This window comes from Providencia sp. PROV073 (genome assembly GCF_033688125.1).
GTDB classification, from domain to species: Bacteria; Pseudomonadota; Gammaproteobacteria; order Enterobacterales; family Enterobacteriaceae; genus Providencia; species Providencia hangzhouensis.
Map to the genome: position 1 here is coordinate 2,422,201 of NZ_CP096353.1, position 57,671 is coordinate 2,479,871.

49 protein-coding genes (2 of these 49 only partly in view) are annotated in these 57,671 nt (G+C 37.7%); 14 read left to right on the forward strand and 35 right to left on the reverse strand.

The window, feature by feature from the left end; all coding sequences use genetic code 11:
* The 6 genes from ahpF to M1F17_RS10990 all read right to left on the reverse strand — a co-directional run.
* On the reverse strand, positions 1–990 hold the 5' portion of the coding sequence (gene ahpF / locus M1F17_RS10965) for an alkyl hydroperoxide reductase subunit F (protein ID WP_036957764.1). 585 nt of this gene lie to the left of the window's left edge; 990 of the gene's 1,575 nt are visible here — the first part of the coding sequence; the start codon lies at positions 988–990; its stop codon lies off the left edge, out of view.
* Between the two features lie 117 nt (positions 991–1,107).
* Positions 1,108–1,671: an alkyl hydroperoxide reductase subunit C gene (gene ahpC, locus M1F17_RS10970; protein WP_004254784.1), complete on the reverse strand. Its 564-nt coding sequence runs from the start codon at positions 1,669–1,671 to the stop codon at positions 1,108–1,110.
* Between the two features lie 189 nt (positions 1,672–1,860).
* Positions 1,861–2,985: an ABC transporter permease gene (locus M1F17_RS10975; RefSeq protein WP_164456325.1), complete on the reverse strand. Its 1,125-nt coding sequence runs from the start codon at positions 2,983–2,985 to the stop codon at positions 1,861–1,863.
* A gap of 5 nt (positions 2,986–2,990) precedes the next feature.
* Complete coding sequence (rbbA, locus tag M1F17_RS10980) at positions 2,991–5,747, reverse strand: ribosome-associated ATPase/putative transporter RbbA (protein WP_144139979.1); 2,757 nt, start codon at positions 5,745–5,747, stop codon at positions 2,991–2,993.
* On the reverse strand, positions 5,744–6,814 hold the full coding sequence (locus tag M1F17_RS10985) for an HlyD family secretion protein (protein ID WP_094960609.1): 1,071 nt from the start codon (positions 6,812–6,814) through the stop codon (positions 5,744–5,746). The genes rbbA and M1F17_RS10985 overlap by 4 nt, the downstream gene beginning before the upstream one ends.
* Positions 6,815–7,184: 370 nt before the next feature.
* Positions 7,185–7,661, reverse strand: a complete 477-nt coding sequence (locus tag M1F17_RS10990; RefSeq protein WP_144141834.1) for a GNAT family N-acetyltransferase — start codon at positions 7,659–7,661, stop codon at positions 7,185–7,187.
* A gap of 413 nt (positions 7,662–8,074) precedes the next feature.
* Here M1F17_RS10990 and M1F17_RS10995 point away from each other — a divergent pair, with 413 nt between their 5' ends.
* Positions 8,075–9,820: an ABC-F family ATP-binding cassette domain-containing protein gene (locus M1F17_RS10995; RefSeq protein ID WP_318836979.1), complete on the forward strand. Its 1,746-nt coding sequence runs from the start codon at positions 8,075–8,077 to the stop codon at positions 9,818–9,820.
* A gap of 224 nt (positions 9,821–10,044) precedes the next feature.
* On the opposite strand, the gene M1F17_RS11000 is transcribed toward M1F17_RS10995, so the two are convergent.
* The 5 genes from M1F17_RS11000 to M1F17_RS11020 form a co-directional block, all read right to left on the reverse strand.
* Complete coding sequence (locus M1F17_RS11000; RefSeq protein ID WP_096863708.1) at positions 10,045–10,248, reverse strand: DEAD/DEAH box helicase; 204 nt, start codon at positions 10,246–10,248, stop codon at positions 10,045–10,047.
* The gene (locus M1F17_RS11005; RefSeq protein ID WP_004254808.1) at positions 10,241–10,792 is read right to left on the reverse strand and encodes a PadR family transcriptional regulator; all 552 of its coding nucleotides are present in this window, start codon (positions 10,790–10,792) and stop codon (positions 10,241–10,243) included. Before M1F17_RS11005 ends, M1F17_RS11000 begins: the two co-directional genes overlap by 8 nt.
* A gap of 279 nt (positions 10,793–11,071) precedes the next feature.
* Positions 11,072–12,280 (reverse strand): tyrosine transporter TyrP, encoded by a 1,209-nt coding sequence (tyrP, locus tag M1F17_RS11010; RefSeq protein WP_004254811.1) that lies wholly within the window; start codon positions 12,278–12,280, stop codon positions 11,072–11,074.
* Between the two features lie 20 nt (positions 12,281–12,300).
* Positions 12,301–14,241, reverse strand: coding sequence for a pyridoxal phosphate-dependent decarboxylase family protein (locus tag M1F17_RS11015; protein ID WP_210852546.1), 1,941 nt, complete (start codon positions 14,239–14,241; stop codon positions 12,301–12,303).
* Between the two features lie 404 nt (positions 14,242–14,645).
* On the reverse strand, positions 14,646–15,656 hold the full coding sequence (locus M1F17_RS11020) for an NAD(P)H-quinone oxidoreductase (RefSeq protein WP_094960611.1): 1,011 nt from the start codon (positions 15,654–15,656) through the stop codon (positions 14,646–14,648).
* Between the two features lie 364 nt (positions 15,657–16,020).
* Here M1F17_RS11020 and M1F17_RS11025 point away from each other — a divergent pair, with 364 nt between their 5' ends.
* Both M1F17_RS11025 and uspE read left to right on the forward strand, forming a co-directional pair.
* The gene (locus M1F17_RS11025) at positions 16,021–16,776 is read left to right on the forward strand and encodes an FNR family transcription factor (RefSeq protein WP_004254821.1); all 756 of its coding nucleotides are present in this window, start codon (positions 16,021–16,023) and stop codon (positions 16,774–16,776) included.
* Positions 16,777–16,901: 125 nt separating this feature from the next.
* Positions 16,902–17,849: a universal stress protein UspE gene (gene uspE / locus M1F17_RS11030; RefSeq protein ID WP_036957775.1), complete on the forward strand. Its 948-nt coding sequence runs from the start codon at positions 16,902–16,904 to the stop codon at positions 17,847–17,849.
* A gap of 70 nt (positions 17,850–17,919) precedes the next feature.
* Here uspE and M1F17_RS11035 read toward each other — a convergent pair whose 3' ends face one another.
* Complete coding sequence (locus M1F17_RS11035; RefSeq protein WP_004254827.1) at positions 17,920–18,543, reverse strand: TetR/AcrR family transcriptional regulator; 624 nt, start codon at positions 18,541–18,543, stop codon at positions 17,920–17,922.
* A gap of 169 nt (positions 18,544–18,712) precedes the next feature.
* Between M1F17_RS11035 and M1F17_RS11040 the strand changes: the two genes are divergently transcribed.
* A complete protein-coding gene (locus M1F17_RS11040) occupies positions 18,713–19,909 on the forward strand; it encodes an MFS transporter (protein WP_318836980.1) in 1,197 nt (398 codons plus the stop codon).
* 131 nt (positions 19,910–20,040) lie between these two features.
* On the opposite strand, the gene pntB is transcribed toward M1F17_RS11040, so the two are convergent.
* On the reverse strand, positions 20,041–21,429 hold the full coding sequence (gene pntB, locus M1F17_RS11045) for a Re/Si-specific NAD(P)(+) transhydrogenase subunit beta (protein ID WP_094960629.1): 1,389 nt from the start codon (positions 21,427–21,429) through the stop codon (positions 20,041–20,043).
* A gap of 13 nt (positions 21,430–21,442) precedes the next feature.
* Positions 21,443–22,972, reverse strand: a complete 1,530-nt coding sequence (gene pntA / locus M1F17_RS11050; protein ID WP_004254837.1) for a Re/Si-specific NAD(P)(+) transhydrogenase subunit alpha — start codon at positions 22,970–22,972, stop codon at positions 21,443–21,445.
* Positions 22,973–23,357: 385 nt separating this feature from the next.
* Between pntA and ydgH the strand changes: the two genes are divergently transcribed.
* Positions 23,358–24,308 carry a DUF1471 family protein YdgH gene (ydgH, locus tag M1F17_RS11055; RefSeq protein ID WP_004254841.1) on the forward strand — a complete coding sequence of 317 codons (951 nt, stop codon included), beginning with the start codon at positions 23,358–23,360 and terminating at the stop codon, positions 24,306–24,308.
* 352 nt (positions 24,309–24,660) lie between these two features.
* Entirely contained in the window at positions 24,661–26,001 is a 1,341-nt protein-coding gene (locus M1F17_RS11060) for a basic amino acid/polyamine antiporter (RefSeq protein WP_004254844.1), read from the forward strand.
* A 297-nt stretch (positions 26,002–26,298) separates the two neighbouring features.
* On the opposite strand, the gene hrpA is transcribed toward M1F17_RS11060, so the two are convergent.
* A complete protein-coding gene (gene hrpA, locus M1F17_RS11065; protein ID WP_318836981.1) occupies positions 26,299–30,198 on the reverse strand; it encodes an ATP-dependent RNA helicase HrpA in 3,900 nt (1,299 codons plus the stop codon).
* 215 nt (positions 30,199–30,413) lie between these two features.
* Here hrpA and M1F17_RS11070 point away from each other — a divergent pair, with 215 nt between their 5' ends.
* A complete protein-coding gene (locus M1F17_RS11070) occupies positions 30,414–31,013 on the forward strand; it encodes an FMN-dependent NADH-azoreductase (protein WP_004254853.1) in 600 nt (199 codons plus the stop codon).
* 79 nt (positions 31,014–31,092) lie between these two features.
* Here M1F17_RS11070 and M1F17_RS11075 read toward each other — a convergent pair whose 3' ends face one another.
* From M1F17_RS11075 to M1F17_RS11085, 3 genes are read right to left on the reverse strand one after another with little or no spacing between them, the layout of a single operon-like run.
* Entirely contained in the window at positions 31,093–31,422 is a 330-nt protein-coding gene (locus tag M1F17_RS11075) for a YdbL family protein (protein WP_094963073.1), read from the reverse strand.
* Positions 31,419–31,631, reverse strand: coding sequence for a YnbE family lipoprotein (locus M1F17_RS11080; protein WP_050763751.1), 213 nt, complete (start codon positions 31,629–31,631; stop codon positions 31,419–31,421). Before M1F17_RS11080 ends, M1F17_RS11075 begins: the two co-directional genes overlap by 4 nt.
* An 11-nt stretch (positions 31,632–31,642) precedes the next feature.
* Complete coding sequence (locus tag M1F17_RS11085; RefSeq protein WP_226617039.1) at positions 31,643–34,240, reverse strand: YdbH family protein; 2,598 nt, start codon at positions 34,238–34,240, stop codon at positions 31,643–31,645.
* 234 nt (positions 34,241–34,474) lie between these two features.
* Here M1F17_RS11085 and M1F17_RS11090 point away from each other — a divergent pair, with 234 nt between their 5' ends.
* Both M1F17_RS11090 and M1F17_RS11095 read left to right on the forward strand, forming a co-directional pair.
* Positions 34,475–35,473, forward strand: coding sequence for a 2-hydroxyacid dehydrogenase (locus M1F17_RS11090; RefSeq protein WP_094963091.1), 999 nt, complete (start codon positions 34,475–34,477; stop codon positions 35,471–35,473).
* A gap of 14 nt (positions 35,474–35,487) precedes the next feature.
* The gene (locus M1F17_RS11095; RefSeq protein ID WP_094963074.1) at positions 35,488–35,925 is read left to right on the forward strand and encodes an META domain-containing protein; all 438 of its coding nucleotides are present in this window, start codon (positions 35,488–35,490) and stop codon (positions 35,923–35,925) included.
* A gap of 77 nt (positions 35,926–36,002) precedes the next feature.
* On the opposite strand, the gene grxB is transcribed toward M1F17_RS11095, so the two are convergent.
* Positions 36,003–36,641: a glutaredoxin 2 gene (gene grxB, locus M1F17_RS11100; RefSeq protein WP_094963075.1), complete on the reverse strand. Its 639-nt coding sequence runs from the start codon at positions 36,639–36,641 to the stop codon at positions 36,003–36,005.
* Between the two features lie 690 nt (positions 36,642–37,331).
* On the opposite strand from grxB, the gene M1F17_RS11105 reads away from it, so the two are divergent.
* Positions 37,332–37,643 (forward strand): helix-turn-helix domain-containing protein, encoded by a 312-nt coding sequence (locus tag M1F17_RS11105; RefSeq protein WP_004254881.1) that lies wholly within the window; start codon positions 37,332–37,334, stop codon positions 37,641–37,643.
* Positions 37,644–37,834: 191 nt separating this feature from the next.
* Here M1F17_RS11105 and M1F17_RS11110 read toward each other — a convergent pair whose 3' ends face one another.
* The 4 genes from M1F17_RS11110 to M1F17_RS11125 all read right to left on the reverse strand — a co-directional run bounded on the left by M1F17_RS11110 (position 37,835) and on the right by M1F17_RS11125 (position 42,755).
* A complete protein-coding gene (locus tag M1F17_RS11110; protein ID WP_094963076.1) occupies positions 37,835–38,830 on the reverse strand; it encodes a fimbrial protein in 996 nt (331 codons plus the stop codon).
* Positions 38,821–41,304, reverse strand: a complete 2,484-nt coding sequence (locus M1F17_RS11115) for a fimbria/pilus outer membrane usher protein (RefSeq protein WP_318836982.1) — start codon at positions 41,302–41,304, stop codon at positions 38,821–38,823. The genes M1F17_RS11110 and M1F17_RS11115 overlap by 10 nt, the downstream gene beginning before the upstream one ends.
* 9 nt (positions 41,305–41,313) lie before the next feature.
* Positions 41,314–42,015: a molecular chaperone gene (locus M1F17_RS11120; RefSeq protein WP_004254911.1), complete on the reverse strand. Its 702-nt coding sequence runs from the start codon at positions 42,013–42,015 to the stop codon at positions 41,314–41,316.
* Positions 42,016–42,134: 119 nt separating this feature from the next.
* On the reverse strand, positions 42,135–42,755 hold the full coding sequence (locus M1F17_RS11125; RefSeq protein ID WP_181489662.1) for a fimbrial protein: 621 nt from the start codon (positions 42,753–42,755) through the stop codon (positions 42,135–42,137).
* 797 nt (positions 42,756–43,552) lie between these two features.
* On the opposite strand from M1F17_RS11125, the gene M1F17_RS11130 reads away from it, so the two are divergent.
* Positions 43,553–43,690 (forward strand): hypothetical protein, encoded by a 138-nt coding sequence (locus M1F17_RS11130; RefSeq protein WP_153673455.1) that lies wholly within the window; start codon positions 43,553–43,555, stop codon positions 43,688–43,690.
* Positions 43,691–44,347: 657 nt separating this feature from the next.
* Here M1F17_RS11130 and M1F17_RS11135 read toward each other — a convergent pair.
* The 7 genes from M1F17_RS11135 to M1F17_RS11165 all read right to left on the reverse strand — a co-directional run bounded on the left by M1F17_RS11135 (position 44,348) and on the right by M1F17_RS11165 (position 48,119).
* The gene (locus tag M1F17_RS11135) at positions 44,348–44,581 is read right to left on the reverse strand and encodes a DUF333 domain-containing protein (RefSeq protein ID WP_094963079.1); all 234 of its coding nucleotides are present in this window, start codon (positions 44,579–44,581) and stop codon (positions 44,348–44,350) included.
* 307 nt (positions 44,582–44,888) lie between these two features.
* A complete protein-coding gene (locus tag M1F17_RS11140; RefSeq protein ID WP_094963080.1) occupies positions 44,889–45,098 on the reverse strand; it encodes a hypothetical protein in 210 nt (69 codons plus the stop codon).
* A gap of 324 nt (positions 45,099–45,422) precedes the next feature.
* Entirely contained in the window at positions 45,423–45,545 is a 123-nt protein-coding gene (locus M1F17_RS11145; RefSeq protein WP_256372542.1) for a hypothetical protein, read from the reverse strand.
* A gap of 30 nt (positions 45,546–45,575) precedes the next feature.
* On the reverse strand, positions 45,576–46,016 hold the full coding sequence (locus M1F17_RS11150) for a YcgN family cysteine cluster protein (protein ID WP_096863699.1): 441 nt from the start codon (positions 46,014–46,016) through the stop codon (positions 45,576–45,578).
* 20 nt (positions 46,017–46,036) lie between these two features.
* Entirely contained in the window at positions 46,037–46,693 is a 657-nt protein-coding gene (locus M1F17_RS11155) for a fumarylacetoacetate hydrolase family protein (protein ID WP_094963081.1), read from the reverse strand.
* Positions 46,694–46,712: 19 nt separating this feature from the next.
* On the reverse strand, positions 46,713–47,801 hold the full coding sequence (locus M1F17_RS11160; RefSeq protein ID WP_094963082.1) for a lytic transglycosylase domain-containing protein: 1,089 nt from the start codon (positions 47,799–47,801) through the stop codon (positions 46,713–46,715).
* A gap of 69 nt (positions 47,802–47,870) precedes the next feature.
* Positions 47,871–48,119 (reverse strand): YcgL domain-containing protein, encoded by a 249-nt coding sequence (locus tag M1F17_RS11165; protein WP_318836983.1) that lies wholly within the window; start codon positions 48,117–48,119, stop codon positions 47,871–47,873.
* A 129-nt stretch (positions 48,120–48,248) separates the two neighbouring features.
* Here M1F17_RS11165 and minC point away from each other — a divergent pair, with 129 nt between their 5' ends.
* The 3 genes from minC to minE are packed head-to-tail and all read left to right on the forward strand — an operon-like array spanning position 48,249 to position 50,074.
* On the forward strand, positions 48,249–48,950 hold the full coding sequence (gene minC / locus M1F17_RS11170) for a septum site-determining protein MinC (protein WP_094963083.1): 702 nt from the start codon (positions 48,249–48,251) through the stop codon (positions 48,948–48,950).
* A gap of 23 nt (positions 48,951–48,973) precedes the next feature.
* The gene (minD, locus tag M1F17_RS11175; protein WP_004254944.1) at positions 48,974–49,789 is read left to right on the forward strand and encodes a septum site-determining protein MinD; all 816 of its coding nucleotides are present in this window, start codon (positions 48,974–48,976) and stop codon (positions 49,787–49,789) included.
* 3 nt (positions 49,790–49,792) lie between these two features.
* Positions 49,793–50,074: a cell division topological specificity factor MinE gene (gene minE, locus M1F17_RS11180; RefSeq protein WP_004254951.1), complete on the forward strand. Its 282-nt coding sequence runs from the start codon at positions 49,793–49,795 to the stop codon at positions 50,072–50,074.
* Between the two features lie 125 nt (positions 50,075–50,199).
* Here the strand turns inward: minE and M1F17_RS11185 are convergent, their stop codons facing one another.
* From M1F17_RS11185 to rnd, 5 genes are all read right to left on the reverse strand, one after another.
* A complete protein-coding gene (locus tag M1F17_RS11185; protein ID WP_136134785.1) occupies positions 50,200–50,973 on the reverse strand; it encodes a TonB family protein in 774 nt (257 codons plus the stop codon).
* A 65-nt stretch (positions 50,974–51,038) separates the two neighbouring features.
* On the reverse strand, positions 51,039–54,050 hold the full coding sequence (locus M1F17_RS11190) for a TonB-dependent receptor domain-containing protein (RefSeq protein WP_172767230.1): 3,012 nt from the start codon (positions 54,048–54,050) through the stop codon (positions 51,039–51,041).
* Positions 54,051–54,068: 18 nt separating this feature from the next.
* The gene (locus tag M1F17_RS11195; protein WP_318836984.1) at positions 54,069–55,481 is read right to left on the reverse strand and encodes a surface lipoprotein assembly modifier; all 1,413 of its coding nucleotides are present in this window, start codon (positions 55,479–55,481) and stop codon (positions 54,069–54,071) included.
* Between the two features lie 87 nt (positions 55,482–55,568).
* Positions 55,569–56,312, reverse strand: coding sequence for a Slam-dependent surface lipoprotein (locus M1F17_RS11200; RefSeq protein WP_094963087.1), 744 nt, complete (start codon positions 56,310–56,312; stop codon positions 55,569–55,571).
* 442 nt (positions 56,313–56,754) lie between these two features.
* Positions 56,755–57,671, reverse strand: partial view of a ribonuclease D gene (gene rnd, locus M1F17_RS11205; protein ID WP_318836985.1) — the 3' portion only. Its footprint extends 205 nt past the window's final position; 917 of the gene's 1,122 nt are visible here — the last part of the coding sequence; the start codon falls outside the window, past its right edge — the gene reads right to left on this strand; it ends in the stop codon at positions 56,755–56,757.

The following is a 57,671-nucleotide window of genomic DNA, read 5'->3' on the forward strand; positions in this document are numbered from 1 at the left end:
ACCCATATTTCTCCAGCGAGCACCTGTTGAAATAATAATACTGCGTGATTTTAAGATCCCACCCGATGCAGTTTCGATTTGGTGTAATCCACCTTCTTCTGCCGCAGGGATCAGTTTTGCAACTGATTGGCCATCAATGACATCAACATCATAGCTGTCCACGTGGTTCTTCAATGCACCTGCAAAAATAGCGCCTTCCGTTTTGATAACTGAAATATAGTTTTCAATATCAACCGTATCCATAACTTGGCCACCAAAACGCTCGCCAATTACGCCAGTACGGATCCCTTTACGTGCGGTATAGATTGCCGCTGAAGCCCCTGCTGGGCCACTACCAATAACAAGGACTTCAAAAGGCTCACGCTCTGTGAGTGATTTCGCTGCACGCGCATCTGCGTTGGTATCAACTTTGCTAACAATTTCACTTAACGTCATACGCCCTTGGCCAAACTCTTTTCCATTCAGGAAAACCGCAGGAACGCCCATCACATTACGTTCATCAATCTCATTTTGGAAAAGTGCACCATCAATAGCCGTATGGCTAATATTTGGATTTAAAACTGCCATTAAGTTCAACGCCTGAACAACATCTGGGCAGTTATGGCAAGATAAAGAATAATAAGTCTCAAAGTGGAATTCGCCTTCAAGGCCTTTAACCTGCTCTAATAACTCTTGCGCTTCTTTAGATGGATGACCACCGATTTGCAATAATGCCAGCACAAGAGAGGTAAATTCATGTCCCAAAGGTGAGCCTGCAAAACGCAAACCACTATCTGTACCTGGGTTAGTAATTAAAAAAGACGGTGTTCTTAGTGCGCTATTGCGCTCTTCACGTACAGTGACTTTATCTGACAGAGATGCAATTTGTTCTAACAGCTGCTTGATTTCATTTGATTTTTGGCTGTCATCTATATTAGCAACTAATTCAACGGGTTTAGTTAAACGTTCTAAGTAGGCTTTCAACTGTGCCTGTAAATTATTGTCGAGCATGTAATCCCCTTTAATTTTTATCATAAAATCGGGTACATATACCCGTCATGATCCAAGTTGCAGGCCTAAACACCTGCAACCTGAATTATTCAGTGTTAATCAATTGGGTTAGATTAATTAGATTTTGCCGACTAAGTCCAAAGATGGAGACAGTGTTGCATCACCTTCTTTCCATTTAGCTGGGCAAACTTCACCTGGGTGGCTTGCAACATATTGTGCTGCTTTAACTTTACGTAACAGGTCAGCTGCATCACGACCGATACCTTCAGCAGTAATTTCGATTGCCTGAATGATACCTTGTGGGTCAACAACGAAAGTGCCGCGGTCTGCTAAGCCTTCGTTTTCACGCATATTTTCAAAGTTACGTGTTAATGCGCCAGTTGGGTCACCGATCATGGCATATTTGATTTTACCGATAGTTTCTGAACTTGCATGCCATGCTTTATGGGTAAAATGTGTGTCAGTAGAAACAGAGAAAATTTCAACACCTAATTTTTGGAATTCTTCATAATGGTCAGCAATATCACCCAGTTCAGTTGGGCAAACAAAGGTAAAGTCAGCTGGATAGAAGAAGAAAACGCTCCATTTACCTGCAACATCTTTTTCAGAAACTTCGATGAACTGGCCATCTTTAAATGCTTGGTTAGTAAATGGTTTGATTTGAGTATTAATTAATGACATATGATGTTCTCCTGTTTGGTTGCCTATTAAGTTACTGTTTTACAGCAGCTTAATCCAATCATTACCCACTATCGATTTGATAGGCGCAACCTAATCATGTGCCAATAATTAATAGGTGAAGCATTAGAACGCTTACTGAAAAATTCAGCAAGCGTTTTATGCATTAATGGATGTTTTATGTACAGTAGGTTATGCCATGGTGGCAATCGTTTTGCGAAAACGAATGAGTGCGAGAGAAAAGAATACAGCACCAATAACAACAAGAACCGCAAATTGAGGCCAAACAATTTGGAAGCCAGCTCCGCGATATAAAATCGCTTGAGCAAGGCTAACAAAGTGTGTTGTCGGCATGGTTAACATAATGTCTTGAACAAGCTGAGGCATACTTTCTCGCGCTGTCATTCCGCCAGAAAGCATATTTAATGGCAATAACACTAAGATCATCAACAAACCAAACTGAGGCATGGAGCGTGCAATCGTCCCCATAAAAATACCAATCGACGTTGTCGCAAATAAACTCAAGGCCACCCCACACATAAACAATAAGATAGAGCCTTCGATTGGTACTTGTAGCAATGTTTTTACAACCAAAATTAAGGAAACACCAGATGCAATCAATACCACCAGCCCCATTGACCATATTTTCGACATCATAATTTCAAATGGCGTTAGTGGCATGACCATCAAATGTTCGACGGTGCCGTGTTCCCGTTCGCGGATTAGTGCAGCGCCCGTTAAAACAATCGATAACATCGTAATATTATTAATGATTGCCATAACAGAACCAAACCATGACTGTGTCAAGTTAGGGTTAAAGCGCATCCTCACTTCCAAATCAACAGGTAAACTTGCATTACTACGGTATTTTGCTAAAAATTCATTCACTTCCCCTAAGGTAATATTTTGAATATAACTATTTCCTAAGAAGGCTTGGCTCATCCTTGTTGCATCAATATTTACCTGAATTTCAGGATGCCGTCCTGCAAGCACATCACGTTGAAAATTAGGCGGAATATCTAGCGCAAAAGTATATGAACCACGATTTAACAAACCATCAATTTGATCTGGCGTGATATCCGCGGGTGGTAAGAAATAAGGCGCATAAAAGCTATTGATTATCCGATTTGATAACTGTGACTTATCTTGGTCAGCAATCGCAATGGGCGCATTATGTAAAGAGCCAGGAGTTACCGTTGCGGACGAATAGATCGATACCGTAAAAGCAAAGACAATCAACGCTAGCATTGCTTTATCGCGGCCTAAACTGCGTAACTCTTTGACTCCTAGGTTAAAAATATTCTGAATTTTACGTATCATCGCTATGCCTCCTGCTTTTTCAGGAATAAAACACTGAGCCCAATAACCAATGGAACAGTGATCAGTAATGGGATAAACGATGACTGTAAATCGAATAAATTTAGTCCCTTAGAGAAGGTTCCTCGCGTGATAGTTAAAAAGTGTGATGTTGGATAAACCATCCCAACCCAGCGGCCAATACCTTCCAATGATGAAACTGGGTCAATCATTCCTGAAAATTGTGTTGCTGGTATCAGAGTGATGATAGAAGTACCAAAAATTGCTGCAATTTGGCTTTTCATAAAGCATGAAATCAATAACCCCATTCCTGTTGCAATACTGATATACAAAAATGCGGCCAAGGTTAACGTCAGAAAACTACCTTTAAATTCAACACCAAATATATAGACGGACAGTATGCAAAGTAATACAAAGTTAAACATGCCTAATAAAATATAAGGGAGCTGCTTTCCAAGTAAAAACTCTAATTTGGTGATCGGGGTGACATAAAGATTGATAATCGAACCAAGTTCTTTTTCCCGAACAACACTCAATGCGCTAAGCATTGCGGGGATCATCATTAATAATAATGGAATAACTGCGGGAACAATCGCCGGTAAGCTACGAACATCTGGGTTATAACGATATCGGGTTTCAATGTCGATAGCTGGCATACCAGCAACGCCAACGGGTTGGCGAGCAGCCATCGTACTTAGCCATGCTAAGTGCATCGCTTGCACATAGCCACGCACAGTTTCAGCGCGGTTTGGCATCGCACCATCAATCCACACGCCAATTTTAACGTTATTGCCGCGTGCAACGTCCCTTGCGAAGTTAGGCGGAATTTCAATCGCAACGGTAATCTTACCGCTACGCATACCAGCCTCTAAATCATCATAATCCTTGATTGGTGGTTGTTCGATAAAGTAACGTGAACCTGCTAAGTTCAGCGTATATCCTTGACTTAACCCCGTTTGGTCGCGATCTAGTACGGAAAAACGTAAATTTTCGACATCCATACTAATACCGTAACCCATAATAAACATAAGAATTACAGTCCCTAATAACGCGAGTGTTGAACGCACTGGGTCACGACGTAATTCCATCCCTTCTCGAATGGAATAACTGAATAACCGGCGTAAACTAAAACGTTTTTTTAACGCTTCGGTCGCTTGTTCTTTCAGTTCAGGGTCAACATGGAACTCAGGGGCAGTTTCTTGCCCTTGTCCTGCATCCCCCACAGCATCTTGTAAATAGGCAATAAAGGTTTCTTCAAGCGTGCCAAGGCCTCTTTTTTTGGTCAGGTTAGCAGGGGTATCACAATCTAAGACTTTACCTGCATGCATGAGTGAAATACGGTCACAGCGCTCTGCTTCATTCATAAAGTGCGTAGAAATAAAAATTGTGACACCGTCACGTCTTGATAGATCGACCATCAAATTCCAGAACATATCTCTGGCAACGGGGTCTACTCCCGAAGTTGGCTCATCGAGGATTAACATTTCAGGTTCATGAATAACTGCGACAGCTAAAGATAACCGTTGCCGGATCCCCAAAGGTAAATCGTCAGGCATTACGTCTCGCACATCATCAAGTTCAAAACGCTGGCACATTTCGTCCACTCGCTGGGGAATTTTGTCCTCAGCTATATGAAAAAGCTTGGCGTGAAGTACGAGATTTTGCTCAACACTCAATTCACTATATAGTGAAAATGCTTGCGACATGTAGCCGACACGCTTGCGTGTTTCGATATCTTTCGGATCTATTTCTTGACCAAATAGCCATGCTTGCCCTTCACTGGCTTGTAATAAACCCGTCAACATTTTCATAGTGGTTGATTTACCACAGCCATTAGACCCTAAGAAACCAAAAATCTCCCCTTTTGGGATCTTAAAATTCACATGGTCAACAGCGACGAAGTTACCAAAACGCATAGTTAGGTCTTGGGCTTCAATAGCAATAATATTGTCTTCTGTGGTATCACGTGGAGGGATCACGACTTTTTTGTGGCCACTGCGTTTTTCTTCAGGTAGTAATTCAATAAACGCAGCTTCAAGATCATCACATTGAGTTTGGGCTTTTAATTCAGATGCATGACCTGTAGCGAGCACCTTGCCATCATCCATTGCCACTAACCAATCAAAGCGTTCGGCCTCTTCCATATAAGCCGTTGCGACCAAAACGCTCATATTGGTTTGTCGCAAACGAATGCGGTCAATTAAATCCCAAAATTGCGCACGAGATAACGGGTCAACCCCTGTAGTAGGTTCATCCAAAATTAATAAATCGGGATCATGAATTAGCGCACAGCATAACCCAAGCTTTTGTTTCATCCCTCCTGATAACTTGCCTGCTGGACGGTCTTTAAATGGCGCAAGCCCTGTACTTTCAAGCAAATCCTGAATCCGATATTCACGCTCAGCTTTTGATTGGCCAAATAAGCGGCCAAAAAAGTCGACGTTTTCATAAACAGATAACGTATGGTAGAGGTTCTTCCCTAAACCTTGCGGCATGTAGGCGATGCGAGGGCAAACAGCTCTACGATGCTCAATATCACTCATATCACCATCAAGTACCGTTATTTGGCCTTGTTGAATCACTCTTGCCCCTGCAATCAGGGAGATCAGGCTTGATTTTCCTACACCATCAGGGCCAATCAACCCAACCATTTTTCTTGCTGGGATGGAAAGTACAATGTCATCCAACGCACAATTGTCACCATAATGTTGGCTGACATGTTGTATATCGATAATCACATCACCCATCAGTTTATTGGTCATTGTGGTAATCTCACCTCTAATTCAGCAGGCCAAGATTCATTAGGGTCTAAACGTACATAAGCTTTTCCGGGCAGCCCTGTTTTCACATATTCTAGATGTTGCTCTAATAATTCAGGCGAAATTCGTGCACGCACTCTGAACATTAATTTTAGGCGTTCATTTTGTGTTTCTACGGTTTTCGGTGTGAATTGAGCAACACTCGCCACGAAAGTGGTTTTGGCTGGGATCACGATATTTGGTGCAGCGTCAAGTATGATGTGAACATCACTGCCTAAGGCAACTTTTCCTGCATCTTCAGTCGGTAAGAAAAATGTCATATACACATCACTTAAATCGACCATGTTCAAGACTCGCCCGCCAGCGCCAAGTACCTCTCCAGGCTCAGCGACACGATATTGAATACGCCCGTTTCTTGGCGCTTTTAGAATACTGTCATCTAAGTCCGCAATAATACGGCGTTCCGTTGCTGTCGCTGCATCAACACGGTTTTTCGCTTGGACTATACCAGCGCTTGCAGAATCAATGGCTGATGTCGCGGCGGCAACTTGAGCTTTTGATGCTTCCAGTGCTGCACGAGAGCCTTGCATCTGTGCTGTATCATCATCGACTTGTTGCTGAGATACGGCGTTGGTTCTCACCAAAGCTCTAGAACGATTTAACCGTTTTTGCGCTGCGTCTAACTCCGCTTCACGTTGACGAACAACAGCTTGGGCTGCAACTTTTTCGCTTTTACGTTGCGCTAAAGCAGACTCGGCAGTGGTCACTGCACTGATGGCTTGGCGTAATTGTGCCTGTACTTCATGGAGTTGCTCTTGGAGTGCTCGCGTATCCATACGAGCAAGTTCTTGCCCTTCTTTAACAAAATCCCCTTCTTTTACATTAATCGTTTCAATACGTCCTGCTGTCTTAGTGGCAATATCAATTTCTGTTGCTTCTATACGGCCGTTACTTTGAGAGAATCCAGCGGGTAGACCACCTGAATTAACATTCCAGTAATAGAAACCACCCGCAACAATAATTAATATTAAAATGATGTAAAAAGATACTTTTTGTTTATTTATTTTCATACCATCCCTTTCCATTAAATGAGAAAACAAGGAACAACAATTATTTTGATTATTAACCTGGTGATTATTAATAAAATGACATAACTGTCTCTATACGAAATAAATACCCTTAAAACTAAAAATATTATTTTTATTTAAAACTTGGCCAAGTAAGTGTTAGCACTACCATTAAATTGGCTATCTATTTAATTTAATGGCATTTTATCAACATTTGGTTTAAGTTTAGTTGCCTTATGTCACAAAAAAACAGAATAAACTCACAAAAATCAGGATAAGGCATTAATTGTACATATTTAATTCAAAATAAAAAAATAAAGCCAGTAACTTAATTTACTGGCTTTATTCAACGATGTTTGAATATGAATAAATATTAGCTTGCGAATGCAGCAATCACGTTTTCATCCATTCGGTAACGAACCCATTCATCTTGCGGTTCTGCGCCAATACTTTTATAAAAATCAATTGCTGGCTGGTTCCAATCTAAAACACTCCATTCCAGCCGTTGGCACTTTCGTTCTACGGCTAACACTGCAATATGCTTGAGTAACTTCTTTCCTGCACCCGCGCCACGAAAATCTGGGGAGACATACAAATCTTCTAAATAAATACCATTATTCCCTAACCATGTTGAATAACTCGTAAAAAATACGGCATACCCTGCTGGCTGGCCATCCACATAACAGATTAAGGCTTCTGTGCTTGAATTCGCTCCAAATAAGGAATTTTCAATATCAGCTACCGTGGCTTTAACTTCGTGACGTGCTTTTTCATAATCTGCCAATTCAATGATCATATCTAATATCAAAGCAGCGTCATCACATGTTGCGGGTTTTATTTCTACGTTCATTTGGGGCTCTCTTGTTTTTTGAATCATGATTTTAAACGCTACATAGCAAGAACCCAATTCACAGCAATATTATTCATTTCTTCGCGCATGATATAAGTAACATTTATACCTGTATATGCTTTTTCCTATAATAATCAGAGAGCGCATTTTCGGACCTTGTTGGTTAAATAACATATTAGCTATAATTCTCTCATCGATTAACTAAATGAATATTAAGGAGGCTAATTTATGTTGTTGTGTGATCTTATTGAATATTCACACTTCTTTGGTAATCGCCAGAGCTCAGGCTTTCACAGTTTTATACTGCGATAACCCTGCCTGAGCGAAGCCACTAAAGAAAATCTTCCCTCAGCTTACTGGGTTGTCGTTACGACTATACCCTGGCGTTTTTTCGCCTAAAATTTGAGTAAGCTATGAGCACTTTATTAACTGTAAAATCATTAAATTACGATACTTCAACCTCTACCTTATTAAGCGATATTTCTTTTACCATCCAACAAGGTGACCGCATTGGTTTAATTGGCCATAACGGGAGTGGAAAAAGTACATTATTGAAGCTAATAACCCAACAACTGTTTCCTAATAGTGGCAGTATTACCTATGCAAATCATTGTGTTACTGCTTATATTGAACAACATTTACCCGATGAAATCGCTTGTTTGACTCTGATTGATGCGCTTGTTCAAAAACTCCCTGAACAAGATAAAGTCACTGAGCGCTGGCGGGCTGAAGTTTTATTATCAGAATTAGGTTTTACACCTGAACAATGGGAACAAAAAGCGAATGCCATCAGTGGAGGACAACATACACGTTTGCTGCTGGGGCGTGCTTTAATTGAACAACCCGATTTACTGTTACTCGATGAACCTAGTAATCATTTAGATTTGCCCACACTGATTTGGTTAGGTAATTTCTTACAGTCATGGAAAGGGAGTTTTGTGCTAGTTTCCCATGACCAATCGTTATTAGATAAAGTCAGTAACTGTACTTGGATTTTACGAGATAAATCATTACATTTTTATCGGTTACCTTGCAGTGCAGCACGGCAAGCATTAAGTGAAAAAGACATCACTGATGCACGTCGTAATCAAGCCGAGCAAAAAGAAATTGACCGTATTGCATCAAGTGCCAAGCGCTTAGCGATTTGGGGGCATGTGTATGACAATGAAGCCTTATCACGCAAAGCTAAACAGATGGAAAAACATATTGACCGTCTTAAAGATGCCCAAACTGAGCTAACTGAAGGCTATCAATGGAAGCTTGCTTTAAATGGCAAAGCTATTCCTGCAGATAGAGTTTTAGAGTTGGAAAACACCGTTGTTTCAACACCGAATGGAAATCAGTTATTTAAAACGGCATTTCATCAAGTGAAAAGTGGTGATCGTATCGCTATCATGGGAGCCAATGGCTGTGGTAAATCAACACTATTACGTCTACTTTGGCAACATTATCAACAAGATTTACGCTATAGCTCACAATTGAAGTTTCATCCAGCAATTCGTGCTGGTTATTATGACCAACAATTAGAGCAGTTAAATGATAATGATAGCCTATTAGATGCACTACGTCATTTTTCACCTTTAACCGATGAACAACGAAAAATGGCATTGATTGGAGCGGGTTTTGCCTATAATCGTCACCAACAGAAAGTGGCAACACTGAGCGGTGGTGAACGCGCTAGATTATTGTTTATTGGTTTAAGTTTAGCTCAGTATGAGTTGATTTTGTTAGACGAACCTACCAATCACCTTGATCTAGAAGGTAAGGAAGCGCTTTGTGAGCAAATTAGCTTATTTTCTGGGGTATTATTGGTTGTAAGCCATGATAAATGGCTCATTGAAAATAGCTGCCAACGCTTCTGGTTTATCGATGATAATCGGCTAGAGGAATACCTTAATGCTGATGATATTTATCATAAAATCGAGCAGCAATCCCAGCAAGTGTTAACGTCTACGCTTGGGGAAAATGCCCCTTCTAAATCAACGATTGAAATTCTCAGTAAGGAAGCTACTCATGAAGATGAGTTGTTAGAAACATTGCTGATATTGGAGCAAAAGCTACTTGCGGATCAAAAACGCAAATTAAACCACCAAAAACCGCAATTACAGCAGCAGTGGATCAACGAAATAGCCGAAATACACGCTAAATTGGGCTTGTAACCGATACCCCTGGTTACGTTAAGTGATCAGGGGATTTTTTATGAAGTTATATATTGATATAGGATCATAGCTAAAGTTTACAAAATAATTATATGCACCCTAAAATTTACCTTATTGATGGAATAATAGAAGACTGAGTCGCGTTATTCATCAATAAGAAAATAAATAAGGTTTATTCTTTATGTCTTTTAAGTGAATAAAGATTTTGTAAACTATCTAATTGGTTATTTTATTTTTTGTTTCTTTGCTCGCTTAAAATATGAAGTTGGCACATTAGGGCATACAACCTCTTTAAATTTAACGTCTTTATTCGCCTTCACAGACGGTTCATTTTCAGATGAAACCGGGGCGTTGCTCTGTGGTATTTTGCTTGTCTCTTTCATATATAAACGCTCTTTTGCTTGTATAATATCATTCGTTTTAGCCATTTGATTTTCCCTCTGCCACTAACACTGCATTGACTTGCTCAATACGTTCCACTGCTCGGTTAATGATCTCAACGACTCTTGTTGTCTCTTCTTTCGTCAACTGTTGTATCACGATTTGGTGTCTCAACAATGACTTAAATTTATCTACAGCGCATTCAATTTCATTAGCGAATTGATTACCTGCTTTTAATTCCTGAGCATATTTTAATTTTAGTTGAACTTCTGCCAATATTTCAGCTTTGAGTAATAAAAAACAGCGACCTTCTGGCGTTATGACATAACACTTACGCCCTTTTCCATTATCTTTACCCGCCGAAATAAACCCTAACTCCTCTAATAACGTCAGAGTTGGATATATCACACCTGGGCTTGGGCAATAAAAACCTGCCGTTTCTTCTGCAATTTTTTTTATTAGCTCATAACCGTAATTAATTCCCCCTGTCAGTAAATGTAGGATATAAATCCTTAACTGTTTAGGGTTAAACATACGACTGACACTTTTACCGTTGCACAAACACGGCTCGAGTTGTTGTTCATTTGCCATTAAAATTCTCAGTGGTTATTTATATAAAAACCGATATATCTAATATGATAGTTACTTTTACAGAAAATGCCAGCTTTAGATATATCTATTTTTATGCATAACGTGCTAATGATAATCATTCTTATATGGATTATACCGACTAAATGTCGACACAACAGTAAAAAATGTGCGGTAAATTGTCTAACTGAGTAAAGTTGGCAATAGATATGAAATTAACCTATTTTTGAAGTGATAAAGCCAGCCGTCGGTATGTTGGCTGGCTATAGAAGCGAAGTACAATTACCCAATATTAGGTAATATGTTGAAAACAATCCCTAGCTGAACACCAATGACTATAATTCCACAAATAAATACTAATGAAAGACCTAATCCACCGCCTAACACTTGATATTTCCGTTGGTTTAATGTTCTTGATTTAAATGCCATAGCACTAGGTAATAATAAAGCCAGTATTGAAAGTGCGATTGCGGCATACCCTAACGCCATCACAAACCCTTTAGGATAAAATAAAGCAAAAACTAGTGGTGGTCCAAAGGTGAGCAAACCTGTTTGTAGACGCCCTGACGCATTATCTTGACGTTTAAATAAATCCGCTAGAAAGTCAAATAACCCCAAAGCAACACCAAGGAAAGATGTCGCAAGCGCCAAACTCATAAACATTTGTGCAATTAACTCTGTTTTTCCTGATTGAGCCACATCTTTAATTGCATCTAATAATCCATTAAGCCCTGCGTTTTCCGCCAAAATACCAACAAATGTGGTTGTACCAATACTCCCTAATGTTGCGATTTGCCATAAAATATAAGCAATCAACGGGATAGCACTTCCGATAATAAAAATAACCCGCAATTTTTTGACATCTCCCCCCATGTATTTAACGATACTTGGGACGCTACCATGAAAACCAAAGGAGGTAAAAAACACCGGTATAGCAGATAAAATAAGTACTTTTTCAGTTGGGGCAGCTAATAAATTTTGTTGCTCAACATGCGGCATCATTAATGCCAATATAATGACTAAGAAAACAATTTTTGCAGCAAATAAAATACGGTTGATAAAATCTACGGATGAAGTCCCGAAACATACAACTCCCCCACCAATGACGGTAAATACAACAATTCCCATCCAATCTGCCATTTCAATAGCAAAACTACTTTTCAAATTTGATGTAATGATTTCCCCTGCTCCACTGACATAAGCTGCTGTCAATGCATACATCAGGAACATCATACTAAAACCCGTAATAAATTTGCCACTAGAGCCTAAGTACCGTTGTGCAACACTACCGATCCCAGTTTCGTGAGATTCATGTTGATAAACTTCAACCAAAAGTAACGCCGTGTAGCACATCAATGCCCACAACACTAATAACATAGCGAGGCTCACTAAGAAACCATTACCCGCGGCAGCGATAGGCATGGCTAACATACCTGCGCCAATCGTAGTACCTGCAACAATAAATACACTACCAAGTGTGCGATTTTTCATATTGAGATCCTAACAATCAATTAAATATTAATTTTATAATTAGAGTGATTTAACTTATTTTCTTCATTAATGAGTTGTTGTAATTTGTCTTCAAAAATATTTTTTAACTCTGCCCAATAGGTTTCAAAATGTGCCCTATCACGCAGGCAATGTGTCATGACTGCCGCCCGTAGCACATAAATCGACCGTACTTTATGCCATTCACTATCAGAGAATTGTGCATCTCGACATAGATTCAATGGGTTATCGCCATATTCTTCATAAGTTAGCGAGGTTGATGAGGTGAGAAAATCATTAGAATAACTCCGGCCTGCCGCATAAGAGCATAATTCATATAACCGTTTATTTAATTGATTTTGTTTCTCTAAAGAGGTGTTGCCAATTTCACGAAACATAAAGTTAATCATGTGAAAATCGGGCGTTGGCATCGCTATAATTGAAAATTGACGTTCCTCAATAATAAAAGACTCACATTGATTAATTTTATCAATCATCCAATTGGCAGTGATGACCCCAGCCGCAATCACTTTTCCATACCCTAAAACATTTAACGGAACTAAGCGATGTGCAGCCCATACCGCTGCTGCGGTTGCGCCCGCTTTTGACCCTTCCATAATAGATGAGCCCAATAATACATTTTGTGTTTTTTCTGTTTTACGCTGCTTTTCTTGAACCTCTTCAAATACATAAGCGGCATGGTAAGAAACTAAATCCACAATCCGCTTATCTTTCATACAAATTGCACCTGCCGCATAAGGAATAAACCCCACCTTATGAGGGTCAACGGTAATCGAGTCCGCTTGGCTTAATGCTTTAAAGCTTTCATAAACATCACGTTTTGGCCACAACATATTTTCAGGAAAAATCCCTTCACTATGATAGCGTTGGAGTAAATTCTCATACTCCATAAATTGGTTTTCTTCATCGCGAAACATCGCACAAGCGTATCCCGCGTAAGCAGCATCGATATGCACATAAAAAGAAACCCCAAAACGTTGCTCGCATTCACGTCGTAGCTCAATAACTTCTCTGACATTGTCTATTGCGCCAGTTTCTGTGGTACCAACAACGGCAACTACCGCTAAAATTGGCTCCCCTTGCTCAATTAATGTAAATACCGTTTCACGCATTTTACGTACATCTGTTCGATAACTTGCATCAACGGGTAATTGCACAATATTCTGTTGGCCTAAACCAAGAATATCCATCGCTTTCATCCATGAATAGTGTTTAGACTGCGGTACCAATAACTTACCGAGTTTTCCTTGTTCTATTCCAACACCACGGCAGGTTAAATCACGAATTTCCTCAAAAATTTGTTGTTTCTTTAACTCGTCAATTAAATCTAGAACCGCGGAAACTGAGAGATTGAGTAACTCTTTTTCAGTTTTATCCTTTAGCAAGTATTGGGATTTTGGATGCTGCATAATCGCTAACGGCAACGTTTTAATATTTCTAGCTACCCATAAACCTTCGTAGTTAGCAACCGTTCCACCAGATGTAATATGTCCCCAAGCATGTTGTACGTCATAACCAAACATGGCACATAAATCTAACCCGGCTTCTATTTCTAAAACTGTTGTCGTTGGTGAAGATTCTTGTGCACAATTATTGGGGTTGTACATCATCGCCATGACATAAGCCAAATTAGAAATCATCAGTGTATCTGCATTCATATGCCCCATATAACGGGGGGAGAACCATGGAACCGATGTTGTTTTTAATTTTGAAGAGAGTTGATTAAGAATGCCTTCAGTACGATAAAGCGTATCTCGGTACTCGGGAGCATAACGGTCAACAGTAGAGATAAGATCAGGATCTTCAGGATGATAGCTGGAACGCCAATGCATATGTTCACTAACTGAATACTCCATCATTTCTTTGAAAAAGACAGCATTTTCAGATTTAGGACCTAAAAATAATGCATCTACATTTATTTTTGAATTTTTAAAATTATTTATCATTACTACACCTTCAAACTACAATTAACGGGTGCTAATTGCACTTAAGTTACTTAACTTAATATCATTGGAAAGTGCATAACGGGCTGTGTTTATATAAAAGATATCAATATATTAATGATATACATTTAAAAATATCATTTAAGCATTAATTATTGATAAACAAACCGTTAATGGCCAACTTATTTATAGATATAATCTATTTCTATTAAATTATTAATAAACTAATGGGAATTTCATTCTGATTTGTGGACAAGCACAAAAAAACAAAATTTATTCAACTGTAAAGAGATTTTTACGCTGAAAAAGCTTGAATATGTAAAAAATTTGTTATAGATGGTGCGATTTTCACTGCTCTTAAAGAACTAAAGTAAAATAGTGAAAACCGCAGAAAGTAAATCCAATTAACTGTTTAGCAAAACAATTTTCCCAACAAGATCACCTGATTCCATATATTCATGGGCACTCCGCACCTGAGACAAGTGATATGTTTTGTTAATAATAGGTTTTATTTCACCATTTTGTAACAATCCCCAGACTTGCTTCTTTAGTTCTTGGGCAATCACTGCTTTTTCCTCAATAGTTCGAGAACGCATTGTTGATCCCGTATGAGTTAATCTTTTTACCATTAAAGGCATCATATTTAACTCTTTAGGGTTACCTTTCATCATACCAATTTGAATTATTCGTCCAAATTTAGCAGCAACTTGATAATTTTTCGCAACATAATCACCACCGATAATATCTACGACCATATCAACACCTCGAGAAGAGGTATAATTGAGTGTTGCTTCAACAAAATCATCGTTTCTGTAGTTAATAACACAATTTGCGCCTAACGATTTTGCAACTTGAACTTTGTCTTCTGAACCAACAGTAGTAATCACTGTTGCACCAAAGGCTTTTGCTAACATAATCGCCACGCTACCAATTCCCGATGTTCCACCGTGAATAAGTACCGTTTCGTCTTTTTTAAGTTTGCCTATTTGAAAAACATTTGCCCAAACAGTGAAAAAGTTTTCAGGTATCGCTGCACCCTCGATAAAAGATAAATTCCCTAACGGTAAGGCTATGTTTTTATGCACTAAACAATATTCTGCATAACCTCCCCCGGCAACCAGTCCACAAACTTTGTCTCCGAGCTGCCATTCCTCTACATCATCCGCCTTGGCAACTATAGTTCCTGCAATTTCAAGCCCCATAATCGGAGAAGCATCTGCCGGTGGAGGATAAGACCCCTTACGCTGAAAAATATCAGGGCGATTAACCCCCGCAGCTTCCACCTTAACGAGCAAATACCCTGCAGAAATTCTAGGTAACGGTATATCAATTAATCGCAGCTTTTCTGGTCCACCAGGTTCTATAATGTCTACAACTGTCATCGAGGTGGGTAAAGACTGTTGGATAAGTGCCATTATATTCTCCTTTTTGAGGTTAATTTGAAAAATTGATATTCCTAAATTTATTTTTGTGTTAAATTAATGCTAATTAGTTTAATATTTCGTGCTTAATTACGACAGTTTAGAGTAGTAACTACTATGATGATGTAAGTCATCTTTTTATCGTTTAGAGGCTAAAATTTAATCTATATCAAATTATATACTTAGTAATCTTCTTTAATTTAGCATGAATATCTAAATTCACTAATTTCTCACATGCCTTCTGATTGGCTTTTTTGTTTATTAAGTCGATTCTGTCATACATTACTACTTACTAGTTGCATTATCTTATGTTAAAATTGACTCATATCAATAATTTTAACTTGATTGAGCCTTAAATATGATCCCAGAAAAAAGAGTTGTTCGTCGCATCCAGTCTGGTGGTTGTGCTATTCATTGTCAGGATTGCAGTATTAGCCAACTTTGCATTCCTTTTACGCTGAATGAACATGAACTGGATCAACTTGATAATATCATCGAACGCAAAAAACCAATTCAAAAAGGCCAAGCTTTATTTAAAGCAGGCGATGAATTGCGTTCATTATATGCCATCCGCTCAGGTACAATAAAAAGCTATACAATAACCGAAGAAGGCGATGAGCAAATTACTGGTTTTCACTTAGCAGGAGACCTTGTTGGCTTTGATGCTATCATTCATACACAGCACCCAAGTTTTGCACAAGCACTTGAAACCTCAATGGTTTGTGAAATACCTTTTGAAACCTTAGACGACTTATCAGGCAAAATGCCTAATTTACGTCAGCAAATTATGCGTTTAATGAGCGGTGAAATTAAAGGTGATCAAGAAATGATCCTTTTATTATCTAAGAAAAATGCGGAAGAGCGTTTAGCTGCATTTATTCTTAACCTCTCTCACCGCTTTGCGGAACGTGGTTTTTCACCAAGAGAATTTAGATTAACCATGACTCGTGGAGATATCGGTAATTATCTTGGCTTAACAGTTGAAACCATTAGTCGCCTTTTAGGACGTTTCCAAAAAAGTGGCATGCTAAGTGTTAAAGGTAAGTACATCACTATCGAGGATATGGCTAAACTGACTGATATCGCTGGTAAAGTTTCAGCAATTACATGCTAATATCCCTAAACGGATCACGTTATCAGTGATCCGTTTTCATTTTTTTCTCCAGATTTCTTGCCTATTTAATCTCAATATCATAGTTTATCTATATGGAAATATCCGTGTATCGAGAGGATTTCAATATGGCAAACTATAAAAACCTGCTAGTTGCAATTGACCCAAATCAGGATGATCAACCTGCATTAAGACGTGCTGTCTACATCGTGCAGCGTAATGGTGGACGGATAAAAGCGTTTTTGCCTATCTACGACCTTTCCTATGACATGACAACCTTACTTTCTCCTGAAGAACGTAATGCCATGCGCAAAGGTGTAATAAGCCAAAAAGCAGCGTGGATCAAACAACAAGCTCATTTCTATCTTGAAGCGGGCATTGATATTGAAATTAAAGTTATTTGGCATAACAAACCATATGAGGCCATTATTCAGGAAGTAATAAATGGTGAACATGACCTGTTACTGAAAATGGCGCATCAAACCGATAATTTTGAGTCGATTATTTTTACCCCACTAGACTGGCATTTACTCCGAAAATGCCCTGCTCCCGTTTGGATGGTAAAAGACAAAGTATGGCCTGATCACGGTTCAGTGGTTGTCGCCGTTAACTTATCAAATGAGGAATCTTATCACGATGACCTCAATATCAAATTGGTCGAAAAAACAAAAGATTTAGCAACTCGCATTATTAAAGAACAGGAAATCCATTTAGTGAGTGCATATCCTGTTGCTCCTATGAATATTGCCATAGAGTTACCTGATTTCGACCCGAGCCTATATAACAACGCACTACGCGGCCAACATTTAATTGCTATGAAAGAGTTGCGGCAAAAATTTGGGATTGATGAAAAATATACCCATGTCCGTGAAGGATTACCTGAAAAAATTATTCCAGATATGTGTGAAGAATTGCACGCTGGGGTTGTGGTTCTGGGTATTTTGGGCCGTACAGGCATTTCAGCGGCTTTTTTGGGGAATACCGCGGAGCATGTCATCGATAAGCTAAAATGTGATTTATTAGCGATTAAACCTGACGGTTTTGTTTGTCCTATCAACCCTGCTGATGATGATTAGCTAATCATCTAAAACTTATTAAGCCCCAATAATATTTATGTTATTGGGGCTTAATTTAATCATGGCTAAGTTATTGCTGAACTGAACTTTGACTAAGTATCGGCCAAGCTTGCATAGCATTAAAAATGACTTGATTAAGTCTTTCAAGATCAATTCCATCACAAGCTTGTATGGTAAAACCATCAATTACCGTTATATAAAAATCAACGATAGCTTCAATCGGCGCATCTGGAGCAACATCACCATCATCAATGCCTTTACGCATACGTGCCAGTAGAATTTCCTGATAACTTTTCCGTTTTTCTTGGACGTTTAATTGCACATCTTCGATTTGCTTTGACCCATTCATTGTCGCTGTAATCAGCATACAACCTGCAGGCTTGTTTGGCTGAATTAGCCTTTTAGCGCTTTCATACATCAGCAATTCAATTGCAATTTTCGCTGTTTTGGCTTGCTTTACAATAGACAAAATAGGACAAGCTTCATTCATCAAATAATAATCAATACATTGATTAAACAACGATGCTTTATCACCAAAAGCACAGTAAAGGCTAGGCGCTGTGATACCTAGCTCTTGAGTTAAATCGCTAATTGAGGTTGCAACATAGCCATTTCGCCAAAACAATAGCATGGCTTTAGCTAGTGCATCTTGTTGGTCAAAGCCTTTAGGCCGCCCGCGTTTTATTTGATTCATATTCTCACTTTACTCGCAGTCAATTCACTATACCACAACTATTTTATAGTGATCATTATAAAAATAATTGACAACGTCTAAATTCACATAAACAATAGCGCCATGATTTTATAGCGGTCACTATAAAATCATTCTTTTTTGTAAACTACTTAACTTTCATGGAAAGCGCATGACAACAACTCATATTTCTTCGCATAATGGTAACTGGCTTTCACTATTATCTGCAACTTTTGCTTGCTTCATTATTGTTACTGGTGAGTTTTTAGCCATTAGCGTGCTAAATAACATCGCTTATGATTTTCAAATATCAACAGGTACCGCAGGGCTTACAGTCACTGTCACATCTATCGCAGGTATGGCATCCTCCCTATTTGTCCCCATTTATGCAAAAAATATCGATAGACGCCAAGTTTTACTTTTCTTAGTTGCTCTCATGATATTAGCTAATGCAATTACGGCTTTCGCGTCTAATTTTAGTTTAGTTTTATTAGGTAGATTCGCATTAGGAATTGCACTAGGGGGTTTTTGGGGAGTTGCAGCAGGCTTAGTGATACGTCTAGCACCTAAAAATATGTCAATTACCACATCCGTAACAATATTCTTTTCGGCCGTCACATTAGTCACCGTGCTCGGAGTACCTCTAGGCGCTTGGTTATCTGATAATTATGGTTGGAGAATGCCTTATATTGCGCTGGTTATTGCAGGTGCTGTCGCGTTTTTAATGCAGTATTTCTCTTTACCATCATTAAAACCTTCTTCGTCTATGCAATGGAAGGAATTGTTATTGATGCCTTCGCACCCTATTGCGCGTAAAGGGTTAATTATATTCACACTGATTTTTTTAGCACATTTCTCTGCGTATAATTATTTTACGGTGTTCTTTAAACAAACCGCAGGTTTTATCGAAGGACAAATTTCAGCATTATTGCTCTTTTTTGGGGTGGCCAGCGTAGTTGGCAATATACTGGCGGGTTATGTCGGAAAATATAATGTTCGTTATAATTTCACGATTAGTGCACTTTTATTAGCCTTAGCTTTTCTCGCATTATCTGTTTTAGATTTTAATTGGGCGACCAGTATCATATTTGTTTTTTCATGGGGGATCGCTGCGGGTATGGTTCCTGCAACAATCAATATGTGGATGCACGTTCATGTTCCGGAATTAACTGAGAAAGGTTCCGCCCTTATTACCTTTATGTTTTTAATTCTAATTACTATTGGCAGTCTAGTAGGAGGATACGTCATGGACCATTTCAATGGCGGAGTTCTCATGATGAGCATGCTGACTATATCTACACTAGCATTTTTATTAGTGTTTACCTTTGCTCGAGGGCTAACCAATTGCGCTCGATTTTGCCTCAAATGATGCGTTTATAAGGCTGCATCACATAAACTGATTTAACTCTCAAATATCAAGAAGGGGTGACTGGAATTAACCAATCACCCCTTCTTATTTACTTTACTAATTATTTTGAAATGAATTAGTAACTCATTAAATTACAATGCACGTAAGATTGCATCAACGCTATCTTTCGCATCACCAAACAACATCTGTGTATTTTCTTTGAAGAATAATGGGTTTTGTACCCCAGCATAGCCTGTATTCATTGAACGTTTAAATACAATGACATTGCTTGCTTTCCAAACTTCAAGAACTGGCATACCTGCAATTGGGCTGTTTGGATCTTCTTGAGCCGCTGGGTTAACCGTATCGTTAGCACCAATAACAAGAACGGTATCGGTATCAGAGAAATCATCATTAATTTCATCCATTTCCAATACGATATCATAAGGTACTTTAGCTTCGGCTAATAATACGTTCATATGGCCAGGTAAACGCCCAGCTACAGGGTGAATACCAAAACGCACATTAATACCACGTTCGCGTAATTTAGTGGTGATATCCGCAACAGGATATTGTGCTTGTGCTACCGCCATACCATACCCCGGAGTGATAATTACTGATGTTGAGTTTTTCAACATTTCAGCGACTTCCTCTGCGGTGCTTTCGCGATACTCACCCATTTCTTCTTCTGTGCCTGTTGAAGAGCCATCTGTACCGAAGCCTCCTGCAATAACACTGATAAATGAACGGTTCATCGCCTTACACATAATATAGGACAGAATCGCACCTGAAGAACCGACCAATGCCCCTGTGACAATCAGCAAGTCATTGCTTAACATGAAACCTGCCGCTGCAGCAGCCCAACCTGAATACGAATTCAGCATTGAAACCACTACTGGCATGTCCGCGCCACCAATTGAAGCGACTAAATGCCAGCCAAAAGCCAAAGCTATCGCGGTCATAATTAGCATCAAGAAGACTTGCAAGCCGACACTTTCTGTTTTAACAAAAATCACTAACAGAATAAATGAAACCACTAACGCCGCCAAATTCAGTTTATGGCGATTAGGTAACATCATCGGTTTTGATGACATTTTCCCTGATAATTTACCATAAGCGACTACTGAACCAGTGAAGGTAACTGCACCAATGAAGATCCCTAAGAAAACTTCAGTTAAGTGAATGTTTTCCATCACAACATCAGCATGCCCTTCACTGGCGATAAAGCTGTTAAAACCAACCAGCACTGCAGCTAAACCGACGAAACTATGTAAAATAGCCACCAGCTCAGGCATTTCTGTCATTTCAACTTTTTTCGCTAAGCGAATACCAATGACAGCACCAATGACCATCGCAACGATCATCCAGCCCACATTAGCACTGTGAGGACCTAAAATAGTGGCTATCAAGGCGATAGCCATCCCGATAATGCCATAAGTATTCCCACGTTGGGAACTTTCATGACGGGATAGCCCCGCAAGGCTGAAAATAAATAGGATAGCAGCAACTATGTAAGCTGCTGTCACAATTCCACTCGACAACATAAGTTACCCCTTACCCTTTACGAAACATTTTTAACATGCGTTGAGTTACAGTGAACCCACCGAAAATATTGATACTCGCGATCAATATGGCGATAAAGGATAAGAAGCTTACCCAGCCACCGCTGCCAATCTGGAGCAAGGCGCCCACGACGATGATCCCTGAAATAGCGTTAGTGACTGACATTAACGGTGTATGCAATGCATGAGTCACATTCCACACCACGTAATAACCAACCACACAAGCTAAAGCAAATACAGTAAAGTGCGATAAAAACTCTTTTGGTGCTGAATTAGCAAACCAACCAAACAAGATGATAGCTAATGCCATCAAGCCATATTTTACCGTCGGTGACATCTTTTTCTCAGGCGCTTTAACTTTTTCCACCGCTTGCGGTTTCGCCTGCGGCTGAGCAGATACCTGAATTGGGGGCGCTGGCCAAGTGATTTCACCTTGTTTAATCACAGTGACCCCACGAATTACCAGATCTTCAAAATCAATGTCTATTTCACCATTTTTCTCTTTGCACAATAACTTCATCAAGTTAACGAGGTTTGTTCCATATAACTGCGATGATTGTGTTGGTAAACGGCTTGGTAAGTCGGTATAACCAATGATTTTTACGCCATTGTCAGTCACAACCAGCTTGTCAGCTTGGGTTAACTCACAGTTCCCCCCAGTTTGCGCCGCTAAGTCTACAATCACACTCCCCGGCTTCATTGATTCAACCATTTCCTTGGTAATCAATTTAGGTGCAGGCTTACCTGGAATCAGTGCCGTAGTTACAATGATATCGACTTCTTTCGCTTGTGCAGCGAACAGTTCCATCTCAGCTTTAATAAATGCTTCTGACATTACTTTGGCGTAGCCATCGCCACTACCGGCCTCTTCTTTGAAATCTAATTCAAGGAATTCAGCCCCCATACTCTGAACTTGCTCTTTCACCTCAGGACGAGTGTCAAAGGCACGCACAATGGCACCTAAACTACCAGCAGCGCCAATCGCAGCAAGGCCTGCAACCCCAGCCCCGATGATCATGACTTTCGCTGGAGGAACTTTACCTGCGGCCGTAATTTGCCCCGTAAAGAAACGGCCAAATTCGTGAGCAGCTTCAACAATTGCACGGTAGCCGGCAATATTCGCCATTGAGCTAAGCGCATCAAGTGATTGAGCACGTGAAATGCGTGGTACCGCATCCATCGCCATCACGTTAATTTTCCTAGCTTTTAAAGCTTCCATTAGCTCAGCATTCTGTGCTGGCCAAATGAAACTCACCAGAGTCGCTCCTTCTTTTAATAGAGGAATTTCATCATCCAGTGGCGCGTTGACTTTAAAAACGATATCCGCAGCAAATGCAGTATCACGATCAACGATTTCCGCCCCCGCTTGTTCGTATGCTACATCGTCAAAACTGGCTAAATGACCCGCATTTTGTTCTACACAGACAGAAAAACCTAACTTAAGAAGTTGAGTTACTGTAGATGGTGTAGCTGCAACACGCGCTTCATTGGCAAGTCGTTCTCTTGGTATACCAATACGCATAATGTTCCCTTTTTAATGCCTAACGTAATGTTGTTAATAGAGTGTTTGCTAAAATAATGACTGTCATCACAGAGAAAAGTCTTATTTTGTGCCTAAACAGATTTTTAATGTTCTAATAACCTACTGAAAATAAGCTTCTTGATCCATAATTGATCACGATTCTTAGACAGTAAATGGAATTCGCAGTGAAAATCTTAGTTTTAGGTCAATAAAATACTGGATACTTTAAAAAATCTGGTAAATTTAACTAGTCAATAATTATTTATTTCTCATAAAAATAAAATCATGAGACAACAGGTTCCGTTACGTGTAATAATCACGTACATGTGATACAACTAAGATTCAGCATGTTTATAATAAATTGCGCAAGGCGGAAGGATTTTGTATGAAGCTGAAAACTACGGTCATCGCAGCCGCGGTGTTATCATTAACTAGTATAACTGCTACTCAGGCGGCTGTTGAATTGACGCCAAAACAGGCTACTGAATTAAAACCTTATGAGCGTATAACAGTCACCGGGCGCTTTAATGCTATTTATGAAGCATCCGATGCAGTCTCCCGTAGGGCTGATAAAATGGGGGCATATGCCTTTTACATTCAAAGCCTTGATGATGTAGGTGATAGCGGCAACATGCGTGTTGTTGCTGATGTCTACGCAAAAGATGCACCACAAGTTGATACACCAAAACGTCGTGTATTCGGTGGTGTTGAGGAAATGTCAAAAACTGACGCAACAGAATATGAGCCTTTTGATACTGTTACTGTAAGCGGTTTTTACCCTTCTCAACCAGACCTATATGAGGCTATCGCCAAAAAAGCACTTGAGAAAAATGCTGCCTCGTTCTATGTGGTTCGTAATATCGCAATGAATGATGGTGGAAATACATTAGCAACTGCTTATATCTATAAGAAAGATGCACCGAAACGACAAGTTCTTAATGAAGACGCAGTGGTTCCTGCCGATTCTGACGCTGGTCGTGCTCTGTTAGCAGAGGGCGGTGAAGCGGCTAAAAAAGTTCGCATTCCTGGTGTTGCATCTTCTGAAGAACCAACAACCGCAGTCGGACGCTTCTTTGAAACCTCTAGCAGTCAACCGGGTCGTACTAGTGTGACTCTGCCAAGTGGTTATGTTATCGAAGAGGTCAACAAAACAGCAGCTGCACAAATGGTCCCATTTGACTCTATTACATTCTCTGGATATTACACCAATACGCCTGAAGTACGTTACCAAATAGCAAAACGTGCGGAAGCGAAAGGGGCTAAATATTTTCATATTACAAGAGAATGGCAATCTAATGGTGGCAGTGTCACTATCAGTGCTGACTTGTTTAAATAGTCCTAATTTATGTGATGTTAAAACCAGCCTACTCGGCTGGTTTTTTTGTTTTTAGACTCTCACTTTAGGTTATATCTCGTCCTTTACTCTATTCATCCTCACTCTTTTGAAAAAGTGCATAAAACATCTTAAAAAATGCATACATTACCATTGCATATCTGTCATTTCGTTCGTAGAATCCACACTCTGAAAACACGCAGTCATTCTATCTGCTTTTTTAATGGCTACTAGTTAAACTCATTATTGTAATGGCACTTTAACGTCATTTTAACTTTTGATTTCTGAACGTTCAGGATTTACTTTGAAAAATACTTTGAGTCTTACCGCACTAACTGCGCTAGTTCTTAGCTCAATGGTTGGCGCCGGTGTTTTTAGTCTCCCTCAAAATATGGCTGAAGTGGCTAGCCCTCTCGCATTAATAATCGGTTGGTCAATTACTGGTGTGGGCATCCTTTTTTTAGCATTTGCCTTATTGTTGCTTTCTCGCATACGACCTGACCTTGACGGTGGGATATTTACTTACGCCAAAGTCGGCTTCGGGGAATTAATTGGTTTTTGCTCGGCGTGGGGTTATTGGCTATGTGCGGTAGTTGCGAATGTGTCTTATCTTGTTATCGTATTCGCAGCAATCAGTTTTTTTACTGATACTCCTGACAACATTATTTTTGGTGATGGGAATACATGGCAAGCCCTAGTCGGAGAATCAATACTCCTCTGGTTTGTTCACTATTTAGTTCTTCGTGGAGTACAAACAGCCGCTGGGATTAATAAACTTGCTACAATGGCAAAACTGGTTCCTCTTGGCTTATTTATTGTATTGGCTTTTTTTGCGTTTAAACTTGATATTTTCAATGCAGATTTCAGTGGTATCGAATTTGGCGTTCCTGTTTGGGAGCAAGTCAAAGATACCATGCTGATTACACTATGGGTATTTATTGGTATCGAAGGTGCCGTTGTCGTCTCTGCACGAGCGAAAAACCGCCGCGATGTTGGCTTAGCAACAATTTTCGCTGTAAGTTCTGCTTTAATTATCTATATTCTAGTGACCTTACTTTCTTTAGGTATTATGCCTAGAGCTGAACTTGCAGAAATAAAAAATCCATCCATGGCCCCACTCATGATAAGTTTAATTGGTTCGAGTGGTGATATTATTATTGCAGCGGGCCTAATTATTTCTGTTTGTGGAGCTTACCTAAGTTGGACTATTATGGCCGCTGAAGTACCTTATATTGCAGCCCAATACCAATCATTTCCTAAAATATTCAATAAATTAAATAAGAATGATGCTCCATCATCTTCTTTATGGCTCACTAATGGTGCAGTACAGCTATCTTTGGTTCTTATTTGGCTTAGTGGGAGTAATTACAATACATTGCTTACCATTGCCTCTGAAATGATTTTAGTCCCCTATTTCCTTGTCGGTGCATTTTTAGTAAAAGTAGCTTTTGAACGTCATAATAAGGCATTACTTGCCGTTGGAGCTATTGCCAGTCTTTATGGTCTATGGTTGCTTTATGCATCAGGGTTAATCAATTTACTATTATCCGTCGTTTTATATGCCCCTGGTATTTTGGTATTTTTCTATGCTCGCCAGCAGCAAACCAACCAAATGCCATTAAAAGCGATTGAAAAAATCATGGCATATGCCATTGCTATCGGCGCTATCCCAGCGCTCTATTATTTGGTTGCCTAGTTTTAGAAACGAGGGCTTAATTTTAACCCATAAATTTAAGCCTTCATTTACTGCAACATCCTGTTTTTTTGATTACTAAATCACTCCATAATTTTCTAGTCGTAATTTCCTTCACAATTTTCGCCCTCCTTTACAATTTCCCCTCTCCTTTGCTGGTTAAAATTTCTGTTGTATGAGCTTCGATGCTTATATTTTTATCATTCATTAGTATGTTGTAACTAAATGATTAAGGCCAACTAAAAATGAAAAGCGCTTCACATACAGAATACGTGAAGCGCTAATTAGTCAAAATAAGGCTTACAGTTGTTGAGATAACTGTTCCATCGCCTGCATAATTCGCTTATCCGAAATTGGATATGGCGTTCCAAGCTGCTGGGCAAACAGACTGACTCTCAGTTCTTCAATCATCCAGCGAATTTCTTGGACTTCTGGCATATTTCTCTGAACTGGAGATAATTTTACTAACCATTGCTGCCACATATTCTGAACATGCTCTACTTTACTCAGTTGTGCACGATCTCGGTTAGGATCAATAGCTAGTTTTTCTAATCGCCGCTCTATTCCATTTAAATAACGAAGAATATCAGGTAAGCGTTTCCAACCATGAGTAGTCACAAAACCTTTAAACACTAAGTTCGACATTTGTGTTTTTATATCCGATAACGCTATTGCCATCGAAAAATCAACCCGCCCTTTTAGACGTTTATTGATTGCAAACACCGCCGTTAATATTTGTTCAACTTGCTTAGCAATATTAACAACCACATCATTTAATTCTGCCCGTGCAAGCTCTTTCAGTTTTTCAAACTGTTCTTCATTCCATACCGCGCCACCAAAATCAGAGATTATTTGGTCGACACCACAAGCAATACAATCATCTATTAACTCCAATACCTTGCCATAGGGGTTAAAGTACAAACCCAATTTTGATTTATTGGGTAGTTTTTCATGTAAATACTTAATTGGCGATGGAATATTTAACAGTAATAATCGACGCACACCAGCCCACATTGCTTGCTGCTGTTCTAATTCTGTTTCAAACACCTTGATACCAACACTATTTCTTTCATCGACTAATGCAGGATAAGCTTTAACGGAATATCCGCCTCTCTTTTGCTCATAGCGTTGAGGTAATTCACCAAAACTCCAAATATGTAACCCATGTTGCTCAATACCGTCATCTACAACTTCAGACAACGTTTCTTGCACTTTTTCTTTTAGGCTATTTTTTAGCTCATCAAGATTTTGCCCTTCCGCAACGGTTTTATTTTTGTCGCCTACAACACGATATGTCATTTTTAAATGAGCGGGAAGTTGCTCTAATTGCCATGATTCACGTTCAACAGTGACGCCTGTCATACGGCGTAATTCACGTTCAAGTTTATCCAATACACTCCCCTCAGGCTCAGGGACTCGTTCTAAAAATGCAGAAGCATAGTTAGGTGCAGGAACAAAATTTCGCCTAATTGGTTTAGGTAATGATTTAATTAAAGCAACGATCAACTCATGACGCAGTCCCGGAACTTGCCAATCAATGCCAATATTCTGAACCTGATTCAATATCGCAAGTGGTACATGGACAGTCACTCCATCTGCATCAGTTCCTGGCTCAAATTGATAACTCAACCGAAATTTCAAATCCCCTTGATACCAATAGTTTGGGTAATCAAGAGCCGAAACATTACTCGCATCCTCCTTGATCAGCATACTTTTTTCAAAGCTTAACAAGTCAGATTGTTGCTTAGATGCCTTTTTCCACCAATTATCAAAATGACGAGAGGAAATCACATCATTAGGGATCCGTTGGTCATAAAATGCAAATAACGTTTCATCATCAACTAAAATGTCACGCCGACGTGATTTATGCTCCAAATCTTCGACTTCAGATAGTAATTTCAGATTTTCTTTAAAGAATGCGTGGCGTGTGACCCAATCCCCTTCAACCAATGCATGCCGAATAAATAATTCACGGCATAATAACGGGTCAATATTCCCATAATTAACCTGCCTTGATGCAACAATGGGTAGCCCATATAAAGTCACTTTTTCTGACGCCATTACCGCGCCTTCAGATTTTGACCAATGAGGCTCACTATAGCTATGTTTAGTCAAATGTTCTGCTAAGGGTTCAACCCACTCAACATCGATTGATGCGGCAATTCTTCCCCATAATTTCGACGTTTCAACAAGTTCCGCAACCATTGCCCATTTCGGTGGTTTTTTAAATAAACCCGACCCAGGAAAAATAGTAAAACGTGCATTTCTAGCACCAGTAAACTCGTGTTTATCTGCATCTTTTTGTCCAATATGTGAAAGCAGCCCAGCCAATAACGAAACGTGAATGCTACGAAAATCAGCCTCCGCACTATTAATGGCAAAACCTTGCTCTTTTACCACTTGCCTCAATTGGGTATACAAATCTTGCCATTCCCGAATACGCAAATAATTAAGAAAATCTTGGCGACACATTTTTCTAAATTGAGCGTTAGAAAGCTGCGTTTGTTGTTCTTTTAAGTAATCCCAAAGATTTAAAAAAGCTAAGAAATCTGATTGCTTATCATGGAAACGACGATGTTTTTCATCGGCAGCTTGCTGTTTGTCTAACGGTCTCTCCCTAGGGTCTTGAATTGATAATGCAGAAACAATCACCATTGCTTCACGTACTGCCCCGTGTTTACGTGCTTCAATCACCATACGAGCAAGTCTTGGGTCAACAGGAAGCTGGGATAGTTGTCTACCCGTATCCGTTAGTTGATACCCTTTATCCGCCTGTTTATGGGACTTAATTGCACCTAGCTCCTCCAGTAATTTCACACCATCTTGGATATTGCGTTTATCTGGAGCCTCCACAAATGGAAATGCAGAAATATCACCAAGACCAATAGAAGTCATTTGTAATATAACTGACGCTAAATTCGTCCGTAAAATTTCAGGGTCCGTGAACTCTGGACGTGATAAGAAGTCATCTTCTGAGTATAATCGAATACAAATCCCGTCAGAAACACGGCCACAGCGCCCCTTACGTTGGTTAGCTGAAGCTTGAGAAATGGCTTCAACAGGAAGACGTTGTACTTTGGTACGGTAACTATAACGACTGATTCGCGCATAACCAGTATCAATGACATATTTGATACCCGGTACAGTTAATGATGTTTCTGCTACGTTTGTTGCAAGAATGATCCGCCGTCCCCCATGAGGATGGAAGATACGATTTTGCTCACTATTCGAGAGCCTTGCGAAAAGAGGTAAGATTTCAGTGTGGCGTAAAGAAAGTTTTGATAACGCATCGGCGGTATCACGAATTTCCCGCTCACCACTCATGAAAATCAATATATCGCCATTACCTTCAACCGATAGTTCATTTACCGCATCAATTATCCCATCAATTTGGTCACGGTCACTATCGTTCTGGTCTCCCATGATAGGACGATAACGAACTTCAACAGGATAGGTACGCCCAGACACTTCAACAATTGGGGCATGACTAAAGTGCTTCGAAAAACGCTCAGGGTCAATGGTTGCTGATGTAATAATAACTTTTAAATCAGGACGTTTTGGTAATAATTGACGTAAATAACCTAAAATAAAGTCGATATTCAGGCTTCTTTCGTGAGCCTCATCGATAATAATTGTGTCATATTGCAGCAGCAGTTTGTCATTTTGTAGTTCTGCAAGCAAGATACCATCAGTCATCAATTTGACTTGAGTCGTTTCACTCACTTGGTCACTAAAGCGTACTTTATAACCAACATTTGTACCTAATTCACATTCAAGTTCTTGAGCTAAACGTGACGCAACTGAGCGCGCGGCTAAACGTCTTGGTTGAGTGTGACCAATAAACCCTAGAACCCCTCTGCCAAGTTCAAGGCAAATTTTGGGGATTTGCGTTGTTTTACCTGACCCAGTTTCACCAGCAATAATAACAACTTGATGATTTTTAATGGCATCTAAAATGACATCTTTCTTCTGGCTGACCGGTAAATTATCCGGATACACAATTTTAGGCGCATTTAATCGTTTAATTTCAACCTTTTGCTTTGCCTTTTCAATATCTATTTTGATAGCATCAAGTACCGCAGAGCGCGATTTTTCGTTCTGGATCTTTGCAATACCTTGCACTCTTTTTTTCAGTAACCATTGGTCACGTAATGAAGTTTGTCCAATATCAGCGGTTAATGCTGTCAGTATGGATTTCACCTGTTGAATCCTTATCTTTAATAAATTTCAATACACGATAGCCAATCAGCTTCGCAATTTGTGAGGGCTAAATTTCGCTTTTATTTTTAATTGTTGTTATCACATAAAAATACCATCAATTTTTTTGAAGAAAGCTATCTAATATTTTTCCTATCAATCAGTTACACATCACGTATTATTACCAATAAAGTTTTACCTAAAAAATAGAGGAACACATGAGTAAAGTATTACTATTGAAATCAAGTATTCTGGCTGACTATTCACAAAGCAATAAAATGGCAGATTACTTTATTCAACAATGGCAGGAAAAACACTCAGCAGATACAGTAACTGTACGAGATTTAGTCAAAGAGCCAATTCCAGCGATTGACGGTGAAATTTTAGCAGCTTTTGGTCCAAGTGACACGAAAACAGAACAACAACAAGCACATTTGGACCTGTCAAATGCATTGATTGAGGAAATTAAAGCTCACGATGTGATTGTTATTGCAGCTCCGATGTATAACTTTACGATTTCTTCTCATTTAAAACACTATTTCGACTTTATCGCTCGCTCAGGGCACACGTTTAAATATACAGAACAAGGTTCTGTTGGCTTATTAAAAGACAAGCGCGCATATGTATTAACGAGTCGAGGCGGTATTTATAAAGACACACCAACAGATACCATGGTGCCTTATTTAACACTATTTCTAAATTTCATTGGTATTACCGACGTTGAGTTCGTTTTTGCTGAAGGCACGTCGTTAGGCCAAGAATCAGTCGAAAAGGCACATCAACAAGCACAAAGCCATATAAATACCATTATCGCTTAAAATACATCCATTTAAGCAAGATAATATTAAAACCCAAAGCTACCATTGTTAAATTTTGCGCACTTTCTGAGTGCGCTTTTTATTTCTTTTGTAACCATTGACCATTAATTCCACGCACAAACTCCCCAGGACTAGCCCGCTCTACAAGTTTTTGTCCTGCTATCCTTGCGACATCATTTGTTTTTAGGTTATTTTTTGCAGCAATTTCGCTGTATCTTTTTTCCCGTTCTTGGTTGATTTGTGCCGCTAGTTTAGTGGCCTCTAGATTACTCGTATTAATTGGAGCTAAATACCCCGATAACGTTTCCCCTAATAGACCTGTTTCTTTGGCCTCATCAACCGTTATTGCTATAGCCTGAAAGGCAGTCAATAACGAACACAGGGCAAATACTTTGATTATTCGATTCATTTTGGGTTTACCTCACCGAACAAATCACTATTTTCTTTCAATAATTCTTCTACTTGCCTATCCGCTTTTATTTGGATTTCATGTTCAATTTTTACATTCATATTAATATTGATGGGCTTATCCGGTGTTGCGACCTCAACTCGCAAGCAAGCTGATAACAGCAACACAATCGATATAGCTGTAGTGAATTTTAATATTTTCACGTTCATTCTTATGCTCATTATAAATTTTTTTCCAACCACTCTTCTAAAGAGCTACCAAATCGTAAACTACGCCATAATTGAAAGATATTTTCTTCATGTTGATAATGCAAATGAACTTCGCGTTTTTTCTTTTCTTGCGTGTTATACCCTTCAAGGATTGTTGTCATCTTTAACAGCCCTAAATTTGTGACATTAACATCTGTACGGCTGCGTTTTATTTCCAAATATTGTAACCACCCCATTGCGGATCCCGCAGATATATTATCTTCTCGAATAGAGTCAACAAATTGGGTATCTAATCGTAATGTTAATGGCCCACTATTTTCTAACCACCCATCTTTAACTATCCATTCTGGGTTATTTAAATAAAAAGGTAATTCACCATTAACTTTACCAGAGACAGCAAATTGCGACACTTTTAGTATGGTAAATAACTGGCTAAGTTCAATCTGCTTTAATTTTATCGTAGAGGCTTGAGTTTGTGGCCAGCGCAGTAAATCCATCGATATTTCACCTCCTAATGTTTTAAAGCCTACATTAGTCAGTTTTAATGGCGAATTTTCCGTTGGCGGATAAGAACCAGAAAGATCAGCTTTAATATCCGTTAATTCAAATAAATTATTGAGCTGTTTAATACGCAACTCAACGGGTGCTTTTCCCCCCAAAGTCCAGGTACTTTGTTTTAAACGCCACGGTAAAACAAAATCTAATCCTGATAATTCGCCATCTTTTAACCAAAGGCTAGTATTCTCGACACGCCAATGTCCTCCAGCAATAAAACCCTCTTCCGGTGTTATTGAAAAAGCGGCTTGAGAAAATAATTTGCCTTGTTTTAATTCAATTCCAAGGTCAGCAGGAATTAACGTTTGAAAAGCTGTGACCGACTGTTCAGGCCAACGAGCTTCCCCTCTTAATCTTTCACCGTCCCAGCGCCCAAAGATGACTATTGGCCCGACATCTTTAGTACTTAAATCGCCTTTAAGTTGAAACTCAGCAGGAGATTTTCCCCTAAGATCTGCGTTTAATGTGATCCTTGGCAGATAACTTTCAGTGCCGAATTGCATCCGTTCACTGGTAAGCTGTAATTTTCCATTAAAACTGGCTTTATTCTGATCACGTTGCCAAATTAATGGCTTACTTAGCTGTAAGCGTGGAGCCCTCATCGATAAAAGCCCATATTGTATTTGGTCAAACCCTGTATTTAAGCTATTTAATGTAATTAAAGTGTCCTGCCAACTCCCATTTCCCTTAATATCCCAATTAGCTGATAATGAGGGTAAATTGGCATTTCCCCAATAATTCCAAAACCATTTTCCCTTATCTAAGGTAAATTTATTAGCTTTGCCATCCAAATGAATATCAAAACTCCCCCAATATTGCTCTTTAATTTTTAGAATAGCTTGTAAACGTCCTGAAATACCCTCTTCACCTAACGATGTTCCTGCAAGTGGTAATCTAGCTTCATTAAGAACCAGTGTTTCCGAAAGACGGCCATAAGCTCTTAATAATGAACTGGATAAAAAAGAAATTTTGGGGGCAGCTAACTGGCCTGAAACTTTTGCAGGCAAATTAATATCCAGCACCATATCATCATATTTAACTTGGCCATGTAACCTAAAATTAATATCAGCATTGAGTAAATTTATCTGAGTAGATGGCACAGCTAAGACAATATTGGCTTTCCCTTTCTTTGCTTGTGTGAGCATATTAATACGCCCAGAAAATACCATTTCACTTAATGTATTATCCCAGTTATCAACTTGAAAGCTGATACCGCCTTGTAAAGGGATATCTGCTTCTTTCCATTGCCACTTACCTTGCGCTATTTGTATTCGAGAAGGCGATAGTGACCATGGTAAATAAAGCAATTCTTCCTTTGTGTCTGTATCCATGACGCTAAAGACACCTTGGTCATTCAACCAACTGAATTTAGCTTGTAAGAATTTTTCTGGGTTGATTAACTTAAAATAAGCATTCAACTCCCCTTTTTCTGGAAGCTGATTTGCCATTAAGGGGAGTTGCACATCACCAAATAATTCTATTGTTTGCTTTTGTTCTGGTAGAAATGCTAAAAAATTTTGAATGACTAATTGGTGTTCCGTATTAATTAAAGATGACAACCTTAAATTGTCGCCCCTAAAATCAAACTCTAGAGGGTTAACCTGATTTTTACGCAACCAAATACTGCCTTGGTAATCACTCCATGGCTGTATGTTGGTATTATTGATAACTAATGAAAAAACCGGAATATTATCGATAAGTTCTGCAATATTAATCGGCTCATTATCCATTTCATTCGTTGGCTCAAGAGCACTCAAACATTCAGTTTTAACATCAAGGTCATCCACAATAGCGTGTAAGGGAAAGATAGAAAGTCTTGTGCTATTCAACTGAACTAATGTGCAATTATTTGCTGTTATACTGATATTTGCTATATCCAACTGGCCATGACTAATTCTTGGTTCTGAAAACGACAGTTTAAATGGCTTAGGAAGATAGTGTGATGCAACAACTGGAGCCCAATGGGATATCGTTATCCATAAAAGTATTAAGAGAGCAATGCTTCCACCCAAAAAGCAGAGTAATATTCTGGATGCTCTTTTCATTAACTGCATTACTACATCCCTTGTTTGAATTGTTCTATAGCGCAAGTGATAAATTTCAACAAAATTTCCTCATTAAACACGATACTAACAAAGATAAACCACATTCAATCGTAAACAGATACCTATTTTCTTAATTTATAGGTGATTTACAAACTTAATTGTCTTATTCTGAGTTTATATTTTGTAGGTACACCTTTTTACCTACTCTTTTCTAATTGGTTCCTAAAAATTGGAGTCTTCATGATGAAAATTGTTTCTTATAGTACCAAACAGTATGACCGCAAGCACATGGAACAAGTTAATCAAAATTCTGGATTTAATTTTAGTATTGAATATTTTGATTTTCCATTGACCGTTCAGACAGCTAAAAATGCTGTTGGTGCAGATGCTATCTGTATTTTCGTTAACGATGAAGCTAATCGTGCTGTTTTAGAAGAACTTGCCGCACTCAATATTCGAATTTTAGCTTTACGTTGCGCTGGTTTTAACAATGTTGATTTACAAGCTGCTAAAGAATTAGGTATTCAAGTTGTCCGTGTTCCCGCTTATTCTCCTGAAGCCGTTGCCGAACATACTGTTGGTATGATGCTGTGCCTTAACCGTAGGATCCATCGAGCATACCAACGTACTCGAGATGCAAATTTTTCTCTCGAAGGATTAACAGGTTTTAATATGCATAACCGCACTGCTGGAATTATTGGTACCGGAAAAATTGGCCAAGCGACGCTACGTATTTTAAAGGGATTTGGAATGCGCCTACTCGCACACGACCCATACCCGAACCAAGCTGTTTTAGATATGGGTGCTGAATACGTTGACTTGGATACTTTATATGAACAATCAGATATTATTTCTCTTCATTGCCCATTAACACCTGAGAATCATCACCTACTCGATGAAAATGCATTCAAGAAGATGAAAAATGGGGTCATGATCATCAATACAAGCCGAGGCGCATTAGTCGATTCTGTTGCAGCAATCAATGCACTAAAATTACAGAAAATTGGCGCTTTAGGTATGGATGTATATGAAAATGAACGTGATTTATTTTTCGAAGATAAATCTAATGATGTAATTCAAGATGATGTTTTTCGTCGTCTTTCTTCTTGTCACAATGTGTTATTTACCGGGCATCAAGCGTTTTTAACGGAAGAAGCATTAACAAGTATCAGTCAAACTACGCTTAATAATATCCGTCAAATTAGTCATGGGGAAACTTGCCCTAATATTGTTAACGCATAGTTGGATCGGGAACTATGAAACGCCTAATTCCACTTACTATTTTGGGTTTATTGCTAGCAGCATGCCAAACTCATCAAGTCAATGCGCGTAATGATGACCAAGCACTTGAAAATAAGTTGATGCATCATCGTTTTATTTTAACTGAAGTGAATGGTAAGACGATTAGTAGCAAGCAAACTGTACCTTCCCTTGCTTTTGGCGAGAAAATGTTTGTTTCTGCATCAATGTGTAATGATTTTAACGGATTTGGCAATATCAAAAACGCAAAAATTACCGTAAAAAACTTAAGTAAAACTGAACTCGAATGTGTTGATGAAGATTTATCTAAATGGGATTCAATGATAAATCGAGTACTGTCTGATGGCGCAGTTATTTCATTAAACAACAACCAGCTAGTATTAATTCAAGGTCATTACAAATTAGTTTATACACTACGTGACTACGTCCATTAATGAATTATCCTGTACAACCGCCTCTTTTAGAGGCGGTATACGTTTGCCATAACCCACTGAACTGGCAGCCAAATAAGCTATTTCGCCTGATCAAATAGCAAGTTAATATTCGAGGTTTTTGCAATTCGCTCCATATAATCCCGAATATTTGTGCTAAACGATAAGTGCTCAACTATGCTCAAACTACGTAAGGTTGGAAAAATAATAAAATCATTAATATCAATGTGTTCACCACGTGTTTCTAACCACGCATCTAATAAAGACAATTGGGGCTCTAATTCAACTAGCAACGTATGAGTTTCTTTTTTAAACTCGTTTAAGTCACCATAAGATTTTGATGTTCTAGCGATATATGCCGCCCTCGCTTCTGCTGTACTAATTTCAGGGAAATCAGTTTGTGTAAAACGTGGTGTCACAAGCTTATATACCACAGCAGAAACCGCTTTAGACCAAGCCTCTACTTCAGGGGTTATGTTTCCTCCTGCATATTTAGGTTCATTAATGCTATCTACATAATGAACAATATCTAAGCTTTCAGGTAAATAACTTCCATCGTCTTTTTGTAAGATAGGTAACATTTTTCGACCTATCATTTTTGTTGGCGTTTCTATGTCATCATCGAATAAAACGATTTGCTCTACTGCTAACTTTTTTAAACCAAAAATCATTCTAGCTCTAACACAAAATGGGCAGTGGTCATAAATATACAATTTCATTGTGGACCTCACTAATTTGGTAATGAAAGTGCCAATAGGTTTTATACAGTATACTTGAGTACCCACATTTATGCCTTATCACGCTTGTAAAAATTTGTTTAGCGCGAGGAAAAATATATATATAATAAAGTGCACAATATCTCAATAATAAAATCTAGGTCGTGGCATAATATGTCTGATGAAGATGTTCCATTAATAGAGTAATCATTTAAGATGATTTAAGCATTGAGTTAATATCAATTAAATTAATATGTCATAAATATCATTGATTTATTTTTTACCTTTAATTTTAATAACTAAATACTTTAAGTGAAAATTAAGTAAAAAAACAAAAAGTTAACATGCCGTAACGATATATTAACTTTGCTTCCTGATAATTTTATCACAACAACAAGGATGCAATAATTTGATTTTAAAGAAAAATAAAACAAAATAACTATAAAGGAAATTTAAAATTTATATTTTTCGCTATGAAAAATAGTAACGATAGATATTTTTACTTATTCAACAACAATAACCACATTAAAAGTAATGCTATCTTATTGCAAATAACCAAACTAAAAATAGCGATTTTCATCATAATTATGTTCATTAAAACTTTTAAATCTATTTATTTTTTAATATACTATGAAACGTAATTTGAATTAAGTGCATTAAATAACAACTTTTCATATAAATTGAGGATGTCATATGGACATTCATACTATAATTGGTATAAAAATAAAAAACCGGAGAAAAGAGCTCGGTCTATCAGGTGCGAATTTAGCTGATAAATTAAATTTAAGTCAACAGCAAATATCTCGTTATGAAAATGGTATTAACAAAATTCCAATTAATCATTTAGTGGATATTGCTGAAGCATTAAATTGCCCTATTGAATGGTTTTTCCAAGGTTATGTAAGCAATTCAAAATCAAATAAAAATGAACCATCTAATGAACTCAACCAAGAGCTAATATATACAGCTGAAAGTGTCATTGCCCCCTCTAAAGATAACTTTTAATGTAAATAAAAAATTAATTTATATAAATAAAATGCAAGTAACATAGACATTTCCATCCCGTGTTATTTGTACTTCACTTTCTTTAGAACTATAAAAGTAAAAAGGCTAATCCTCTATATGAAGATTAGCCATACATTTAAATTTCATAAAATTAACTAATGGTTTTAGCAATAAATTTTATATATAATATTTTAATCATAGGTAATATTGAAAACCATTTTAGAATTCACTTCTCCAGCAGAGACTGTTCGTTCATATTGGTAATAACGAGCTTTATAATTTAAGTCAAGATATTTTGTTTGCCGGTCAACTAAATTTCCAACTTTATATTTTTCATTAAATATAAGTGATTTATTAGTCTTACGCTCTAAAACTTGTATACCAACTCCCGCAGCTCCACTGGTGGATTTATTTTGATTAACCAAAACACCTTGTCGATTATTCATGTTTTTTGGAATATCACCACTAAAAGTCATATTAACATTTGCAAAACCAGAAATACTGACACCACCGCTGCATATTAAGCGAATATCAAAATCTTTTTCACCTGCCGTTGTTCCAATACCATTTAATTGTGAACGTTTAATTGGATCAAGATAAACATTTTTTTCGCTTCCCCCTTCAATTTGGCAAGACGGAGAAACTATTGTTATCGCTTCAGCATCTAATTTAGTGATCAAAAATGGGTTATTATTTGGAATGTACCCATAAGATGTATAAAGGCCACTAGCTATAGTTCCTGAGCCTGTAACAGGAGCGGTTTTCACTAAAGTTAAAATAAACTTTGATCCCGCAAGATAATAATTACTTGATCTAGGGGCATAAAATGTATCCGGATACGTCATTCTCACTGCACCTTCACGGTGGAATTTCATGCCAATTCCAGGAACGTTTGTCTGGTAAACCTTATTTCCTACTGGAACTAAACTTGGCATAGTAACCGAAGCCGTTATCGGTGTATTTCTTGTACAATATGCATATATTGCACTTGAATTTTCCCGCATATCCCAAGTTTGCTCCGCAATAGTATCCCCAACCTTTAAGTTAGGGTCTACCACGACCCTCCCCATCTGCATATTTAATACATATGTCCGAGTTGAGGTTCTATCACAATACGCAGAAACGTAACTAGCGGTAAGAAACACACCAACTCCGATATACAAGCGAATTTGTTTCGTTATTGACATAAAATTTCCTTACTATTGCTAGCTTCTAAAGAAAATGAACACTGCCCATTATCCCATTTTATAATTGCAACGTTTGCAGTTTCACTACTAATAAATACGGTTCCACCTTGACCAACGATACCTATGGATTCACCATTTATATCAGTAACGTTAGCCCCAAATGGCAATGGTTTATTTCCAGGCCTTACAACATTAAATGCAATATTTTTTTCGACTTTAGTACTAAATTTAACCTTAACGATACTTCCTTCATAAGGAACGACTTGTGTGGCCGTATTTTCAAAAACAATATCTTCAGGACTTCCTTTCGGATCAATTTCTACATTATTAATACGATAAGCCCTAACATAAGGAGCAACAGCATAACCATTTCCATCGATACGAGTTCCAGGTGCACCCATGATTGATGCTCCTTCCGCTCCTTTCGCTTCGATCAGAGCTATCGTTGTTGAAGTATTCGGTGTTAATGTTACGCCCTCAGAATGCACAATAACCGAACCATTTGCGCCAAGACCGAACTGACGATATCCCTGACCTTGGCTATAATTCGCATTCGTATTAACAAATGGTGTACGGTAACCTGTGTTCAAACCAATATTCTTCTGTCCACCGTTTGCAACAGAGGTATTTACGCCATAAGTCCAATTATTATCCCTATCGAATGCACCACTCGCACCGATTTGGCTAGAGCCAAATTTTTCATTATTGAATGTCGTATTTGAGGTCAGTGTTGCACTCTGACTTTCGCCAAAATACAGTGGGTAACTAAAGTTTATGTTAATGCGATCATCTTTTTTATTATTCGTATTATCTGCATAAACTCTCATAAATGCGACACCATAAGAAAGACGGTTAAAGTTATTGTTATAACTTAATTGATATTGCTTTTCTGTCCCCGACTTATCCCAATAATTAGAAATACGTCCCGTAAAATAAATCCCACCGTAACCATCAGGAAGATTTTGATTTACTGTATAGCTGAAACCATTTTTCTCACGTCCTAAAGTATTCTCTACGCCACGCTTATCATTATCTATCGCATATAATGCATTGCTGACGTTATAGTAATCCTTCGTTGAATACCTATAAGCAGCTAGCACTAAGTTAGTATCAGTTTGAGTAAATAAACGACTAAAAGTTAAACGGTAGCTTTGCCCATTTTCTGTTTTATATTTGAATGCTGTTCTCGACTGAGTTAAATCTACAGCAATTGCACCAAACCCTGTGTTAACACCGGTACCTACTAAGTAGGCTTGATAATCATCAAATGCAGTGACGCCGCCATATAGCGTAAATGTATTATTTAAACCATGCTGAATAGTACCCTGCATAATAAATGGACGATTTCTCAGTCCATCCGCATCCGCTTTACCACCAGAAACTTGATAACGTGTAAAACCAGGACGTAATAACTGTGCTAATGAAGAATATGGCACGCTAAAGCTGCTTTCACTTCCATCAGCTTCTTTTACCGTTACAACTAAATCATTTCCGTAACCTGATGGATAGACATCCGTTAAGCTGAAAGGTCCTGGCGCAACTGTTGTTTGATAAATAATAGAATTATTTTGCGTTACCGTTACTAAAGCATTACTTTGTGCTATTCCCCTAATCTCAGGCGCGTATGTTGACATTCCATCAGGATACATATTGTCATCTGTTGCTATTTTTGCGCCTCGTAAACTAATACTGTCAAAGAGATCACCATCTGTATAAAACTGTCCTGCTGTCGCTTTTGACTTTAGTTCGGTTATTGGTTTTTGCAGATATGTTTGATTACTATTCCAATTCGTTCCATCGTGACGTTGCCAGTTAAAATTTCCAATATGTTTAAGCAACCATCCATCAAAGCTTAAACCAGCATTCAGCCCCAAATAAGCACTGGCGTTATTAGTTCCTTTTGAACCACTAGTATGGTTATCATAATAGTTAGCCATATAACCGATATTTAGTGCAGGAATTCCCGTTTCCCAAAATTGGGGAGAAACATAACCACGGGAAATTCTCTGTTCATATATTTGCGGAACAGAAATATCTAAACGCAATGTAGAAGAATGAAATGTATCAACGACGTCTTTTTGGTCATTCCAGTCTTTTAATGGTAAACAAGCATTACTATCTTTACTAACTGTAGGGTTTAGTTTTTCAATATTAATACCAAAATCAGATAACATTTGTGGTGTATAACAGACTACTAATTGACCACTTTTCTCTTCTTCAAAATTAAGGTCGTAGCGTCCCTTCCAATTGTTATTTGTATATACGTCAACTGAATATTTTCCGGGACTAATCCCTGAAGAATTGAAACGTGTTAAATCAACATCTTCTTTACTACCTATAATAAAACCACTATTAAATTCATAGGTTGTATCTTCTTCACCCCAAGCATAAAACGTAGGCACTATGCATGCAGTGACAAAGCAAGCCACAGAGAGCGTATTGCTATATTTATTTATTAACTCTCGCTGTTTCATTATATATTCCTATTTAACGGTGGTTTTCACCGAAATATCTGAACCATAATCATTAATATTATTAATTACGATATGACTTCCTGACCTTACGACTTGTTTTAATTCAACTATCATTTGAGATTTCGGTTCTAATAAAATTGTTTTTTCATTCAACCCAGATTTACCATCCGTTGAAATTTTTGTAATAGTAATATAATAAGGTGTCGGATTATCTATAATAATACTCTTCCCATTTGCTTTTATAACAAGTTGCTCTGGCGCTAATTCACGGCTACTCAGGCCTGTTGGCCGATAAAAGAATTTAAATCTAGAGCGGATCGCTAATTGCAATACATTCTGACTATCGCCTTCTTTAGCTTTAGCCATAGGGGGAATATCTAATATATTCAACCACCATAAGCTTTCGCGATCCTGAGGAATGCTTCCTTTATCCATTAATTTAATTCGTAAAGTTTGTCCACCTTTAGCTTCTACACGAGAGATTGGCGGTGTAATCTGAAATGGTGTTTTTATCGTATCCGGTGTTTCTGACGCATCACCTGTATCAAGCCACGCCTGTGCAATTGCAGGACGGTCGGCAGTGTTATTTAATTGCACGGTAATTTCTTTTTCATTTCCAGGATAAATAAACCGTGTACCATTAACGATAATATTATTAGCAAATGAATGCGTACTGAAAATGAAGCAGAAGATAAATACTATTGCTTTCATTTGATCCTCAAAATAAAAGCGGCAGTATACCTACCGCTTATCATAGTAAAGCTGATTAAGTTAATATTTAAAGATTACTTACGTAACTAAAACTAATAAGAAATTAGCTTATTAAGTTATTATTGGTAAGTGATTTCATAAGTTGCATAACTTTTAACTTCACCTGTTGTTACATCTTTAGGTGTAGAAGTTGCGTAACCAACGTAATATTGGAAACGAGCCCCATTTTCAACTTTAGTCAAATCACCTTTAACTTTTTTCTGAGATGGATTGCCAGGAATAATTTTACCTGACAAGTCAGAGTTATCATCAGTTGAAAGTGCTAATTGAATATTTTTAGCACCTGTAGTTTCAGTATTTGCTAAGTAGCCTTCTGAATTACCTGATGCACCTTGCAGTAAGTTACCACCAGTCCAGTTAACGTTTAATAATGTTTTATCAATAGCCGAGTCATTAGCAACATCTTTAACATCTGCTGCAACACAGTTTGTTACATCAATAACAAAAGATTTTGGCTTTAACAATGCATCTGCACCACCGTCACGTACTTCTGTTAATGATACTGGTGCTAAGTAAACACTAGCATCACTACCTTGTCCATCAACAGAAACAGTACAAGAAACATCCGTTACTTTACCGTGAAAGTTAACTTGGCCGCCACCAACGTTGGTGCTTGCAGCGTTAGCTGTTGATAACCCAATAATAGTTGTTGCAACTGCAGTCAGTAGTACTTTCTTCATTTTCATTTCCTAATATGAGGGTAATTATTTTTTACATTAAAAAGAACTGATTAAGTTTTTGTTTTATTGTTAGGTAAAAAATACAAACAAAAGCCGAATCATACATGGAGTATGACTTATGGCTTATGTTTCACTTTGAACCATTCGTTTAATGCAAATAAATATATTTCTTAATTAGTCCTATTTAGAATTTATAACCATATGCTCTATATGATTTCGAAGAGAGGATACATAATAACTTAAGTTTTATCAAATCGTTTTTTTCATCGCTAATTTATTTTTTTGATAGTTACAAACTATTAAATGACAGGCATTGATTGGGTATTTTGATTTTCAATATTCACTAATTTACTCGTGAAAAGCCTAACATTTAGTTTTTAATATCTAATTTTTTTTTAATACAAGATTAAAAACCAACAAGACTTAAAAATACAGATTATAAAAAACAACAAAAATCATTATATTTAGATTTAATATATATTTTCATTTACATTTTGACACTTTATCTCACATTATCACTATAAAATTAATCCATTATAGAGTATCTAATTAGGGTTAAATCATTAATTAAATTAATGATTATTGATCTGTAAAGATATGTCACTCCAAACAATTAAAAATATTGAATTCCGAATTATTATGCTTGAACATCAATTTCACTCATTATGAGTGTATAGATATTCTTTTATATCAACAATCAACTTTAGTCATTATTATAATTTTAAAATATGTTTTTAAGCGAGGTAAATATCGATTTTAATCTAAATTAAAAAATAAATGGAGTGATGGAAATAAATATGAAAGAAGAAATAGTGATAAAATCGCAATATAATCCTTTATTCATTCAACTTCTTATTGAAGTAAAAAATAGAATATCAAATCATTTAGTCGAACCTATGTTAAAAAAAATTATCATTATTTTTGATATAGAATAAGAAAACATGATTAACTGAACAAACTATAGCCTGTGTTATGTCAATTTTCTCATTTTCTAACCATATGAAAATAAGAGTGTTTTCTTAAAACGAACACTCTATGAAAATGTGATCTATACGGCAAATTTTAACATTAAGAATATTCCTAAATCACTCACTATGAGTGTTAAAGTGTGATCTAAACCAAAAAGCCATCGATAAAAGACGCTTTATCTGCCTATTATTTTTCTATTCACGGACAGTTTAGCGCCGTTTTAGTAAATCAATCGCTCTAATAAGCCTAATTTATTTAGCAATTACATAACATAAGGTAGCTGTTTCTATTTTAGTACCATAAATTATCGATTATGAGACATTAATAGATAAAAATATTTTATATCAATAATTTGCCATAAAAATATGATGACACCCTTACAAAATCCATATAAGGCCATCAAAATATGGGAACTCCCCGCATAATGTGTCTACGAAGAATTTCACGTGTACATCAACATAGTTATCTAGTTGATCAACTGATAAAAGCACATATATTGCAGGTAGTAATATCGGCTAATTTCAAGAAATGATTAATCTAAAATAGAAATATTGTTAGATTGGAGCCACAGCAAAAATCTTGCAAAAGATTTTTGCTGTGGTAATCAAGAAGTGAATGATTGATTAGTGTTTTTTCTGACGGTATAGAGCCCATTCTTCAACTTTTTCACCTGATGGTAAAATACAGTAACCTACCTGCCCTTGTGCTGTATCTACAATTTCCAGAGTCCCTCCAATTTGTTCGCAATATACTGATGCTGGATTTGCCATGCCTACAGCCTTAGGCTCTATTTCGGTTTTATTGGAAACACATCCAGAAATGAGCACTAAACTAGCTAATACAAGTACTTTCTTCATAAGAAATATTTTTTAGGTCAGTTTGGAATGTTTGTTTATTATAACGGAATGAAACTAATATAAACTGTTTTTTATTCATAAATAAAACAACATCGCATTTAATGTTCAAAACTTCATCAACAACAGTCAATAAATTACTTTAGTCTATCAGCATTATTACTTAAAATTTCAACTGTCAGCCTGCCATGTTTACCTCTAAGAGTAATTATTGGCATCTTACTTATATCTATCAATATCTGGATTATATCAAATAATACTAGCTAACATTTTATGACTATATATCTATTTGTAAGCCATAAAGCCTATTTTACTTCCGTCTTTTATTGTCAAATAGGACAATTAAAACACCACAAAATGCGACTAACAAACTACCAATAATATAATTCTGTCTATCAAATGCCAGGCCCATATCTTTCACACTTTCCCCATAAACAATAGGAATGCTTACATCCATATTGTAAGAAATAATCGCAGTAACGAGGCCAATAATTGTGAGTACCACACCGAATGTTTTCATTTCCATCCCCCTACATTTGTATTTACTAAAAATAGATTAGCGAAGTATCTTGAGAAAGGCAAAATGAGAGGTCACAAATTACAATGTTTTCTTAAATAAAAAATGTTGTAATTTAAGCCATAGCGGGAAAATACTGGTTAATGATCAATTATAAAGATAATTTTTTATGCACTTAAAGTTTTAAGTCAGAAAAACTCGTAATTAGATGTAATATGAAGTATTAATTATAAGTATTCTTATTATTAATAGGATAAATAATCACACCCAGTTTTAACATGATGATTATTACTGTCTACTTTTATTCAAAGCACTATAATACATCGATTAAAATGTATAAAACATCATCAATGCCGCTTGGCTAAATTTTTCAAAAAAAGAAATCATCGCAGGCAAAATAGCAATATTTAGAATGGCAACTAAGCCTACTGTTAGTAACGAAATTTCCATAATAATTTATTGTATATTGAGGATTTATTACTATCCCTTACCCATAGGCCTATTCATTATGTGTTCTTCCCAGTCCACCACATCAATTTCTCTGACAGCAATATGGCGAACGGACACACCTTCATTATGCATAGCCGCTTTGGACCCTGTTTTTAATGGATGCCAAGCTGGGAGACTTTTCCCTTCTAATAACAAACGGTAAGCACAAGTACTTGGCAACCATCCAAACGTTTCTAAGTTATAGCGATTAAGCTTTATGCAATCCGCTTCATAACTGAAGCGGTCTTCATAATGCTTACACTGGCAAGTTTTTAGATTTAGCTGATTACAAGCGACATTAGTGAAATAGATTTCATCAGTATCTTCATCCATTAACTTGTGCAAACAGCACTGCCCACAACCATCACAAAGAGATTCCCACTCTTCATCTGTCATTTCATCTAAAGTTTTAACTTGCCAGAACTGCGACATAATACTTATTAATCCTATACTTAAATAACCCGAGTAGTCAGCGAGTGATCATTAATTGATAATTTTAGCATATCACCAGAAGCTAATGGGCCAACACCTTCAGGTGTTCCCGTTAAAATAACGTCCCCTGCACGCAATGTGAAAAAACGGGACATATAGCTAATCAGTGGTAAAATTGGGGTGATCATATCACGCGTCGAGCCCTCTTGGCGAACTTCACCATTAATTTCTAAAGAAAGCTGAACATTTTGTAAATCATTCGGGCTACTGACAGGAATAAAACCCGAAATTGGGCATGACCCGTCAAATGATTTGCTTTTTTCCCATGGCTGACCAGCTTTCTTAAATTTAGCTTGTAAATCACGTAAGGTTAAATCCAATGCAACTGCATAACCTGCGATAGAGCGTGATACACGGTCTTCATCCGCATTTTTTAATGGCATACCAATTAAAATTGCCATCTCAATTTCATGATGAACAGAACCAAAGTCTTTTGGAATAACAATTGATTGAGTAATGTCACACAAAGCAGTTTCTGGTTTAATAAAAATAACGGGCTCTTCCGGTGTAGCAGACCCCATTTCTTTTATATGCTTTGCATAATTACTACCAACACAAACAACTTTATTTGCAGGAAAATCAAGTAACGCACCTTGCCAGTCACGATGTTGATACATAATAGTACTCCTATTATCGTTATTTTATTTTATTAGCGATACCATCTGCCATCATGCATACGCTCAATGCAAAATAATATGAGCGGTTCCAATGCATAATGGTACGGAAATTTTCAGTCACTAAAAATGCCCTGCCTTCAGGGTCATCAGGGATAACCACCCACGTTTTTACGTCTGAAGGTAACTGAGCAAATGCAGGTAATGCCACGCCTAGTTCCTGCCATTCACTGACAGATTTCCCTTGTTCCGCTTTTACGCCTTCCAACGTTTTATTAAAATCTGCAGGTAAATTAACTTGGTAACCCCATGGCAATTGTGCTTGCCAACCTTCTGTTGACAAATAATTAGCGATGGATGCAAATACATCAGATTTATTATTCCAGATGTCCATTTTTCCATCACCATCACCGTCCGCTGCGTAGGACAAATAGGAGGTTGGCATAAATTGACTTTGGCCCATAGCACCAGCCCATGAACCTTTAAGTTGTTGATCTTCTGGAATATAGCCTTTATCCATTATCTCAAGCGCAGCTAAAAGTTGTTTGCTAAAAAGCGCTTCTCTTCGCCCCTCAAAAGATAATGTCGCAAGTGCTGAAACCACATCCTCTTTACCCTGTGAACGTCCAAAACCACTTTCTAGTCCCCATAACGAAACAATGAACTGAGGTGGAACGCCATATTTATCACTGATAGCATCTAGAATGGATTTGTTTTCTAAATATTTGTCATAGCCCGCATTGATACGTGATTGTGGGAGTACATTTTTTAAATAGCTTGCTAATGTAACCGTCGCCCTTTTCTCTGGTTGGCCTTTATCTGCTTTCACAACACGCTCAATAAAATGAACATTAGCAAAAGCACGTTCAATGGTGTCTGGCTTAATCCCCTGAGTAATAGCATGTTCTTTCAGTAATTCCACATAAGCAGGAAATTGTGACGGTTCACGTTGTTCAATAGGGAATGCTTTGTCTAAAGCAACGACTTCTTGGGCTATAGCCGCATTTTGTTCTACTGTAATCGGTTGAGTAACAACTGATTCGTTCTGCGTTGCAGAACAACTTGTTAAAAACAAACCAGCGACTAATGTATATAATAACGTTGGTTTCATTCGTCTCCTCCAGAGTGTTATTGCTTTTCAGGATTTTCTTAATTTGCTCTAGTTATTCAGTTCTTTGTGTTATGAAAGCAAATTTTCCACCGGAGGTGGGAATTGTAGGTAATAACCAACCTCTATGAGATCAGATTTAACCTTTGCCAAGTCAGCATTGGCAAGCTTTTCACGCTTATCTAATGAGACGAGCATAGCAAATTGAGGTGTTCCAAATTGGGCTAATAATTCATCAGGAACACGTGAAAAATCATCTTTCTTCTCAATATAAAGATAAGTTTGGTCACGCTTAGGGCTTCTATAAATTGCACAAATCATTATATTTAACTCTTTTTCTTAGTTCATTAGCTTGCTTGAAGTATGCAGTAACTATAACATGCTATTGTTTTACAGAATATCTTCACCCGAGGATTGTTTCGGAAATTTTAATTTGCTGAGTCTGGATAGATGCCACAATCGCCAATAGAACTTAAAGGCAGCAGTTTTACTCTTTCAGTTATTCACTTATACAGTGAAGAGCCTAAACTCATCAAAAAATCGCTGCAAGATAAAGTAAATCAGGCTCCTGATTTCTTTAAAAATGCTCCTGTCGTGATTAACATCGCTGAATTATCCCCAAATGCAGATTTACAGAGTATTCATAAATCTGTTATTTCTGCGGGATTACGTATTGTTGGTATCAGTGGGTGCACTGACCCACAAATGCGACAAAAAGCAAACGATGCGGGTTTACCAATATTAAGCGAAGGTAAAAGCCAAAAACCTGTTGAAATTCAGCCTGAACCCCCGGCTGCTGTAGTTCAAGCTGAACCTTTATATCGTAAAACTCGTATTATCAATACCCCTGTTCGTTCTGGACAACGTATTTATGCACCAAATAGTGATCTGATCGTCACAAGCAATGTTAGTGCAGGTGCAGAACTATTAGCAGATGGTAATATCCATATTTATGGCGTGATGCGAGGCCGTGCATTAGCTGGAGCCTCCGGCGATATTGAAAGTCAGATTTATTGTACTCATTTGCAAGCTGAGCTGGTTTCAATTGCAGGTGAATATTGGCTGAGCGATCAAATCCCTGCTGAATTTCTCGCCAAAGCAGCTAAACTTTGTTTAGTTGATAACAAACTTAACATCGAATATTTAAATTAGACCTTATTTACAAGGAATTATTCATGGCACGCATAATTGTAGTGACTTCAGGTAAAGGTGGCGTTGGTAAAACCACTTCAAGCGCGGCCATAGCTACTGGCCTGGCACAAAAAGGGAACAAAACTGTAGTGATCGATTTTGATATCGGCCTACGTAACCTTGACCTTATCATGGGGTGTGAACGTCGAGTAGTCTATGACTTCGTAAACGTTATCCAAGGTGATGCAACCCTTAATCAGGCTTTAATCAAAGATAAGCGCACCGAGAATTTATTTATTTTACCTGCTTCGCAAACACGCGATAAAGACGCATTAACTCGTGAAGGCGTTGGCAAAATTCTTGACGAATTAAGTGACGATCTTGGTTTTGATTTTATTGTTTGTGATTCCCCCGCAGGTATTGAAAGTGGCGCCTTAATGGCACTATATTTTGCTGACGAAGCTATTATTACTACCAACCCAGAAGTTTCTTCTGTTCGCGACTCAGACCGTATTTTGGGTATTTTAGCGTCAAAATCACGCCGCGCAGAAAAAGGCGAAGCACCAATTAAAGAACACCTATTGCTAACACGCTATAACCCAGGCCGTGTAACGCGTGGTGATATGCTAAGCATGGAAGATGTTCTGGAAATTCTGCGTATTCCTTTGATCGGTGTTATTCCTGAAGACCAATCTGTACTGCGCTCTTCCAACCAAGGCGAACCCGTTATTCTGGATACAGAGTCTGATGCAGGCCAAGCCTATGATGATTGTGTTGCACGTATTTTAGGTGAAGATCGCCCTATCCGTTTCATTGAAGAAGAGAAAAAAGGTTTCTTAAAACGCCTATTTGGGGGGTAAATAATGGCTTTATTGGATTTCTTTCTGTCGAGAAAAAAAACGACAGCGAATATCGCAAAAGAGCGATTACAGATCATCGTTGCAGAACGCCGCCGTGGTGATAGCGAGCCCCCATATCTTGCAGATATGAAAAGAGATATTTTGCAGGTTATCTGTAAGTATGTCCAAGTTGACCCTGAGATGTTATCAGTGCAATTTGAGCAAAAAGGGGATGATATTTCTGTTCTTGAACTAAACGTTACGTTGCCAGAAGGTGACGACATAAAAACGACAACAGAAAAATAATTCGTGAAAGAAAGCCGCTGTCTAACTTTTGTTTCATGCAATAGCTTGCGGCTTACTTTTTATGATTTAGCCCAATTAATCAAATGGTTACATGATGATTTCGCTAAAGGAAAAACCTATTCCTTTTATAATTCAAATTTAATTTCCATTGTTATCAGTTTTTTTAAACCTTCTGGCGGTGCTCCTACTGAGCGGCTTTTCTGTACAGCTGATAACGCAGCTTGGTCGAGCGTATTATGTGTTGAGGAATTAACTATACGCACCATCGTAATTTCCCCTAATGAGGAAAGTTGAAAACTTACTTTTACAACTCCTTGGATATTGGTATTTCTCGCTTTTCTTGGGTAACGTTTATGTCGTTCAATTTCACTACGTAATTTATCAATATAGCTTTGATAAGTTGAATCTATTGCATTTCCTACCGAGGTCGTCCTTTGTGCTCCCTTCTGGCCTGCCGCATTAGATTGATTATCGTTTTTCCCCACATGCTGCTCTTGTTTTACATCATCATTTTTTTCACTTTTTTGTTGCGGCTCTTTCTGCTGAGTAACCTTTTTATTAGTTTGTTTTTCCTCTTTCTGTTTGATGACTTTTTTCTGATCATCAGAAATTTTATTTTCATCGCTATGTGAACTTTTTTTATTAGCAACTTTAATTACTGCATTTTCATTTTGTTGTGATTCAGCAAGTAAGCCCCCTGATAGCTTATTATTTAATATTGTATCGTTTACTTGCTTTTCAATTACATTTTGCATCAATGAAACAGAAACAATAGCTGCTTGTATTGGTGTATAAATTTGTGCAGAACGTGTTTTTTCTATACTTAAACAATAAAAAACGATGCCAAAATGGAATAATAAAGAAACCATAACAGCAAAATTAAAACGTAGAGTAAGCATTTTAATATCCCTAACAACCCTTCGCCAATACCAAAATACAGCGGCATCAGCGAAGGGGATCCCTTTTAGAAGCGACTTGTTACATTGAAACGCACAGTCCTACCCGGTGCAGGCATCATACTGCGGGTTAATGGGTCTATATAATATTCATCAAATAAGTTTGTGGCTAATAATTCAAATGATAGGTCTTTATTAAACTGATAATTAACATAAGCATCAGCGGTAAAAACGGCATTCCAACTCATCGGGTCATTGTTTAATGGCGCATACTGGTTCGGGTATTTATCCATCATTTCCGCTTCATCTTCATTTTTTGCTTTGCTGTGATAACGCATGCGGCTACCCACTTCTAAACGTTCATCTAAGAAGCGCAAACCTAGGTTGGCATGAATGCTGTACTTAGGTTGCAATTGAGTACGCAAATAGCCGCCAGGGAACCCTGCTGTTGTACACTCTGAGCCACCAAATTGGTTATAGGGATCCATTACCATCAATGAAACTTCATCACAAACCTCATTTTTTAAGCGGTAATCCACACCTAAGTCACCGAATACCCAGCCATTATCATAACGCGCCAACAGTTCCAAACCGGCCGTGTTATGTTTATCAACCTGCGTAAAGACTAACCTGTAGTTCCTATCAAATGCGTTTGTAACAACCGTGTTATAGTAGTTTATGCGTAAATCAGCATGGTTTTCTGCCGCGACGAGACCTTGGAAATTACGCACATATCCCAGTTCTATCGTATGGCTGCGTTCTGGCAAATAAACCGGTGGCGTGTAATTCGGCTCTCTTCCCCCCGAAAAACCAATAGTGTCTTCAAAGATACTTGGCATCCTAACGGTTTCTAAATAACGCCCAAATATTCGATCGTTCTCTGTTAAATAAATTGTTGCCCCTAATGCCGGAGCCCAAGCTGATTCTTCATTTCTTTTTGGCGCTTTAAATTTTTGTTTATTGGAATACTTCACTTCATCATACCCGTTATTAGTAATATCTGCTTTTCGGTATTTTTTTGCTTTTAAGCCTGTTACGGGGTCAATTATTTCTTCTTTTAAATCAATCTCGCCATTATAGAATGGATTATTTTTTCGTATAAACCGGTTATTTTCATCCACCTTCCATTTTACTATATTGTTTCTTTCTGTAATTCTAAACTCAAATTTTTTTTTATTTACATCCATTCGATAGTGAGCATACATTAATGAATCTGCTTTCATATTTAGTGCTTTTCCGATAAAGATTCGCCTTTCATAAGATCTTTCTGCTGTATCTTTAAATGTCTTCCCTTTATCATCAACATACTCTTGTATGACTTGGTACTCTTTCTCACTTAACACACGAGAGAGTCGAAAATTTCTCGCCGTTATATGGCTATAAGGTGCATAATTTATATCTTTAGCCGCAATACGTCTCTCTTTTAATAAATCCCTTGACCAGTAGCTAATATATTGAGCCCCCGCATTCAGACTTAACCAATCAGTAGGCTGCCAATCAAAGCGAATAGTCCCATTATATTCTCGACGCTTACCTTCCCTTGGGATAGCTCGGAACATGTTACCCTTTGGGCTAGAGTCCGAATTAAAGATATCTTCACGGCTACCAATAGTTTCATCAATTAAGCTTCCCATTAAAGTCACTTTAAATTCAGGTGTAATTTGAAATTTATTGGATAATGAAACACCATAGCGATCGTTTAGTTGGTTTAATTTAATCCCATCAACTAAGGTGCCATTGATAGCAGGATTTTTAGCTACATTTTTATCTCGACCAAATTCATAATTCCAATCCCTTTCCACTGGTTCCCTAGGTTGGCCACCTGCGGTATTTGAGTTTAAATTAGTTTTTGTCAACCAATAGCCTAATCGAAAGTCAATCCAACCAATGGATTCGGGTTTGAACGAATAATTGGCGTAAAAAGTATTTAACGCCAAGTTAGCTAAAGGCCATTGTGGAATTTTTCCCTCTAAATCATGATAACGAATTTGCGATGGCATGATTTCGCCATAATGACTTGATGTATGCATATAACCAAGGGATAAGTCCTGTGAATTAGGTAGCATTAAATTTAATTTAGCTAACCATGTCGACATTTCATTTGATGTATTCGCCACCTCTTTATTTGGCCCATAAATCCTAGCTACGAAGGGCATATATGGGTCTATCGCTTTATTTGAGTTATTAGGGTCATAAGTAATGATGTCGTCATAAAATTTACCCGCCCCTCGGCGCCCAGCAAAATAATTACCTTGGTTGCGATAGCTGTATGCTAGCATCAAATCAAACTTTTCTTGCCGTGTCCCAACGGCAATACGCGCTGCGTTATCTTGCAGATTAAAGAAATTAGCGTTACCTTTACTGCGAGGATCAACAAGCATTTCGTGATCTTTAAAATAAATCCCACGAAACTTCTGCATGTCTAACGTATTCAATAGCCGCTTATCATCACGGTAATCTATACCGTGGCTTAATTGATTAACCCTCGGTTTTGTCGAGTTACTCGATGTTTCTAATTTAATATCAAAACCAAACTTGTCGTATTTATCCACAACGTCATCAATGCCTAGCGTTGTTATAGCAACTCCTCCCCCCGTCGATGTACGCACATTGCGGTCTAGCGTTGCACTTTTCATTACCTTAATGCTACTAATCATATTCGGGTCGATATAATTACGATTATTCGCCCCATTATAACCACGCCAAACAGTGATAGCTTGCTCTGTACCGTCTACAGTCACCGGGACACGCCCTTGCCCCTGTATACCCCGAACATTGGGGTCTATTGCCCCGCTATTACGGGCATCTCCACTATATACCCCTACCGCATGGTTAATAGTGTCTGCGGGGTTAGTACCTTTATAACGATCAATTTCTTCTTTACTAATGTAAATATTTGATTCATCTTTATCATATTGGTCATCCGCCCCTTTTCTATCACGCTCTTTGATTGTGGCCGCTTTATCATTTACCACAATAGAACCGATGTTTTCACTTTGTTGTGCATAGACTAAGTTTGTAATATTGCCAATAGATAACCCTGTTGCGATATTAATGGCTATCACTGTTTTGATTTTCATTATCTGTTCCGGTGAAAATTAAAATTTCTTGGTGAAATTGACACCGACTTCACTTTGCTTAAAAGAATAAATAATATCTGCAGTACTTTTATTCACTTGGCTATTAAAATAAATAGAAGGCGTAAAAGTTAATATTTTATTTTTATCAAATGTTAATTGGGTATTTAAATACCCATTATGATCTTTTCTTTTTACATTCAAAAATGCATCAAACTGTTCAAAATTTGTTTGCTTATAACCTATCGCAACAAGTAGATCACACAGTTCGGTTACTTTTAGAAAACCCGCCCTAACCCCATACTGTACATAGCTATCACTATCGTATTGCTTTTTTCTATTGGCTCCATAAAAACTGCCAAAAACCATTAATCGAGGGTTCATTAAATAGGTAGCAGTAACTGAATAAACCCATTTATCGCCGTTATTAAAACTATACTTATAAGGGTAAGTTTTATTTTTATATTCAATATTACCTAACAAGGTTACTCGATGATTTAACATGTATTCTGTCGCTATTTTTCCTCCTAGGCTTAAATTATAGTATTGGTTATCGTGCCATTTAGCCTCAAGGGTGGGCTGTATATGGAACGTTGTATTCGCGTTATCAAATTGATACCCCCCAGTAACATATATATTCGTTTTTCTAGCCGTGACTGTTTTCATTGGCTCCACCCCAACCACACCTAATGAGAGTACCGTTGAGTGGTTTCCTACTAGAGGAAAACGCTTTGATAGTTTAGTATAATAATGCCACTTTCCACCAGCGATAGACTGGTTACTACTATTCATACATTTACTACGAAAACAGTACATCTCACGGCTATTTGATGCTTCATTTAAATTAAAATCATAACTTGAGCCTAACTTAATCGTACCTTGCCAACGATTTTTATTTTCTAAATCTATTATTTGACTTTTAATAAATTTAGTTAACCCATTTGATATTCTTTCTTTATATTTAACTTTGATATTTTGATATATTGATAATGCTGATTCATAGTGCTTAACATAAGTCAGTGCTTGTGCAAGTTTTAACTCAACCAATAACATATTAGGCTTGTGAATTAAAATCTCATTATATAGGCTAATTGCTAAATCATACTGTTTATTTAAAACTGCCCTTTCTGAATGAATATATTTAACCAATTCTTTATCGTGGTCTTTATGGTCAACGTAATTACCAATAATTTCATTTATTTTGTCAAAATCTTGTCTCTGAATGAGATCATAAAGAATAAAACCAAGTTCGTCGATATTTTTTTCACTATATTTAACATTATTTATTTCTGATTGATGTTTTTTGTTACTATAATCTTTTAAATTACCGATAACTCCTCCTTTTAGCTCTTGAGCTGACAATACCGAAGGGAGAGAAAAAAGTAATAATAAACTCAAATATATTAAATGTGTTTTTTTATTAAAAAATAACATGATTAGGCTACCATTTTAATGACAAAAATAAAAAAGTAGACAAAATCACTTTTGCCTACTTTTTTTAGCTAATTATATGTTCAGTAATTATTCGTCTTTCTGGCCACCAAATGCCGTGTCTAACTCACGGTTATTCTCATAAGAGAGAATACCTGCCACTTGTTCTGCATTATCACCAAAGAGTTGCCCCATACTATCACCTTGGTGTATTCCATTGGCAATGGCAGTACCACTAAATTTACCGTCTTCTTCAATAGCCCCTTCCATGGAGTGGCTATTTACTCCTTCTAATGCACCTGTATATGATTTATCCGCGAAGTCAGCATTAAACCAACCTGCCTGTTTTTCTTCACCTGCAAACTGGTTAATACCCGCTATAGTATAAGTTGCTTGGCCACTGGTTGGCACTTCTGTCGTTGCATTCTCACCAGAGAAATAAACCGTGTGCATTGCATCATCAGTTTCCCCAGTTTGTGACCAATCACCGAAATATACCTCGGCATCTGCAACCTGGCTAAATTGGAACTTACCCATTCCACCGTGCGGGCTACCGCCACTTTCCAAAACATACACGTTGTTTGGTTTTTGCGTGACTAAGTTTTTTAAGCCTGAAAACGATATCATCATTCCCCCCATTTTATGTCGAGAACCGATACCCGGTGCACCAATACTACCACCGTGTGGCCCCATGGTTGATTGGGTTTTACCAACAATAATGTTTGTTAGGCCATCACTATAATCTAAACTCTGTTTTGATTCCGTTTCTGCCATAACACCAACAGAAAATATAGACAAAGATACTGCGACTGTAATTAGTGATAATTTTTTCATTTATTCACCCTCTTAAATAGAAGTTTGAATTAGGTTGGTTTATTAACGAAACACATTAAATAAAAGATTATTCTTTCCTTTAATGTTCGAGATTCAGTATATGAAAATGATTTTTATTTACAAATGTAAGGGATATAATTCAATCTTTTATTATTAAACCATAAAAATAAAATAACCTTTTATTTTTTAACTGGTTAATTAAAGACCCTATAATGGATAGTTTTATTTATTGCGTTTTACATTAAGTATTAATTGAATTTTTAAGAGTAATTACAAATTTTGAGTGAAAATAAGATAAATACACCCACAAGTAAATGTGACGTATATTTTTATAAGTTTATTGAATGAATAATAAATAAAAATGAAGATAAGATTGAAGATTATAAATAAGCTAAGCTATTTAAATAAGGTACAAGAAGCTTTCTTCTTGTACCTTAATATATTACTCGTTTGCTAATAACTTTGTAATGGGCTCGGCGAGTAATCGCCCTCTCCACCCCGACAACAGCTCAGGAGGTGTAACCGAAGATTTTAACCCCCAATGAATCGACAATAATTGGTTAATTTGCCGCCTAGAAGCCAATAGTTCTGCATTAAATTTTTCATTTTCAGCAATATCTTTGACCACCGCTTTAATTTCTTTAAATAAGCTTTTGTATTGGCTCTGTTCCGTAATATTCGCTACAGGTGTTGGGTATTCACTTTCTTCAAGTTGCTTTGCTTGCTCGACAATGGCTAACAAGCGCTTGCCATGGCAACGAATTTCCTGCCCAGTTAAGCCAAGTGCATCAAGTTCACCCAGAGAGCTCGGTAAATAACGAGCCACTTTCCATAGATGCTCTTCTTTTACTACAAAGTTAACTGCCATATCGCGGGCTTTAGCTTGGTTTAAACGCCATTCGGCTAATAATTGCAAACAAGCGAGCTGTTCATCACGTAGCTGCCATGCATTATGGATATTCATGTAGGCTTTTTCTGGCTTTAAGGCTTTTTGCCGACGAGCCACAACACGTTGACACTCATCTTTGGCATCTTCCAAGTAGCCCGCTTCAGTCACTTTTTCCATTAGAATTTCAGCTAATGGCAGCAAATACAGCACATCTGCGGCTGCATAATCGCATTGTTTTTCGCTCAGAGGACGCGCAAGCCAGTCTGTCCGTGATTCACTTTTGTCTAGTTCAATACCTAAATGTTCAGCAACCAATGATGCAAAACCACAAGAAATTGGATAACCTAAAAATGCCGCCACAACTTGCGTGTCGATCATCGGCTCAGGGACACAATCAAAATCATGCATAAACACTTCTAAGTCTTCACTACCTGCATGTAAAAATTTAAGTTGCTCAGGATTCGTTAAAA

What these genes read in the sequence shown, in the direction of transcription:
- M1F17_RS11110 (WP_094963076.1), bottom strand. Translation starts at nt 38,830, where the DNA reads ATGTCAATAACGAAACAAATTCGCTTGTATATCGGAGTTGGTGTGTTT.
- M1F17_RS11025 (WP_004254821.1), top strand. Translation starts at nt 16,021, where the DNA reads ATGATCCCAGAAAAAAGAGTTGTTCGTCGCATCCAGTCTGGTGGTTGT.
- M1F17_RS11060 (WP_004254844.1), top strand. Translation starts at nt 24,661, where the DNA reads ATGGTTGGCGCCGGTGTTTTTAGTCTCCCTCAAAATATGGCTGAAGTG.
- pntA (WP_004254837.1), bottom strand. Translation starts at nt 22,972, where the DNA reads ATGCGTATTGGTATACCAAGAGAACGACTTGCCAATGAAGCGCGTGTT.
- M1F17_RS11105 (WP_004254881.1), top strand. Translation starts at nt 37,332, where the DNA reads ATGGACATTCATACTATAATTGGTATAAAAATAAAAAACCGGAGAAAA.
- uspE (WP_036957775.1), top strand. Translation starts at nt 16,902, where the DNA reads ATGGCAAACTATAAAAACCTGCTAGTTGCAATTGACCCAAATCAGGAT.
- M1F17_RS11135 (WP_094963079.1), bottom strand. Translation starts at nt 44,581, where the DNA reads ATGAAGAAAGTACTTGTATTAGCTAGTTTAGTGCTCATTTCTGGATGT.
- tyrP (WP_004254811.1), bottom strand. Translation starts at nt 12,280, where the DNA reads ATGAAAAATCGCACACTTGGTAGTGTATTTATTGTTGCAGGTACTACG.
- M1F17_RS11160 (WP_094963082.1), bottom strand. Translation starts at nt 47,801, where the DNA reads ATGAAACCAACGTTATTATATACATTAGTCGCTGGTTTGTTTTTAACA.
- grxB (WP_094963075.1), bottom strand. Translation starts at nt 36,641, where the DNA reads ATGAAATTGTATATTTATGACCACTGCCCATTTTGTGTTAGAGCTAGA.
- M1F17_RS11085 (WP_226617039.1), bottom strand. Translation starts at nt 34,240, where the DNA reads ATGCAGTTAATGAAAAGAGCATCCAGAATATTACTCTGCTTTTTGGGT.
- M1F17_RS11035 (WP_004254827.1), bottom strand. Translation starts at nt 18,543, where the DNA reads ATGAATCAAATAAAACGCGGGCGGCCTAAAGGCTTTGACCAACAAGAT.
- M1F17_RS11150 (WP_096863699.1), bottom strand. Translation starts at nt 46,016, where the DNA reads ATGTCGCAGTTCTGGCAAGTTAAAACTTTAGATGAAATGACAGATGAA.
- M1F17_RS11190 (WP_172767230.1), bottom strand. Translation starts at nt 54,050, where the DNA reads ATGAAAATCAAAACAGTGATAGCCATTAATATCGCAACAGGGTTATCT.
- rbbA (WP_144139979.1), bottom strand. Translation starts at nt 5,747, where the DNA reads ATGACCAATAAACTGATGGGTGATGTGATTATCGATATACAACATGTC.
- M1F17_RS11095 (WP_094963074.1), top strand. Translation starts at nt 35,488, where the DNA reads ATGAAACGCCTAATTCCACTTACTATTTTGGGTTTATTGCTAGCAGCA.
- ahpC (WP_004254784.1), bottom strand. Translation starts at nt 1,671, where the DNA reads ATGTCATTAATTAATACTCAAATCAAACCATTTACTAACCAAGCATTT.
- minC (WP_094963083.1), top strand. Translation starts at nt 48,249, where the DNA reads ATGCCACAATCGCCAATAGAACTTAAAGGCAGCAGTTTTACTCTTTCA.
- minE (WP_004254951.1), top strand. Translation starts at nt 49,793, where the DNA reads ATGGCTTTATTGGATTTCTTTCTGTCGAGAAAAAAAACGACAGCGAAT.
- M1F17_RS11165 (WP_318836983.1), bottom strand. Translation starts at nt 48,119, where the DNA reads ATGATTTGTGCAATTTATAGAAGCCCTAAGCGTGACCAAACTTATCTT.
- M1F17_RS11200 (WP_094963087.1), bottom strand. Translation starts at nt 56,312, where the DNA reads ATGAAAAAATTATCACTAATTACAGTCGCAGTATCTTTGTCTATATTT.
- M1F17_RS11070 (WP_004254853.1), top strand. Translation starts at nt 30,414, where the DNA reads ATGAGTAAAGTATTACTATTGAAATCAAGTATTCTGGCTGACTATTCA.
- M1F17_RS11155 (WP_094963081.1), bottom strand. Translation starts at nt 46,693, where the DNA reads ATGTATCAACATCGTGACTGGCAAGGTGCGTTACTTGATTTTCCTGCA.
- M1F17_RS11185 (WP_136134785.1), bottom strand. Translation starts at nt 50,973, where the DNA reads ATGCTTACTCTACGTTTTAATTTTGCTGTTATGGTTTCTTTATTATTC.
- M1F17_RS11125 (WP_181489662.1), bottom strand. Translation starts at nt 42,755, where the DNA reads ATGAAGAAAGTACTACTGACTGCAGTTGCAACAACTATTATTGGGTTA.
- M1F17_RS11115 (WP_318836982.1), bottom strand. Translation starts at nt 41,304, where the DNA reads ATGAAACAGCGAGAGTTAATAAATAAATATAGCAATACGCTCTCTGTG.
- M1F17_RS11145 (WP_256372542.1), bottom strand. Translation starts at nt 45,545, where the DNA reads ATGGAAATTTCGTTACTAACAGTAGGCTTAGTTGCCATTCTAAATATT.
- M1F17_RS10985 (WP_094960609.1), bottom strand. Translation starts at nt 6,814, where the DNA reads ATGAAAATAAATAAACAAAAAGTATCTTTTTACATCATTTTAATATTA.
- M1F17_RS11120 (WP_004254911.1), bottom strand. Translation starts at nt 42,015, where the DNA reads ATGAAAGCAATAGTATTTATCTTCTGCTTCATTTTCAGTACGCATTCA.
- M1F17_RS11000 (WP_096863708.1), bottom strand. Translation starts at nt 10,248, where the DNA reads ATGGCTAAAACGAATGATATTATACAAGCAAAAGAGCGTTTATATATG.
- M1F17_RS11075 (WP_094963073.1), bottom strand. Translation starts at nt 31,422, where the DNA reads ATGAATCGAATAATCAAAGTATTTGCCCTGTGTTCGTTATTGACTGCC.
- M1F17_RS11090 (WP_094963091.1), top strand. Translation starts at nt 34,475, where the DNA reads ATGAAAATTGTTTCTTATAGTACCAAACAGTATGACCGCAAGCACATG.
- M1F17_RS11195 (WP_318836984.1), bottom strand. Translation starts at nt 55,481, where the DNA reads ATGTTATTTTTTAATAAAAAAACACATTTAATATATTTGAGTTTATTA.
- M1F17_RS11140 (WP_094963080.1), bottom strand. Translation starts at nt 45,098, where the DNA reads ATGAAAACATTCGGTGTGGTACTCACAATTATTGGCCTCGTTACTGCG.
- M1F17_RS11005 (WP_004254808.1), bottom strand. Translation starts at nt 10,792, where the DNA reads ATGGCAAATGAACAACAACTCGAGCCGTGTTTGTGCAACGGTAAAAGT.
- ydgH (WP_004254841.1), top strand. Translation starts at nt 23,358, where the DNA reads ATGAAGCTGAAAACTACGGTCATCGCAGCCGCGGTGTTATCATTAACT.
- M1F17_RS11130 (WP_153673455.1), top strand. Translation starts at nt 43,553, where the DNA reads ATGAAAGAAGAAATAGTGATAAAATCGCAATATAATCCTTTATTCATT.
- M1F17_RS11020 (WP_094960611.1), bottom strand. Translation starts at nt 15,656, where the DNA reads ATGGCACTTATCCAACAGTCTTTACCCACCTCGATGACAGTTGTAGAC.
- M1F17_RS10995 (WP_318836979.1), top strand. Translation starts at nt 8,075, where the DNA reads ATGAGCACTTTATTAACTGTAAAATCATTAAATTACGATACTTCAACC.
- M1F17_RS10990 (WP_144141834.1), bottom strand. Translation starts at nt 7,661, where the DNA reads ATGAACGTAGAAATAAAACCCGCAACATGTGATGACGCTGCTTTGATA.
- M1F17_RS11040 (WP_318836980.1), top strand. Translation starts at nt 18,713, where the DNA reads ATGACAACAACTCATATTTCTTCGCATAATGGTAACTGGCTTTCACTA.
- minD (WP_004254944.1), top strand. Translation starts at nt 48,974, where the DNA reads ATGGCACGCATAATTGTAGTGACTTCAGGTAAAGGTGGCGTTGGTAAA.
- M1F17_RS11080 (WP_050763751.1), bottom strand. Translation starts at nt 31,631, where the DNA reads ATGAACGTGAAAATATTAAAATTCACTACAGCTATATCGATTGTGTTG.